Genomic DNA, 45,220 nt, shown 5'->3' with positions numbered 1-45,220 from the left:
TTAGTGTATCGCTATGTTAGGACGGGACATTGTTTACATAAAAAAAGCCCTAAGCTAATTACTTAGGGCTGTTGTTTATTGTATGGCTACAATTACTTATAATTAACGTTTTTATTTTTTTATACTAAAGCTAAAGGTGGCTCCTTGGCCTAAAGTAGAGCTTACTTGTATGTTTCCGCCAGATTTTTCTACTATTTTTTTTACGGTAGCTAAACCAATACCATTACCACGTATACCGTATTTGTCTTGGTTGGCGTTTACTTCAAATATTTTAAAAATCTGTTCTTGTTTTTCTTGGGGTATTCCTGGGCCATTATCTTTTACGTAAAACTGGTAATGAGTTTCTGAGTCAGACACACCCAATTCTATCTTTATTTGTTTTTTGTCACTATATTTAATTGCATTGGTTACCAAGTTTATTAATATTTGGTCTAATGCAGTTTCATTAATATACAAGTCTGTAATTGTATTTTTTAGGGTAAAATCTATATTTTGTTCAAAAGAAAACAAACCAAAAATGGTATTTTTTACAGATTCTACCTTTACATCTACCTTGTTTTTACCTAAAATACTTTCGCTTCTGCTGTAATCTAATAAACCTTCTATTAAGCCTTTTAATTTGTCTGATGAGTCTATAATCATCTTTAAAATTTGTTTGCCCTCATCATCTATTTTAGACTGGTACATATCTAAAAACATACTTGTTAAGCTAGATACGTTGTTTAAAGGAGACTTTAAATCGTGCGCAGCAATAAAAGCAAAACGTTCTAGGTCTAGGTTTTTTTCTTCTTGCTTTTGTAGTTCTTCTTCCAATCTTTTTTTGCTTTTTCTAAGGCTAAGTAAATTCATTACTTGTTTAGATAAGGCTTGTAAAGATTTTTGCTGATGCTCTGTAAGTGTATTTGGTTTTTGGTCTACTACACATAATGTGCCTAGCGGCAAACCTTCTTCTGTAGTAAATGGTACACCTGCATAAAACATTACATGTGTGTCTCCTGTTACCAAAGGATTGTCATGAAAGCGCTCATCTTCACTAGTATTTGGTACCATAAAAACTTGTCCGTTTTCATGTATTGCGTGCCCACAGAAAGATATTTGCCTGTCCATTTCATTTACATCTATACCGTAGCTAGATTTAAACCACTGTCTGTCTTTGTCTATAAGTGTTATCATTGCCATAGGCATATTGCAGATTTCTGCAGCTATAGCGGTAATATTATCATAGTCAGACTCTGGTAAGGAATCTAATATAGAATAAGATTGTAGCGAGTCTAATCGCTCTCTTTCTTTAATGTGCTCTTTTGGTGCTATCATGGGGCCGTAGCTTTTTTACTTATTAGTAGGTTGTAAAAAACACAAAAAATGCATTTCACGGGACTTTCCACACACTTAAACGATATTTTAATGTGTTTATTGTATGGTGTTTAAATATAATACCGTATTATTTTATTCTAGCCTTTTATATTTGTTGTACTGGGCTGTTTTGCCTTGTTTTAGGTAGAGTTTTAATAACTTTTGTTTTGAGCTTGCATTTCCTTTTTTATGATTGTCTACAGCAGATTTCCATACTTTTTCTGCCTTTAACAAGTTGCCCTTTTTGTAATAAGCCTCGCCTAATAAGTTTTTTGTAAAAACAGAAGTAGAGTCTAGCTCTAGGTATTTTATAGCCTCGTCATACTGTTTAAGTTTTAAATAAGCATTGCCCAAGTTGTAAACAACGTTTAAGTTGCCTTTGTCTGCAAGGCTTTTTGCGTATTTAATTGTGCCTTCATAATCTTGATTACTTGCACACAAAGAAGCTAGTATTTGAGCTGCAGACTCATTGCCTCTTTCAAAACTCATTTGATAATATTTTTTGGCTTCACTAAGGTTATGGTTGTTAACATATAATAATGCTAACTTGTTCATAGATTTTGTGCTGCCGTCTTCAATAGCCAACTTGTAGTGTTTTATGGCTTTTTCTATATCTCCTTTTTTCTTGTATTTATCTGCTAAAGACTCGTTAGACGGACTACAACTGTTTAGCAAAAGTACAAATACAGAAATTTGTAGTAAGTTCTTCATTTTCATAGGTTAAAGTTCTTAGGTTTGTTTTCTTTTTATAGCCCGTAATAGCGTTCAAAAATTACTTGCCTTTTCTGGGGAAGAAATGGTGGCTTAAAAAAGACGTTTAGTTTTATATCATTTGTAAATTTTTATTGGTTTTTATAATTATTAATAAATTAAAGGTAAGTTATTTAAGGTACAAAAATAAGGTTATTCTTGCAAATCAAGAAAAAACTTGTAATTAATTAACATATAACGTTTTAGTAGCTGTTTAAATTTATAAAAAAATAAAAGAGCCTTACGTGGGCAAGACTCTTTACTAAATACAATTGTGTTTTAAATTAAGTTATAATTTATTCTTATGCAGTTGTTTAAAGTTGTTAATTACACTTTTCTGACCCTTAGTTAGATTTTTATCTTGTAAAAACCAATACACACGCCTAGCGGTAATAAAGTTAGCATTTAGTAATGGTATTAGGTGATCTGCGGTTTTTTCTGAAAAATAATTTTTGCTTTCTAGCATTTGCAACAATGCAGCTATCTCTTGATACGTTTTTAATTTACCAGCATAAGCACTAATACTGTCTAAATACTTGGGTTTTATATTGTGTGTAGTATTTTTTATAGATTTTAGTGCGGCTATCTTTTGTGCTAAATTCCCATTTATAAATAGCTTTTTAATGGTTTTTAAATAGGTGTTTTTAGGAGAACCTTCTAGGTAATTAATAGTAGGTTTTACCTCTTTTTGTGTCTCTTTTAAATTTTTAAAAATTGCGTTTATAAAGTTGTTTTTATACAATTTTCTTTTGCTCAACTCTGCTAAAGCAAGTGTGTAGTAAGTTGTATTTTTTTTGTTTATAAAAGCAAGTAATTGCGCATCTGTTGCTGTGCTTGCAGTTATTTGTTGGGCAATTGATATTATTTCTCCGTTAGCCCAATGCCAAAGCGTAAAACAAGTAAGTGCTGCGCCAGGTACTGTGTCTTCTTCAGCTAGGTCTAATGCTGTTGCTCCAGATATGGCATCTATATTGTCACTTAACTCATTTTTTACTGTTAAAACATCTTCTATGTACACTTCTTTAAAAGGTGATTTTTTGTTTTTGAGTATGGTGTGTAACTTATCATAATCTTTGGGTGCAAATACATCAGCTTCATACTTTTCTAAAGTTGCTCCTTTTTGTAAAGTGTACCGTTGGTATTCTCCTATGGCATTCCAGTACATACGAACCGGAATTACTTTACACACATTTTCTAAACAAATTACAGACTGTACGTCCATAAAATACTCTGTGGTAATACCTGCAGCATTTTTAACTTGTGTAAGTACTACTTTGGTGGGTGCTTTTTCTCCTGGGTGCTGTACTGTAATCACATGCTTTATAGTGCTGTTATTATTAGCGTAATAATTTTGGTAGCTGTGTTTTTCTTTTTGAAGCGGAATCAAAAAGAAAAACACAATGCAACTATATAAGTTTAATTTATTTAGCATCATTTATGCGTAACAACGAACTTCAAACAACTTAGCATCTTTAGCGCCATAGGTTTCTGTTATGTTAATTTTAATGGCGGTTACTTTGGTGTTGTTAAACTTAAATTTAATAAGCCTAGTTTGGTTATTATCAATAGCTCCTAGGTTTGTCCATTTGCCATTTACCCTACCTTGTATTTTAATTGCTTTGGTCATTTCTTCAGGTACACCATTTGTAAATAACTCATCATTTCTACTGTCTTTACGCATCATAATATTACGGTTTACATTGGTGTCGCATTTTATTTCTACGGCAGTTAGTGCTATAGGTGTATTCCACTCTAATTGTAATTCTGCGGGTAATCCTTTAGACATCCAATGATTAATTTTGCCGTCTATGTCTCTAGAAATTCCGTTGGTAAGTAGTTTTGCATCGCCAGATGAAGTAGTAGAAGCAAAAATTAAACTTGCTTTTTTAGCCAAGTCATTCGGATCTTTTGCAGGTCTTTTAGGAATGTAAACATCGTCTCTTAACAATTGCTCTTGTAACTCATTTATGTATTTTTTACCAACTTGCCTAGGTGTTGTGTTTTTTTGATTACAAATAGCTGCTGCTGTACCCACTGCTTGCCCCATTAATGCACAAGTTGCCATAATACGGCTAGATGATAGTGCAATGTGAGTTTGACTAACATTACGCCCAGCAAACATTAAGTTGGTGATGTTTTTAGAGTACAAGCTTCTAAACGGAAATTCATAAAGATCATGAAAATGATAATGAAAATGAGTTGGTGGCTCAGTAATATTGTCTATGCCTCCCGGAATATGCTCATCTATTGGCCAACCACCAAAAGCAACGGCATCTGGGTAATGTTTATACTCTGTTAAATCTTTTTCAGACACAATGTAGTCTCCTATAAAACGGCGAGATTCTCTACGGCATGGCAGTGAGCCAACCCAATCTAAGGCAAAGTTTTCTGCTTCCGGAAATTCACCTGAGTTTTTTATGTAATCCCAAACGCCATGTAAATACCCCATTAAACGGTGTCTGTTTTCTTCATAATCTGCAATAATATCATCATCACTACCTAGCTCTATCCACCAAATTCCGTTTTGAAAACCAGCAATATTACGTTTAGGATGTGCTTTTTTATAATCGTATTTTATTGCGTAAAAAGGAGGAGTGTATTTCATAGGTCTTCCCATATCTTTAGAAGACATAAGTAGGGTAGCTCCCATTTGCCAGCCATCTGCTTTTTCTGGTGCAAATGTTTCGTTAAATTCAGATGCAGCTTCTCTACCTGTTCTGTATTCTGCTCCTGCCGTTGCAGCTAACAAACCATCTCCAGAACAGTCTATAAAAATAGGTGCGTTTAGTGTGTACAGCATTTCTGTTGTAGATTGCCAACATAAAGCAGATTTAATTTTTGAGCCAGACATTACAGCTTCTATTGCTTGTGTGTTTAGCATTAGAGTTAGGTTTGGCTCACGCATAACATACTCGTACAAAACATGGTCAAAAACAGTATAGGCTTCTTGCTCGTTGCAAAACCTATTTAAAAGTAGCATTTCTTCAATAATACCAGTTTCTCTTTCTGCTTTTCCGTTTTTTAATCTGTTTACACCATTTAAATGTACACGCATTTCACTAGATGCATTACCTCCTAAAACAGGTCTGTCTTGCACAAGTACAGTTTTAGACCCATTGCGTGCGGCAGCAACTGCGGCACTTATACCAGCTGCGCCACCACCAATAACAACAACATCATAATCTGCTGTTTTTTTACGGTTTGGTATACCTGTTTTTCCGCTACCTAAATTATACCATTTGTCTGTATCTCTGTTGTAAACAATATCTTTTGGACCTCCGTGGGCAGTGGTTATCATTGGTACAACACTAGCAGCCACTGCGGCCTTAGTTCCTTTTTTAAAAAAATCTCTTCTTTCCATAATTCTATATTTTGTAAAAAGTTTGTTTGGTTTTACTTTAATTTTGGTTTATTTCCTTGCCACCCTTTAGTAAACTGTAGCATTAGTTTTTTTACCAATTTTGGATTTTTACTGGCAATATTTACAGTTTCAGATGGATCTAACTTATGGTTATACAGCTCTATAAAAATGGGTTCGTTTTTAGGTTTGTGTTTATCTTTCCACACAATAAAGCGGTAGTCTTTTGTTCGCATAGCATATCCCATAAGTGTATTTTCAAATACATTTCTATTCCATTTGTCTTTTTGCTGATGAATTATTCTTGCTTCTACATTTTTAATAAGCGGGCCAAAAAAGGTTTCTTTCATTGCAGGCCTTAGTGGGTAAGCTCCCCATTCTCTAAGTGCTGGCGTAGGAAACTGACTAAAAGCTGCAGTTTTCCATTTTTTAGTTGGCTTGTTTACTATTGGTTTAAAACTGTAGCCTTCTACATAATTTGGTACAGGAATATTAGCGTAGCTGCATAAGGTTGGGTAAATGTCTACAAGTTCTACCAAGGCATTTGTTTTTTTACCGCTGCTTTTTTTAGGCATATTTGGAGCCCAAAATAGCATAGGAACTCTAGTGGCTACTTCATAATTGGTAGCTTTACCCCAAATACCCATATCTCCTAAATGGTATCCGTGATCACTCCAAATAATAATAATGGTATTGTCTCTTAGTCCTTCTTTTTCAAGCTGAGTTATTATTTTACCTATTTGAGCATCTACATAGCTTACACAAGCTAAATATGCGTGCTTTAAGGTAACAGCTAAATTGTTATTTAGCTCTCCTTTTTTTGGTATGCCGCTTCTGGTTCTTAACTCAAAAGAAGCGTGTAAGCCCATTTCTGCACCTCCTTTTGGGCCTTGTTTTTCTAATGCCAGTTTTATAGTATTAGGGTTGTATAGATCCCAATATTTTTTTGGAGATGTCCAGTTTAAATGTGGTTTGTTAAAGCCTAAACCAAGAAAAAATGGCTTGTTGTTGGTTGCCATTTCTTTCATTGTAGCAATGGCTAGTTCTGTGTTGTAACCATCTAAATATTCATTATCTGCTACATCTGCGTTTTCATAAGCCGTACCCATTGCTAATCCGTATTTGGCAACTTCACCATACTTAGCAATCATTTTAGCTCTTTGTTCTTTTCTATCTTTATTATTTTCTTCTAGTACAAAACCTCCAGGTCTTTTAATGTTTTTTAAAAGCATACTATCAATTGCAGGTTGTCTGCTCCATGACAGTTCATCATCTAAATCACCATGATGAAAAATTTTACCACAATACACGGTTTCATAACCGTTATTTTTAAATTGTTGTGGTAGGGTTACTACATTTGGGTTTGCATCTCTAAACTTTATATAGTTGTGATAAACACCACTAGTCTCTGGGCGTATGCCTGTAAGCACACTAGCTCTAGATGGTCCGCAAATTGCTTGTTGGCAATATGCATTATTAAACAACAAGCCTTCAGTTGCTAACTTGTCTAAATTTGGAGTAATAGCAATGTTAGATCCGTAACAACCCAATTCTGGTCTTAAGTCGTCTATAGCAATAAAAAGTATATTAGGTTTTTTTTGAGAATAACAGCTAGTTGTTATCAAAATAAAACAGATTATCTTAATTAACTTTTTCATTCAAAATTAAGTTTGTGAGTCTTCTCAAATCTAGATTAAACTCTTATAAAAGCAGTAAAATATCACCTTACAAAAACTTAACATTGCTATTTTTTCGTGTTTTTTTACTTAACTTTAAAGTAATTTAAATTTTTAATAAAATGATATTAAATATATGATTTTCAATATATTAAAGCGTTTAAAGTTAATTGTTTTTCTTGCGTATTTACTTAATGCTATATTTTTTAACACCTTACAAGCCCAACAGTTTAAGGCCTTTAAAAATAAACCTGTTATTACAGAAGAATATTTAGACACTAGTTTAAAAGAAGCTAAAAATGAATATGCTATTGCTTTAAAAAAGAACGACTCATCTGCAGTAATTGAGAGTTTACTTAGTTTGTGTTATTTAGAGCGAATTAATTTGAATTATAGTGATGCTTTTATGTACGGAGGAGATGCTTTGTTTAGAGCAGAGGAATTAAAAGACACACTTTTAATGGCTAGAGCAAATGAAGAAATTGGGTATTTAAATTATTTGTTTAAGCAAGATGATTTGGCTGGTATAAATTTTAAAAAGGCCTATACTTATTTTAAGATTTCTTTTGATGAAAAAAAAATACCTGCAAAGGATATGTATAGCGCAAATTACAATTTAGCCTTGTATTACCAACGTACATCTAATACTATAATGCTAAAAAAATACATTGCCAATTGTGCTGCTATTGCCAAAAGAGAAAAAATGGACCCCATTTACAAAGCTTATTTAGACGAAAAAAGAGCATCTGTATTAGAGAAGAGTAGCAATTTAAATGAAGCATCTAAACTATTAACTAGTTCTATTAAAGCTATTAACAAAAAGTCGTCACTAATACATAATAGTTTTTTAATTGTACTTTACTCAAGGTTAGGAGGAATATACAGAAAGCAGAAAAAAACAGAGCTTGCAAAACAGAATTATGAAAAAGCTTTGACAATAAAAGATGTTGAGGGCGAATTAACTTTTTATAGAAGTTATGTGTACTCTAGGTATGCAGATGTTTTGTACAAACTAAAAGACTATAAAAGCTCTTACCAGAATTTGCGTATTGCTAATGAAATAAATGACACATACCTTAACCCAAGAAATGATAGTAACCAAGGTTTTTTAACCATACATAGCCATTATAGTGAGCAACTAAATGCAAAAAATGAATTGTTAAACAATCAAAAGTTAGAGCTGGCTAACCAAACACAAGAAATATTACGATTTAGAATACTGTTTTTTGTAATAGTGTTTTTGCTAATAATAGCAGCATTGGTAATTAGATCTAGGTTACGCTTTTTAAAACACCAAAAAAAGCAGCAAGACTCTAATGAGCAAATTGCAATTAAAAATAGTGAGTTAATGATTAATACATTGCAGCTAATAGAGCGTGAAAAAGTAATAAAAGAACTAAGTAATTACATAGAAAAAGAAAATACATCTAACAAAGCACCAGCAATTTTAAAGTTAATAAGAAAACGTTCTGTTACATTATGGGAAGCCTTTAATAATAGATTTTTAGCTCTTAATGAAGGTTTTTATGAGCGTTTAAAACAAAAAGTTCCGGATTTAAGTTCTGCAGATTTAAAAGTGTGTGCATTAATTAAACTTAATTTTAGCGGAAAAGAAATGGCTTATTTACTTGGTATTTCTTTAGGTAGTGTACACGTAGCAAGGCATAGGCTACGTAAAAAAATGAAAATTGACAGAGACGTAAATTTAGTAAATTACATAAACTCTATTTAATGGAGCTATAAAATAAAAGAGCCTTACATAAGTAAGGCTCTTTAGTGTTTACAAATAAACTAACTCAAACAATTGAGAACTAAACTAACTTTTATATTAATAACCAAAGTTTTGTACCATAGTTGGTGCTTTTTCTACTTCTGTTGCAGGTATAGGAAGGTAGTAGTGTTGTGCCATCCAAGGTCTTTCTACCACGGTTACTTCTTCACTAATTTCAGAGCCATCAGTAGTTTTTGTCCACCTTAATCCTTTTACATCAAACCCTAAGTGGTCTTCATTCATCCATCTTCTTTCATCAAAAAAGTTATGACCTTCAAAACATAACTCTATACGTCTTTCTCTTTTTATAGCTTCAAGTAAATCTGCTCCTGTAGCAGTAATGTCTGGTTGCAACGCTCTACTAGATATTTTGTTTACAAATGTTCTGGCTGTACCTTCATCACCTAAATGGTATTGTGCTTCTGCATAATTTAAATAAATTTCTGCTAGCCTATATAGTATGTAAGGTCGCTCTGGAGATATACCAGTTAAACCGTCTACCAAACCTTCTGCATTTAAAGTTCCAATACTTTCATCTTGAAACTTTCTAATGTTATAGCCTGTTTTAGAGGAATGTTGTTGGTTACCTAAACCCTGCTCAGAGTCTAAGCCGTGTGGGTGAGCACCTGTATCATCAGATAAATAATACTGTACTTTACGACCTCTAAATTCTGCTCCGTTGTAATTAAGATCTGCATAATACCTCATTTCTCTATTGATATTAGGGTTTGCAGGATCAAAAGAAGCGTCATTAGTAGTGCTACCATCTGCCATATTAAATTGTAAAGCAAAGTTGTGAGTAGGAGCAGCTAAAGCCCAACCACTGTATCCGCTAGGAGAAAATGTTTGGTCTGGCAAAGAGTTTGCATCTGTCCCAAAATCATAATAAAGAGCACTGTAAGGCCTTGCAAAAAGAATGTCTTCATTGGGTGATAAAAATAATTTTTGGTATTCTTCAGCATCAGCAACAGCAATTAAATCGCGCGCACCAACTAGGTCTATTACAGCTTTAGCAGCATCTGCAGCATCTTGCCATTTTGTAGGTTTAGAGTAGGTGTATAGTGGGTCATTACTAGGAGCAAAAGCAGGGTCATGTAATTTACTAGCGGCATATAATAATGTTCTAGATTTTACGGCTAATGCAGCTAATTTAGTTGCTCTACCAAACTCACTACCTGGTCTTGTTTCTGGTAAAACAGCAGAAACATCATCTAACTCTGTAACAATAAAATCTACACACTCTTCATAACTATTACGTACTAAAGCAAAATCGTCATCTAAACCTAAAGCATTTTCTAAAATAGGAACACCACCATAAAAACGAATTAATTTGCTATAAATATTAGCGCGTAAAAAACGCATTTCAGCTTTTAAAACAGCTACTTTTTCTGGGTCTTTTTGCATTGCTTGGCTATCATCTACTTTATCTAAAAACTCATTAGCAAGTCTTACATAATCCCAATAGTTATCCCATTTTCCGTTTAACATACCAACAGTACCAGGTGTCATACCAGCTCTAAGTCTAAATTGGTCTAGCAGTTTAAAATTAAAAATAGCCTCATAGGAACCTACCTCTAGATTAAATCTACGTCCCCACCATTGCCTTTTATTTACGCCCCAGCTTTCTGTACTGTTGTAAACAGTATATACTAGTCTTTCTAACTGTTCTGGGTCATTATATATTAAGTCTTCTGCAAAGGCATCTCTAGCCTCTACATCTAATACATCATTACAACTAGACAAGCAAAACAGGCCAATTGCTATAAATGTATATATTAATTTTAAATTTTTCATATCTGTATTTTTTTAAATTAGAAACTAAAGTTTACACCTAATGTATATGTTTTTAAAGACGGGTAAGTACTACCTCTAAAGTTATTGTAACCGGCTGCTTCTGGGTCTAAACCTAGCTTTTGCACATCAGAAAACATTGTAATTAGGTTAAGTCCTCTTGCAAATATTTTTATATCACAAAACTCAATTTTGTCTTTTGGAATAGTATAACCTACTTCTATTTCTTTTAGCCTTAAGAAAGATGCATCATGCAACCATAAATCTGCTCCTTGAAAGTTTTCAGAATTTCCACTTTGGTTACCACTATACTTGTCACTTTGTCCAAAAGCTCTAGGGTATCTAGAGTCTCTGTTTGTAGGTGTCCATCTTTGGTTAAATACATATTCTGGTTTTGCTCCTGCTTGATCAAAAAACACTAACATTTTAGCCTCTGCTTGCCCTTGAAAAAGGAAGCTCATATCAAAATTTTTGTATTTAAAACCACCGTAAACACCATATTGAATTTGTGGAATGTTAGAGCTGTAATCTCTAACTCTGTCATTAGCATCTATTTTACCGTTACCATCGGTATCTAAATAAATTGGCTCTCCTTCTACAGTACCGCCTAGTTTAACATCTGTAGCATCTACTTGTGCTTGATCTCTAAAAATTCCTGCTGTTGGATAAGTTATGTAAGAGTCTATAGAATACCCTTCTCTTTTTCGCCATTCTGGTACATCACTAGCTTCTGCTAAAAATACCACTTCATTTTTAGCTTTGGTAACGTTACCGCCAATGTTATAGCTAAAATTATCGTTTACTTGTTGGTTCCAGCCTAACTCTAGTTCCCAACCAAAGTTATCTACTTTACCAATGTTTTCTGCTGGTAATGTTAAACCAGCTGCATCTGGTATAGCAGCTGCTCTAGTAACTAATATATCTTCTCTGTTTTGGTAGAAGTAGTTAAAGTCTCCAGTAAGTTTACTTTCAAACATAGAAAAAGCCAAACCTATATTTTTCATATAAGCAGTTTCCCAAGTAATGTTAGGGTTTGGAACATTGTCTGGAGTATAGCCATTAAAAGTTACTCCAGGATTACCAAAAACATAGTAATTAGGATTAGCAGTATTGGTTGGTCCGCCATAATCAAAACGAGTTAAGTATTGAAAAGCACCAATACGGTCGTTACCCATTTTTGCCCACGAACCTCTTAGTCTTAGGTCTGTTAACCAGTCTGCATTGTCTAAAAAAGATTCTTTATTAATTGCCCATGATGCAGCAACGCCTGGGAAAGTACCATACCTTTTTCCAGGGCCAAAGTTACTAGAGCCATCATGACGAATTGTAAAGTCTACAAAATATTTCTTTTTATAATCGTAAGAGAAAGAACCAAAATAGTTAACTCTTCCCCATTCTTGTGATGTACCAAAAGACTGTTGACCTTCATCACTACCTGCAAAAAGCTCTGTATGTTCTTTGGTTGGAAAACCTTGACGTTGAGCCCAAAAAGAACGTTGTTCTGACTGTGCTTGCTCATAACCAACAAATGTGTTGATTGAGTGATTTTCTCCTAGTTTTTTCTTGTAATATAAAGTAGCGTTTGCCTGTACTTCATCAAACTTCCAGAAGCTTTCAGTAAGTATTCTTTCTCCTCCTCTTTGAGACTTACCTGTTGTTGGTACATATTCTCCTGTAGATTCCTGAAAAGAATAAACCGTCCATGGCGTATACCATGATTTTTGATCGTTATTTTGTCTACGTACACCAACAAAAGTTTTAAATGTTAATCCTGGAGTAATAGATTTTAAATCCCAATCTAAAGAAAAACGACCTCTTAATGTATTGTCAATTCTTTTAACAAAGCCAGACTCGTTACTAGACATAACGTATGGGTTAGCTCCGTTTTCTCCTCCCCATCCTGGTAAACCATTTGGGTAAATACCTACTTCTGTAGGTTCGTTAGTATAAATGTGCTTGTATATAAAGTTAGCATCTACACCTGGCTCTTGCGTGTTTCCAAACCTACCAGAAAGGTCTACACCTAATTTTATGTTGTTTGTAAGTTTAATGTCTAAGTTAGAACGAACTTGGTTTTGTCTAAATCTTAAATCTCCAGACTTAAATAAACCTACTTGTTTAATAAAGTCGCCACTTACAAAATATTTTACATCTTCACTACCACCAGAAATAGAAATTGAGTTTCTAGATTCTGGAGATGTTTTAGCAAAAGTTAAGTCGCTCCAATCTGTGCTAGGAAAATTTATAGGATCTGTACCAGATGCGTAATTATTTATTTGCTCTTGAGTAAAACGAGGAGCCTGCCCTAATCTATCATTAATTTCATTCTCGTAAATTGCGTACTGCTCAGAAGACATAAGTTCTGGAGTTACAGAAAAAGAAGATAGGTTGTATGATGAAGAGATGTTAATTTTTGGCTTACCAGATTTACCTCTTTTAGTAGTTACTAATATTACACCATTTGCTGCTCTAGCTCCATAAATTGCTGCTGCACCATCTTTTAGTATAGTTATAGATGCAATGTCTTGCGGAGATAGTTGAGAAAAAGTTCCTGTTACAACACCATCTATTAAAATTAATGGTGAGTTATTGTTTAAGGTAGATTTACCTCTAATTAATAAAGATACATCACCTGTAGAACCAGGATACCCACCTCTATCATTTACAATTAAACCAGAAACTTTACCAGCTAATGATTTAGCTAAATCCTTGTTAGATGTTTTTTCTAACTCTTCACTTTTTATGGCACTTACAGAGCCTGTTACTTCTCCTTTTTTACGAGTAGTATATCCTAAAACAACAACTTCTTCTAGGTTTTCTGCATCAGCAGCCATTGTTACATTAATTGTAGTTTGGCTACCTACTGTTACTTCTTGTGCTTTGTATCCTATATAAGTAAATATTAATACAGGATTATCTCCTTCTACAGTAATACTATAATTACCATCAAAATCTGTAGTAGTACCGTTTGTAGTTCCTTTTACAACAATACTAACGCCTAACATTGGGCCTAGTTCATCTGAAACGGTACCAGTAATTGTTTTTTGTTGTGGTAGTATAGGTGCATTAGGTGTAGCACTTGCATGTAAAGGTATGGTTAGCAAACTAAATAATAAAAGTTGCGTTAATAGCAATTTGTTAGATAGGAGAAAGTACTTTCCTATTTTTTTAATTTTTGGTTTTTTCATAATTCTGAGTTGTTACGTTAGGAGTTTTTTAGTTACATAGTGTTTTGTCTAATACTTATTTAGTATAAGTATAGCCTAGTAGTTTTTAGTTGTTTTTTAGATATGAAGCAGTACATTGTTTTTAACGTAATTTCAAACAATAATAATGAGCATATCATAAAAATTAGTTTCATAATTCAAAAGAAGTGTAAAAAACAGGGTATCTATTTATCAATTTTACCTTTCGATAACATTATTTTAACCTTTTTAATTAAAAAGGGGCTATTTTAGGGTAAAGAGGAGTTTTTTGGGGTAGGTAACCGCTATAATTAATTTTTAGAGCGTTAATTGTTTCGTTTACAGCACCTAACAGTAGGCGTAAAAAAACTCCTTAGTAGTATAAGGAGTTTGTATTAAAATATATGTTTGTATTTATTTAGGTAATGCAAAGGTATTATTAAAAGTAGCCATTGTGCTGTCTTTCCACATTTCTTGCAAATAGGTTGGGTCAAACCACAGTGGTTCTGTGTGTGTTTTACTCCATTGTTCTGCATCGTTTACAAGCCCTTTTAATATGTCTGGGTGTGTAGCACTTAAATCTTTTTTTTCGCCTATATCTTCCGTAATTTTAAATAGTTTCCAAGGTTGCTTACTAACTTTTAATGCTTTCCATTCGTCTTTTCTTGCAGCTACATCTGTATAGCCTTCTCTGTGTCGCATAGCAAACAACGTTTCTTTTTTGTGTATGTTTTTGTTGTTTAGTATAGATTCCCAAACATTTTTTCCGTGTAAAACTTTGTTGTCAGGAAGCTTTGCTTTTCCTATATGAGCTAATGTAGGGTAAAGGTCTAAGCTTGTAATAGGGAAGTTGTTTTTATGCCCTTTTGCAATATTTTTTGGGTAATACATAAACATAGGAACGCGGTAACCACCTTCCCAAGTATCTCCTTTTCTTCCGTGTAAAGGATTGTTTGTAGCGCCATGATCTGTATTGCCTCCATTATCACTTAAAAAGATAATTAGTGTATTTTCTAATTGATTTGTTTCTTTTAAAGTGTTTACTATTTGTTTAATCCCTCGGTCTACAGCATAAACCATAGCAGCATAAGTTCTTCTATCTTTATCTTTGATGGCTGAAAATTTTTCCAAATCTTCTTCTTTTGCTTCAAGTGGTACGTGCGGTGCATTGTATGCCAAGTATAAAAAAAACGGTTTCTTTTTATTTGACGCTTCTTTTACAAAACGAGATGCTTCTCTAGAAAAAGCATCGGTTAAATATTCTGTTTCTTTAACTTCTTTACCATTATGTTCTAGCGGAAGTATGTAATCTCTAATTATTTTTTTCTTAGCTTTTTTTTGCTTTTGGTACTGTGCTTGGTATTGTTCTGGAAAATAATTGTGCCCTCCACCTAAAAAGCCATAAAAATCTGTAAAACCACGTTGATTGGGATGAAACTCTTCTGTGGCGCCTAAATGCCATTTTCCAATAGCTCCTGTGTAATAGCCAGACTCTTGTAATGTTTTAGCTATAAATTGCTCGTTGGTATCAATTCCTTTGCCTAAAGATTCTCCGTTAGCAGGTAAATTAAACTGTGAGCCTATAGTATGCGGATATTTACCAGTTAATAGTGCAGCCCTACTTGGTCCACAAAAAGGATGTGCTACGTAAGCCGATGTAAATATGGTTCCTGCATTTGCTAGTTTGTCTAATTCTGGTGTTTTAATATCTGTACTGCCATTAAAACCAACATCAGAATATCCTAAATCATCACAAAGAACCAATAAAATATTAGGTTGTTTTGTTTCTGTTTTAACTTCTGTTGCTGCTTGGGCAACTTTTTTAGGTTTGTTGTTGCAGCTTAATGCAGTTAGTAAAACTGCTAATACAAGTGTCTTTGAGTTTTTATTAAAAATCATACTCTTAATACTTAGTTAAGTTGTGCTAAATTGCCTTTCCAACCTTTGTTAAATTGTACAAGTAGCTTTTTTACAATCTCTGGATTTTCTTTAGCTATATTTATAGTTTCGTTAGGGTCGTTTAAATGGTTGTACAGTTCAATAAAAATAGGTTTTGCGTTTTTGGTTTTATAATCTTTCCAAACAATAAATCTATATTCTTTTGTACGCATAGAGTAGCCCATTAATTTGTTCTCAAACAAATCTCTATTCCATTTATCTCCTTGTTGTTTTTTTATCTTTTCTTCAACTTCTTCAATTAAAGGGCCAAAAGATGTTTCTTTCATTCCTTTAGATAATGGGTTAGCAGCCCATTCTCTTAACGCTGGTGTAGGAAACTGACTAAAAACAGCTTTTTTCCAATCTAAATTTGGGTTGCTTAATAATGGTTTAAAACTTTGTCCTTCTACTGTGTTAGGCACTGCTACATCTACTAAATCACAAAGAGTAGGGTACATATCTACAAGCTCTACTAAGGCATCTGTTTTTTTGCCTTTTATTTCTTTTGGCATATTGGGAGTGTTAATTATTAAAGGCACTCTTGTTGCAATTTCATAGTTTGTTGCTTTGCCCCAAATGCCCATATCACCAAGGTGCCAACCGTGGTCACTCCATAATATAACTATCGTGTTGTCTCTTTGTCCAGATTCTTCTAGGGCTTTTAACATACGTCCTATTTGTGCATCTATATAACTTACACAGGCTAAATATGCGTGTTTTAATTTAATTGCTTGTTCATCTGTAATATCTCCTTTTTTAGGAATGTCTGCTCTAGCTCTTAACTCAAACGAAGCGTGTAACCCCATAGCAGCCCCGTCTTTTGGACCTTGCTTTTGTTGAGCCAATTTTATATCATCTTCATTATATATATCCCAATATTTTTTTGGAGCTTGCCAGTCTAAATGTGGTTTTTTCATTCCTAATCCCAAAAAAAATGGTTTATTAGGGTTTTTGTTTAGCATATCTTTTAAAGTTGCTATTGCAAGGTCTGTATTATAACCATCTTCATATTCATTATCAGGATAATCTGCAAACTCATAAGCCGGACCTTTACCTAGTCCATTACGTAATGCATTTTCTCCGTACTTGGCTACCATAGCAGCGCTATTTTCTTTATGCAATTTTATGTTTTCTGGTAGTTTAAAGCCAAATTTTGGCTTTTTACTAGCGCTCATTTGGCTATGTGGCACAGGTTTTCTACTCCATGATAATTTAGGGTCATTGTATTTTCCGTGGTAAATTTTGCCTGTGTGTACGGTTTCATATCCGTTTGCCCATAATTGCTGAGGTAGTGTTACAATATCTGGGTTAGCATCTCTAAAATAGGTGAAGTTTTCTACTACGCTTATGCTTTCTGGTCTGGCTCCTGTCATTAAACTAGCTCTAGAAGGGCTGCATATTGCTTCTTGGCAATAGGCATTATTAAATTGTAAGCCATTACTAGCTAAAGCGTCTATGTTAGGAGTAATGGCAATTTTAGAACCGTAAGTGCCAAGTTCTGGGCGTAAATCATCTACAGCAATAAATAAAATATTTGGCTTTTTTTTGATTTCTTTTTTTGTCTCTTTTTGTGATTGGCAACTACTTATAAATAAAAGTAGTAATATTAATTGCGCGTATCTCATTTAGTATTTCAAAAGTTAATATTAAGTGCTATCAAAATAACCTAAAACAAGCAATTAAATGTTCTTTTAGTTTATCCTTGCGTTGCACTATTTTACCCTATTTGTTTATACTTGTATTATTTTAATGAGTAACCATTGCTTTTTGGGTACCTTAAAAGTGTTTTTAGGGTATGTTTAATTTTACTTTTGTTGGTAAAATAAAGTGTTAATAGGTTAATTATAGCGGTTTGTTGTGCTTATTTTTGCTTAAATTTAAAACATAGACATCTTTACAAAACTAAATATAGGATTTATGACCAAACTAAAAATTAACGGAGAAATACATACGATAGATGTAGATCCAGAAATGCCTTTGTTATGGGCAATAAGAGATATTATAGGTTTTACAGGAACTAAATTTGGATGCGGAAAAGGTTTTTGCGGTGCTTGTATGGTTTTAATGGATGGTAATGCGGTAAACTCTTGTCAGCTTCCTGTTTCTGCTGTGGGTGAAAATGAATTAATTACAGTTGAGGGACAGACAGAAAATCTTCAGTTATTACAAAAATCTTGGGCAGAGCATAATGTTCCGCAATGTGGTTTTTGTCAATCTGGGCAATTAATAACAGCAACTGCATTGTTAAACGGTAATAGCAACCCTTCTGATGAAGATATAAATAATGCTATGGTGCGTAATATTTGCCGCTGTGGTACATATCCGCGTATAAAAAAGGCTATAAACCATTCTGTTGAATTAAAAAACAAAGGCTAGTATGAAAGATGTAAAAAATGTAAGTCGTAGAAGTTTTTTAAAAGGATTAGGTTTGGCTTCAGGCGGATTAATAATTGCCTCTGGAACAACACTTTTTATTGGCTGTGAACCTAAAGAAGTAATAGAGTTTAATCCTAATTTATTTGTTCAGCTTAATTCTGATGGAAATCTAATTTTAGTAGCGTCTAGATCAGAAATGGGTCAAGGTGTGCGTACTTCTTTAACGTCTGTTATTGCAGATGAAATGGAGGCAGATTGGGATAGAGTAAGTATAAAGCAGGCTGTAGGTGATGTTAAGTACGGTGATCAAAATACAGATGGCTCTAAAAGTGTACGTCTTTTGTATGAAGAAATGCGTAAAATTGGAGCCGCTACAAAGGCAGTTTTAATTGCAGCAGCAGCTAAAAAATGGGAGGTTTCTACATCAGAACTAAAAGCAGAAAACCATTTTGTTATAAGTAATAGTGGAAAAAAAATAGGATTTGGAGAACTTGTAGAGATTGCTAAAACTATAGAGGTTCCTAAAGATGTTGTTTTAAAAGATCCTAAAGATTTTAAATTTATTGGTAAATATTTACCAAGTAAAGATGTAGAAAACTTATCTAACGGAAGTGCAGTTTTTGGTTTAGATAAGCGTTTAGATAATATGAAATTTGCAGCTATAAAACGTTGCCCAGTTACTTTTGGTACAGTAAAATCTTTTGATAAAACTGAAGCCTTAAAAATTGCAGGTGTTTTAGATGTTGTGGAAATTCCTAGGGTAGAAAAACCTTTTGGTCCATTAGGAGGTGTAGCTGTTGTTGCTACAAATACTTGGGCTGCTTTTAAAGGTAAAGAGGCTTTAAAAGTAGAGTGGGATTTTGGTGCAAATGCTAATTATGATACTGAAGAGTATATGAAGCAGATAACAGCCAATGTGCAGAAAAAAGGAAAGGTTGCTAAAACGGTAGGTAATGTAGATTCTGCATTTAAATCTGCAACAAAAACTATAGAAAGTACATACCAATTACCACATTTAGTGCATACACCTATGGAGGTGCCTAATGCTGTTGTTTGGGTACAAGAGAATACGTGCGAAGTTTGGGCTCCAACACAAGAACCACAGCGTACAAGAACAGAAGTTAGTGCTTTTTTAGAAACAGATGAAAAAAATGTAACTGTTAATGTTACGTTTTTAGGAGGTGGTTTTGGTAGAAAATCCAAGCCAGATTATGTGGTTGAAGCAGCAGCCGTTTCTAAAGCAATTAACGCTCCTGTACAAGTTGTATGGTCACGTGAAGATGATATACAACATAGTTATTACCATACTATAGCAGCACAATATATGAAAGGTAGTTTGGATAAAGACGGAAAAGTAACTGGTTGGTTGCATCGTTTTGCGTTGCCTTCTATAGCGTCTACTTTTGCTCCGGGAACTGTAGATCCTGCTCCTTTTGAAGCTGCTAGTGCTACAAACGTACCTTTTGAGATTCCTAATATGCAGGTAGAAACAGGAGAAGCACCAGCGCATGTTAGAATTGGTTGGATGCGTTCTGTTATAAACATACCACACGGTTTTGCTATTAATGTTTTTGCTGATGAGTTAGCTAATGAAGCAGGAGTAGACCCGCTTGAGTTTAGATTAAATCTTATTGGTAGTGACCGCATTGAAGATACTAAAAATGAATATAAGTATGATACTGCTCGTTTAAAACACGTGCTAAAGCAGGCTGCTAAAAATGCAGATTGGGGTAAAAAATTACCAGAAGGACATGCAATGGGGCTTGCAGTACATTATAGTTTTTTATCTTATGTTGCATCTGTGGTTGAGGTATCTGTTATAAATAATAAAGTAAAAGTACACAACATACATTCTGTTATAGATTGTGGTTTGGCTGTAAATAAAAATACAATTACCGCACAAATGGAAGGTGCTGCTATTTTTGGTATGTCTTTGGCTTTTTATGGTAAAATTACTGCTAAAGATGGCGCTATTGAACAAACCAATTTTGGTGATTACCAAATGTTACGTATGCCACAAGCACCAAACATACATATAGAAATTGTAGAAAATAACGAAAAACCAACAGGTGTTGGTGAGCCAGGGGTGCCAGTTATTGCACCAGCTATTGTAAATGCAATTTTTAAAGCAACAGGTAATAGATATAGAACATTACCACTTAAAGATTATAAGTTAGTTTAATACACTATAATTAACACAAATTAAAAGGGGATAAGTTGTAAAACTTATCCCCTTTTTTTACTAATAAAAACTAAATCTTACTCCCAAACAACTGGTAAAAATACAGTCATTTCGCTTTCTTTTTCATTATTTCTGTTAGACCATGCATAGTATGGTACAAATGTAGTATTGTACTTTTCCCATTGTGGCTTGTTTACTTTATGGTACATTTTATCTGTTTTAGCAGCGTCTTTACGTAATAAAACATTACCTGTTATAGCAGATACACCACCCAAAAAGTCTGGTCTATATTCTGATTTTAATTGAGACGCATCACCCTTAATAAAGACATCTAAAATACTAGTATCTTTTGGTAAATCTGCCGACTCTACACAGTATACAAGCGGACCTCTTTTTATTGCTACTTGGTTACGCACTTCTTCAATACGTTCATGGCCTTCAACAAAGTTTATGTCTAATGGCATTGCAATGCGTATAACATCATCTTTTTTCCACTCACGATTAATAGTAGTGAACTCACCTGCTTTTACAGTAACATCAGCATCTTTTCCGTTTACAAAAACTTTTGTGCCTTCTGCCCAATCAGGAATTCTAACAAGCATATCAAAAGGAGTGTTTTTACATTCTTGCATTGTTATTTTTACATCTCCATTCCAAGGGTAAGCGGTCTCTTGCTTCAATTCTATTTTAGAACCGTCTGTTAGTGTTGTTTTTAGTGTGTTGCCACCATAAAGGTTTACGGCAATACCATTTTTAGATTTACTATAAGCCCAGCCCGATACTTTTGCTATGGTACGTACCAGGTTTGGAGGACAACAAAAACAGTCTAAATAAGCTTGTCTTGTAGGGAACTCTGTGTTCATTTTATCATAGTCTCTAGAGCCATGAATTACTCTAAGTGGGTTGGCATAGTAATACCTGTCTCCCTCTAAATTAATACCAGACAATGCACTGTTGTACAATACGGTTTCCATAATATCTGCATATTTAGATTCTCCGTGTACGCCTAACATACGGTAGCTAAACATAGAGTTGCAAACATTTGCACAAGTTTCGTTATAGGCAGTCATATTAGGCATCATATATTCATCTATAAAACCTTCTTCTATTTTATCTCTGTTGGTTGATGCTCCATAGTGAGTTTGGCCTACAGCGCCAGTTACATACATTTTTTTAAGCGCAACATTCATCCATAATTTATCTAAAGCATCAATTAAGGCTTGCTCTCCTGTTTCTGCGTATACATCTGCTGCGCCTGCGTAGTAGTACAATGCTAAAACGGCGTGGCCAACTGCTTCATCAGACTTACGTAAAGGAGTACGTTCTTGTACCATATCCCCAATAGGATATCCTTTGGTTTCTGGTGTTTCTGCAACCTTGTAGGCACCCCTGTTGTTTATAAATTTTTCAGCCAATTCTAAATAACGCTTGTCTTTTGTAGTTCTGTACAGTTCTACCAAGCCCATAATTTGAGTTTGGTTAAATCCAAAACGACCGTAGCGTTCATCATCTGTCATAAATAAAGAGTATAACAAATCTGCGTGTTTAACGGCAATGTCTAGGAAGTTAGTCTGACCAGTAATTCTGTAATGAATACATGCACTTGTTAATAAATGTCCTGAATTGTACATTTCATGAAACTTTCTGTTTTCATACCTAGACCTATCTTCATTTAGCTGTATTTGAGTTTGTAGGTAGCCATCTTTTTCTTGCGCTTTTCCTATAATGTCTATATAGCTATCTATTTCTTTTAGTAAAGCTTCATCTTTGTTTTGCGCATAAACATACATTGTGGCTTCCATAAATTTATAAAAGTCACCATCATGCCAATGCATTCCTTTGTGCTCACCATCTTTTAAGCCGGCAGCAATTTTAAAGTTGTTAAGCGCGTGGCCAGTATCACCGGTTAATAAACTACGCATATAAGGAACCATTTTTGTTTCAGCAATTTTAAACTTATCAGCCCAAAAACCCTCTGTCCACTGACAGTCTCCCATATCTATACTTTTAAAAGCAACATGCGGACTATTAGCATTGTTAATAATGCCTGCATTAGGGTCTAGATTTAAAGCCAAATCTTTACTTTCTGTATTAGCAGTAATAACGGTATCATTAGTTTTTTCTTTTTGGCCGCACGAAGCAAGCACAAGTGCGCTAAATGCCAAAATTGTAATGTGTTTCATATATTAAGTTGAGTTATAGTTAGTTTTCTTTTTTTTTATATCCTTTACTTTCTTTTAAAGGGATGGCGTATTGTTCCATTTCTTTTTTAACCATTTCTGGAGTTCTGTAACGGTCCATACGGTCTATGTCATAATTTTCAAAAGATCTTTTAAGCATCCATAATGGACGTTGAAGGCTAGATTCCCATTCAAACATTTTTTTGAACATAGACTTTACCATTTCTGGATGTTTATATGCTATATTATTTTGCTCTGCAATGTCTGTAGATAAATTATACAACTCTGCAGGTCTATCTGCAAATCTTATTAATTTATAGTCACCTTCTCTATAAGCTAAGCGTACTTCTTTTTTCCAGAATAAAGTATTGTGTGGTCTGCTGTTGTTTTGTCCGTTAATGTACGGCAGTAAATCAACACCATCTATATCTTTTAAATCTGCAATATTGCCACCACCTGCTGCATAAAAAGTAGGGAGTAAATCTAGTGTGCTTACCGGATAATTGTATACAGTTTTAGACTTTATTTGTTTTGGCCAACTTATTAAAAAGGGAACTCTAATGCCGCCTTCTAAATGGTTAGATTTTGTGCCGCTTAGTGGTAAGTTTAATGATGCATTTTTATCTGTAGGTCCGCCATTGTCGTTAGAGAAAACAACAATTGTATTTTTGTCTAAACCAAGTTCCTTTAACTTGTTTAAAACAGTGCCACAAGCCCTATCTAAGGCTAAAGTCATAGCGGCTAATTCTTTTCGTTTTCCTGTTAAATTAGGAAATTTATCTAGGTCTTCTTTAGTTGCTTGCATTGGTGTGTGTACCGCATTAAAGGCTAAATAAATAAAAAAAGGATTGCCTTTATTTTTTTCAATAAATGAAACTGCTTCTTTGGCTAATGCATCTGTTACGTATTCTGTTGGTTCTTGGTAATTACCAAAGCCTCTTTCCATTCTGTTGTCTAAGTTTGCTTTAGAAACATCATTGTAACCAAAGTAATTACGGGCACCTCCTCTAAATCCGTAAAACTCATCAAAACCTCTTTTGGTAGGGTGGTAACGGTCTGCGTCACCCAAATGCCATTTGCCGTACATAGCAGTTTTATACCCTAGTTTTTTTAAATAATCTGCAATGGTTAATTGGTCTAAGGGTAAGCCCATATCATCTGCCAAAAATTTAGAGTTTGCACTCATATAACCTGGCACGTTTATTTCTTCATACCCAAAGCGTTGTTGGTATTTTCCTGTAATTAAGCCTGCTCTAGACGGCCCGCAAGTGGCGTCGGTTACATAGCCTTGTGTAAACTTTGCTCCAGATTTAGCTAGTTTATCTAAGTTAGGAGTCTTCATTATTTTACTGCCTTGAAAACCAAAATCTGCGTAACCAGCATCATCAGAAAACAAGAAAATGATATTTGGTTTTTCTTGTGCATTAAGGTTAATTGCTACTGTTAGTAGTAGAATAAAAATTAAATTTCTTTTCATCTCTTTGTGTATCATTGTTAAAAATGAGTGACTTGGAACAAATTAAATGAAAAATTGCTTATCGTGATTAATGCAAATTACCTAGGTATGGTATTATTTTAACCCTATTGTAGTATTTAAGGTTAATAATTGACTTGTATACACCAAGTATGTTATTCTTTTACTTCCATAAATTCTACAGGAGAACCGTTGTGTTTTATAAAAGCTACCCGTACACCTTCTCCAGGAGAAAAAGTATTAACTAAAATATCTTTGCCTTGTAAAGCATCTTCCATATTATCTACAAAATAAGCTACGTGTGGTACAGTACGCATTAGTTCTGGCATTGGACTATCAGCATCAAACTTTACCCATTCTATACTATACTCATCCTTGTTAAATTCTGTATAGTGTATTTTTCCAGGCTCGTAAAATCCGTCCCAGTTTTTATTTTCTGTGGTGGGTATGCCTATGTGACTAAATTTGTAATCCATAATTTTAAGTTTATTGTAATGGCTGAATAAGAAATTGAAAATTATACTCGCCAGATTTTAATGTGTATTTTGGTAATAAGTGAGATAGTGTGCCTCCTAAACCAGTTTGTGCATAGTCTATATTTAGTGTATAATAATTTTGTGGAGTAAGCTCATAAGGATGTTTTGCTTGTTCTATATTTTCTGATGAGTACGGCCAAACAGAAAAACTAAATTCTGACATTCCTATTATGGCTATTCCACTTTTTTTATTATTAGTTAATTTTAGCCAACGCGTTTCTGTTCTGTTACCGTTTTCTTGCGGCATTACATAATTGGTGAACATAGCATCTGTTTTGGTATGATATTCTCCAATTTCAGAATTACGTTTACGATCACTATAATTCTCATACGGGCCATTACCGTAATAACTAGTGTTTTTTAGTTGCTTACTAACACCCATTGTTAGCCCAATTCTAATAGGAGTTGGTAAAGATTTACTAGCTTGGGTGCTAAAAGAAATTAGCACAGTAGCATCATTATAAACTGTAAATGAGGTTTTAAAACTAAGTTTTTTACTTATGTATTGCTCAGATGTAATTTCAATAAATTTTTCGTGTTTTTTACTAATTGTAACTTTAGTTGTTTTAACACTGTCTATAATATTTTTCCAAAACTGTCTTCCTTTTTTAAGCACTTTGTTACTTGCTCCTCTAATATCGTTATCTATAGGAGGTCTGTAAAAATTTGGTTTTAAAGGAGAAATAACCTGTTCCTTACCCTCTGTTTTGTAAGATGCTAATTGTCCGTTTTCTTTAGATATTGACACAGAAAATTTTGTGCCTTTGACTGTAATTGTCTTATCGGTTTCTAAAGTAGTAATATGGTTATTAGAGCTTGATGTGTAAGTTGATGTAGCTTTTTTGGTTTTTATATTAAGCTGTTCTTTTGCTATTAAATAACCTTTTTTTGCCCACAAACGATCTGTTTTTTCGTGTGCTGATAAACGTAGCCAATAATCTGAATTACTTTTTAGATTATTGCTTTTAAAAGGGATTGTAACTATGGCAGATGAAGAAGCTGTTATATCTTGACTATCAAGCTCTCCAGATTCTAACTCTTTACCGTTTTCAAAAACACTCCATTTAATGGTGTACTTATCTAAGTTGGTTGTGGAAAACCTATTTATAATTCGTACTTTTTTCTTTGCTAAATCTACAGCTTCAAAAGCCACTGGCTGAAAAACATATTTTGCCTCCCACGCGTGTGGGTTTGGAGTTCTGTCTGAAGCAAAAACACCGTTAATGCAGAAATTGTGGTCGTTGGGCACATCACCAAAGTCGCCACCATAAGCATAAAAGATATTGCCATTTGGGTCTTTTTTCTCTAACCCTTGGTCTACCATATCCCAAATAAAACTACCAATTAAATTTGGTTTAGCTCTTATAATATCCCAAAACTCACCTAAGCCACCCATAGAGTTTCCCATAGCGTGCATATACTCACACATTACAATTGGTCTGTTAATATGTGGGCTATTGGCTAAATTTATTAATTGCTCGTGATCTGGATACATTCTGCTTATAACATCTACATACGCTGGGTCTGTTGGGTTGGCCATACTAGGCCAATTGTTAGAGGTAAAGCCTGCGTTTTCTATATAGGCAGGGTTGTTTGGGTCTCCTTGTGCGCCTTCATAATGTATAAATCTAGAGCTGTCATAATCTTTTATCCAAGCAGCGGCAGCTGCAAAAGCAGGGCCAGTACCAGACTCGTTTCCTAAAGACCAAGATATAATACTTGGGTTGTTTTTATCGCGTTCTACCATACGGTAAACCCTACTTAAAATAGGTGCTGTCCATGACGGTGTTTGTGGTATGTAACTACCTAGGTGGTGCGTTTCTATATTAGCCTCACTCATAACATAAATACCATACTCGTTACAAAGTTCTATAAAATATGGGTCGTTTGGATAGTGAGATGTACGTACAGCATTAAAGTTATATTGTTTTATTAGCGCTACATCTTTGCGTAAATCTTCACGTGTTAATGCTTTACCTCTTGTTGGGTGGTGGTCGTGCCTATTAACACCCATAAGTTTTACAACTTTTCCGTTAATTAACAGTTCATTTTTTTTACTAAACTCAACTTTTCTAAAGCCTATTTTCTGACTCCTAGATTCTACTATCTTTCCGTTAGGGTCTTTTACATTTAAAACTACGGTGTATAAATACGGATTTTCTGCAGACCATTTGTTTGGCATTCTAATATTTGCCTCTAATAAGCCAAATTTTGTGATATCTCTTGCGGGCCACCTTTCATTAAAAACAGTACTAACAGGTACAGAAATTTCTTTGTCTAAGACTTCTTTTTTATCAGCATTAAATAACATTGCTGTTATAGTCCAGTTTTGTAAATTGGTTTTATTTTCTTTTATCCAAACCTTGGGTCTAATTTGCAATTTTGCATCCTCAATATTGGCATCAAACTTAGTTTTAATATAAAAGTCGTTAATTGCTATTTTGGGTTGTGCTAATAGTAATACCTCACGGTGAATACCACTTAAACGCCACATATCTTGATCTTCTAAATAACTACCGTCACTCCACCTAAACACTTGTACTGCAACTCTATTTGTAGTATTAGGATTTATATAAGCAGATATATCAAACTCAGCAGCTAAACGACTGTCTTGACTGTAACCTACTTTTTTGCCATTTACCCAAACATAAAAAGCAGAAGATACACCTCCAAAATGAAGAATTACAGATTGATTTTTCCATTCTTCAGGAATTTTAAAATCTCTATAATAGCTACCTACAGGGTTATCTCTATATATTTTAGGTGGAATTGGAGGTTGTGGACCTCGCCATCCGTACTTTAAATTTGGGTCTTGTATATTGGGAGTAAAAGGATACGTAATATTTGTGTATATGGGTTGCCCGTGACCTTGTAACTCCCAATTAGATGGTACAGGAATGTTTGCAAAGTCTTCACCTTTAAAATTGGCAGCATAAAAATCTGTTGGTCTATCTGTAGATTTAGCAGTGTATTTAAACTTCCAAATGCCATTTAAAGACTTTACTCTTGCTTTGTTTCTGTCGCCTTCTAATGCGTCTGTTGAGTTTTTGTAAGAGTAACTGGCAACGCGTGCTTCCATTTTGTTAACCTCATAAATATGCTCGTTTTCCCAGTTGTTTTGAGCACTAGCAAATTTGCTTAATAAAACAAGCAAAAACAATAGCGTTAAATTGGTTTTCATAAAATGATTATTCTTGTAGTAAGCTAACTTTAAAACTTCCTTTATTTATTTTTCCGTTTTCTCTGGTAACATAATAACCGTAACCAGGAATTGTTTGTCCGTTTTTTATTTTTTGGTCTACGTTACCTACGTTAACAATTACAGTTGTTCCATTAGAAAATTTTGTGCGTTGTACTTTAAAATCCTTGCTTAAATACTCGTGACTCTCCAATTCAGCATAAAATGTTTCTTTATGTATTGGGCTTACTAATTTGTTAGCCATTTTAATCATATCTGCCATGCCATTAAACTCATACGGAGCAAAGAAAATAGTTGTTCCTCTACCAAAAAGTATGCTGCGTAATGACTTAATTCTAAAATCACCATTATTAGTAACCTCATTGTCAGGATCTTGTATTTTTCCAAAAACTGCAATAGCATCATGGTATACAAGACTAAAAAGTGGGGCTTTTTTAGAAATAGTAGAAAGCGGAGGATTGCCAAGGTATGTCAAGCCTTCAAACATATCAAAATACGGAATCCAAGCTTCTTGTCCGTGTTCTGTGCCGTTTACAAGGTTTAAGGAGTCTAGATATTTGGCTAACGCAATACGGCCTTCTTTGCCTTGTTCTCTGTAGGCAGCAAACGTAATATCTGTAATATCTGCCTTAAGGTTTAATGTTTTTATTTCTTCTTCAAGATGTTTTTTAGCTAAGCCTAATTGGTACTTAGCATCTACACGTCCCCATCTACTATTTGTTTTTTCTAGTTTTCCATTTTCATTTTTCCACATAAACTCAGTTGAAAAATCTGGATCGTTCTCTAACAAAGCAGAGTAGGAGTGGTATGATGAGTATAAATAACCATATTTATTAGTTAGGTCTACAGCTTCTCTAAGTTTTTTAACGCCACCAAGTTCTTCGCTTATTGGCCAATTGTTAGGTACGTAGTTAGAGAAAGTTCCCCAAGCGTGAATAAAAGCATTGTCTACTTTTAAGGTGTCGTGTATTGTAGTAATCATATCTTTTAAATCATTAAAAGTAAAAGCCATTCCTGGCATATTTACATAATGAGGATAACCACCGTAAATACCAAAGTAGATAGAACCCGGTAGTTTATCTACATCTGGGTTTCTTGCTAGTTTATCTTTTAAAGAAACAAAATGACCACGTTTTTTAGCTTCTTTTCTGTATTCTTTAGCCATATCTACATAGTCTCCTTTTGGGATAAAAGAATATGATATACCTCCAATTGTTTGGTTGGGTGTTGATATGTCCCATACAGGATCTAAAAACTGTACTCTTTGGTAGGTAGACATTTTACCTTCTGCATTAAATAAGTACTGACCGTTATTATTAATATTAAAAAATAGTTTTGGTCTTACGTCTTTATCAATAATGCCAACTACTGCAGATTTTTTATTGTACGTTCCCCACCAAGGCATAGATAAGCCAGTACCGTTATTAAAAAGCTCTAATGTGCCAATAGATTTGTTGTTGTAGGTAGTGTCATCCCATTTGCAAAAACGACCACCATTCATAGGAAAAATATAAGAAGGACAAATAATACCTTGTTTTTGTGGTATTACAGCTGCACCTATATCTTGGTCGGTTTTTAAACTGAAGTAACGAGATGGATACCTTAGACTTAGTAGTTTGTGGTTGCTAGATGTGTAGCTTATAATTTCTACTCTTAATTTAGATGTTTTGGTGTCTAAACTTAATTTAGTTTGTAGTGTAACACCTTTAGCTATTGAGCCATCTTTAAAAGTAGGGTTGCTAAATGTTATTACAACAGTATTTTTACCTTTTTTAGTAAGTTCTATATTTTTACTGTTAGATATGTTTACTGTCTGCTTAGTTTTTTTGCTATCTACAAGTGTTAGTAAACCAGCAGCATTTTCCCAAGGATCTGGATTCCATACTTGACCAGATGTTTTTTCAGTTACAGTAAAATTACCAGTTTTGTTTTCTACTGTTACTTTTATCTTGCTATCTTCTAATGTTATAGTTTTCTGAGCAAAAGAAGTGCTACAAAATAGTAATGTTAGTATACAAAGTGCCGTAATTTTTTTTATCATTTCCATAATCTGTCCTTGTAAATTAATAATTATATGTAGGCTTTAATTTCTTCTTTAATGCTTTTAAAATGATCTGTTAAGCCGTTAAAGTCGTTATTTTTAATAAGTTTTTTGTCTAATAGAGAGCTACCCATACCAACCCCAGTAGCACCAGCAGCAAAAAAAGATTTTATATTGTCTTTTGATACTCCACCAGTTGGTAATAGTTTAATATTATTAAGCGGCGCTAATACGTCTTTTATATAAGTTGGGCCTAATTGCGTAGCAGGAAATATTTTAACGGCAGAAGCACCCAAAGACCAAGCTTTGTAAACTTCAGTTGGAGTAAAAGCACCAGGGAAAATAGGAATTTTGTCTGCTACTGCTTTTTTTATTACTTCTTCATTTATTATTGGTGTTACTATAAACTGAGAGCCAGCTGCAACTGCTGTATTGTAATCTTCTATTGTGCAAACAGTACCAGCGCCAACATTTAAATCAGAAAAATTAGATTGTATTCTTGCAATAATATCTGCTGCACCAGCAGTATTCATTGTTATTTCTATAGTAGACAAACCAGCTGTAACATACGCTTTTGCGATACCTACAACCGTCTCTAAAGGTAAGCCTCTTACAATACCTACAATTGGTGCTTTGTTATGTAGTTCCCAGTTAAAGGGCTTTGTTGTTTTCATACTGTAATAAAATTTTCTTTTGACCTAACAACAGAGCATTCTCTAATACTTTATCATCTAAGAGAATTAATTGTTTTGGATTAATTATTTGTTTTAACGCTAACTTGTATAGACTAAAAACCGGATCTGGAGCAACTAAAAATATGTTTTCTGTAGTCTGCTCTAAGTAACTAATTTCATCACCAATTAAAAGTCCGCTTAAAAAAAAGTAGTTTTCTTCTTTTGTTTTGGTTTGAAGTAAATCTTTAGCTCTAATTGAAAATAAACTTGCACTTAATTGTCCTTGCAGTCCAAGTGAAACGCCTTCTAAAAAAGGTTTTTCTAATAATGTTGATGAGGTAGTGCTAACCGAATTAACTAAAATGCTTTTTTTAGAAAGTACCTCAAATAATTCACCAGTCATATAATTTTTTAGATCTGTATAAATTCCGTTATCATAAGTTAGGTGTTTGCTGTGTGTACCAGGTAATAATAGAAATCCTTTTTTATACGGTTTTAGTTCTTGTTCTAACCCTACTGCTTGTATTTCTTCGCCACGCATCATTCCAGAATTAGTTTTTGCGCCAGAAATTAAAAGTATTTCTATGTTATTATTAAAGACTAAATGTTTCCAAATTAAATTATTTCCGCAGGTGTTAAGTGGAAAGTCTGCATAATTAAGCTCAAACAAACCAATATTTGCAGATGCCATACCTGCAGCAACAATTATATGTTTTTGGTGCTCTTTAGGCAAGCTAGATATCTGTTCTTTTAAGTAGTCTGCAAAAAAATGAGTTTGTTCTTTTTCTCTTTGCTTTAAAAAATTTTCATAAAGCAATTTTATGCCGCAATCTGTTTTGTGTTCTGCTAAAATTGTTAATGTAGTTGTTTCTACAACTCGTAATCTAAAGTTAGAAGTTCCCCAATCGCAGCTAATAAAGTAATTTGGTAGTGCCATTTAGTTTAGGGCTTTTGAAACTCTCTTTTTAATTAAATAATCATCTAATGCATATGTAGAGCAGTCTACACCAATTCCGCTATTTTTTACACCACCATGAGGCAAGTAAATATCGTACTTTACTCCGTTTAATTGCACTTCTCCAAACTCTAGCTTATCAGAAAAATATTGAAGAGTTTCTTCGTTTTTAGAAAACACATAAGAGGCCAAACCTGCATTTGTATTGTTTGCGTATTCTATAACTTCCTCTTTAGTAGAAAAAGGAACAATAGTAGCTACTGGCCCAAAAATTTCTTCTTGTAAAATTGGAGCTTTAGGGTTATTTAGGCTTATTACAGTAGGTTCAAAATAATATCCAGGTTGATCTAACGCATTTCCTCCAAATTCTATTTTTCCGCCTTCTGCTACTGCTTGTTTTAGTATGCGTTGTACTTTTTCTACAGATTGTTTGTTGGTTAGTGGTCCCATTTCTGGTTTGTTTTCTTTTCCAAAACCAATAGTTGTATTTTTAAATTTTTCAACCATACCTTCTGTAAACTCTTTAAGAACAGAAGTGTGTATGTAAAACCTGTTTGGAGCTACGCATATTTGCCCTGTGTTTCCAACCTTTAATGCAGCGCCAATATTTATGGCTAATTCTAAGTCTGCATCATCAAAAACAATAAAAGGAGCATTGCCGCCACACTCCATACTGTACCTTTTTATAGATGTTTTACTGCTTTGCTCTATTAATTTTTGAGCAGTTTCTGTGGAGCCAATCATTGTTATTAAACGTGGAATTTTGCTTTCACATAATGGAATACCTACATCAGATACATCACCACAGATAACAGTTACTACACCTTTAGGAAAGTTTATTTCATGACAAATTTCTCCTATAATATATGCTGATAAAGGAGAGAATTCTGATGGTTTTAGAATAATACTGCATCCCGCAGCTAATGCTGGGCCAAGTTTAAAACCTAAATTTAGTAAAGGAAAGTTATAAGCTAAAAAAGCAACGGTTACACCTAAAGGTTGAGAAACAATTTTATGCTGGTGTGTGCCTTCTTTGTCTTCTATTTCTATATCGTGACGTTTTGTAATTTCCTTAGAGTAATATTCAAGTGAATTTGTAATGCTTGTAAGGTCTTCTTCGCTGCCTTCCCAAGTTTTTCCCATTTCATGCATTATACTACTGCGCAGTAAGTCGCTTTTTTCTAGTATTTTACTCCTTAGTTTATCTATCCAGTTTAAACGTTCTTTTATGGGTAAGTTAGACCAATGTTTAAAACCTTCTTCAGCAGTTTTTAAAGCATATTCTGTATCTTCTTTACTGGCCCATGCTAGGTTAGCAACAGCTTTTTCATCAGCAGGACATATTACATCAAAAGACGCTCCATTAGAAGCATCTCTTAACTCGCCATTTATATACAGTTTTTTGTTACCGAATTTCAATTCTTTTTTCATTGTAATGTGTTTCTTTATCAAGGTACTTTTCCAATTCGTCCATATTTACATCTACACCTAAACCAGGAGTGTTAGGAACGCATAATAGTCCGTTATTAATAGTAAGGTCGCATTTAGTGACAATATCTCTTAGGGCATTTTCAGACCTGTCTAATTCCATTGTTGGCAAGTCATTATACATTCTACCTGGATTTTTATCTAGGTTGCCAACAAAATGTGCGGCCGCGCTAATAGCAATCCAAGTGCCCCATGAATGTGGTACAATGTCTTTGTTAAAAGCCTGTGCTAGTGCAGCAATTCTTTTTGCTTCGGTTAAGCCTCCAGAAGCACAAATATCTGGTTGAGCAATATCTACACAGTTATTTTCTAGCAATCTTTTAAAACCAAATTTTAGGTATTCGCACTCGCCACCCGCAATAGGAATTGATGTGTTTTCACGTAGTTTTTTATACCCTTCATAATCTTCAGGTGAAACAGGTTCTTCAAACCATGAAATGTTATATTTTTCTACTTTTCTGCACAGTTCTATTGCTTCTTGGTAACTGTATGCGTGGTTTGCATCAATCATTAATTTAATGTCGTCTCCAATAGCTTTACGTATAGCGGCAACATATTTTACGTCTTCCTTTATGCTTAAGCCAACTTTCATTTTTATTGCCTTAAAACCTTGAGATTTGTATAGTTTAGCTTCAGAAATCAGCACTTTTTCTAAATCGTCTACACGTGTAAAATATAAGCCTGTAGCATAAGGTTGTATGGTGGGATTTTTTAAACCGCCTAATAAAACAGATACCGATTTATTTAATAATTTACCTTTAATGTCCCACAAGGCAACATCAATAGCACTTAGAGCAGCCTGTAAACTTCCGCTTCTGGCATAGTCCATAGACCTTCTGTACATTTCTTGCCACAGAACTTCGTTTTCAATTGCTTTTTTTCCTATGATAAAAGGTTTAAAAAACTCTATACCAGCTTTAATTACACCAGCAGGGCCATAGCCTTCTCCCCAGCCGTAAGTTCCGTCTTCTAAAGTAATTTTAACAAGACATATTTTTCTGGTATTGTATTGCCATTGTGAAAAATAAAAGGGTGTATCCAACTCGTGGCTAATTACGTAAGGTTCTATGTTTTTTATTTTCATACCAAAGTGGATTTTTTAGTGCCTAAAAGCTTGTAAAACAATTAGGGTTGTATTTTTATAATTATGGTTGTTGTTGTGTATTTAATAATTAGCGTACCCTAAAATGCATATTGCAGTGATAAGTATTGCTAGTCCGCCCATTAATATTCTAAACGGACCGTTAGCATTGTTCCATTCGCCAGCTCTGTATGCCCAAAAATTACTTATTATAAGCGCTAAGCCTAATAAAATTGGCCATCCAATAACTGGTCCTAAATCTCCCATTAATGCTGCTCCTTGTCCGTATACACCAAGTGCGGCAAACCAGAATATGCCAGTTACTACAGCCCACATATAGGCTTTTTTGCTGTTATTAACTTTAAAAGAGCTCCAAGTGTTGTTTTTTATCAATCTAAAAATGGCATAACCGCCATTCATTGCAAAGGCGCCAATTAAAACAACAACCCATGAAGCCAAACTTGCATTTTGTGTGCTAACATCATAATTCTCTACAGCTATTTTTGCTACAGGAGCAGCATTAGAAAAACCAACGTTTAAAAAAGCAGATAATACACCAGATGCAACTGCAATTAACACACCTAATTTTATAGATTTATTTGTAGCATTGCTATTACTACTTTTAAGCTTGTCTCTTTTTACACCAGCAACAGCAGTAATGGCTACACCCACTAAAAGTAATAGCACACCCACCAAAATTATAGGGAAAGATGGTTGAGAAAAAGCACCTTCTATTTGAAATAGAGGAATAATACAACCCATTGAAGCAGCAAGTCCCATTACAATACCGTATGTAATTGATATTCCTGTTTTTTCTACACTTACGCCAAAAAGGATACCTCCAATTCCCCATAAAAAGCCATACAGAGCAGCAGTCCAAAATGTGTTAGAGTCTGTTGCAGCTATAACACCGCACAGATCTGGAATTACAATAAAAGCCCATATTACAGGTACCGCTATCATTGCAACAAAAGATTGAATTAGCCACCAAGCTTCCCACTTTAATGGTGCTATATATTTCATTCCTAGGCCAAAAGTGCCCTGAAAAAAACTTGCAAATATTACTAGGATAATAGCTAATGAATATGTGTTCATTTCTAGAGTGGTTTTTTGTGTTAGTTGATGTTAGTAATGAAGAGTTATGAATTTACTTTTCATTTATATATCACAAAGAAACCTTAATATAGAACGTGATTATTGAAGAATTTTACCTTAGAGCAGCATTATTTTACCCTATAAGCACAAAATTGACAATTGCATTAGTCTCTTAAAAATGTGTAAGCTAAAAAAACCATTACTCCTCCAGATAAAGAAACGATAGCGGTTAGTAAACTAAATGATTTTAGAAGTTTTGGTACAGAAACATTATGTATTTCCTTAAACAACCAAAAGAAACTACTATTTACGTGTATAATTCCTAAAGATCCTGCGCAAATTGCGGCGGTTGTAAATGTAGGATCTAGTGTGCCATTGCTAATTAATGGAGCAACTATAGATGCAGTAGTTATTAGTGAAACTGTAATGGAGCCAGTTACAGTTGTAAAAAGCATACTAAGTAAAAATGGCACAATTATACCCATTGAAGAAATAGAGTCTGTGTTTGAGAAAAGAGAGCTAACAATACCAGTGTCTTTTATAACCTGACCAAACGCACCACCCGTCCCAGTAATTAAAATAACAATAGCTGTTTTAGCGCCAGCAGTATTAAAATAACTATTTAATTTACTTGAAAAATCTTTTTTGTCAAGTAGTGGTAATGCAAATAAAATGCCAATTAGCAATGCCCATATAGGGTTTTTAATAAAAGCTATAATTGCATTTTCCTCTTTTATAATTGCACCTACAGACATTAAAATAAGAGGAGTAAGTAAGGCGGCAAAAGGTAAGATTTTTTTGTATCCTCCTAATTTTCTGTTTTCTGTTTTTTGTAGTTTGTTGGTGTCAATTGTGTTAGTGGTTTGTAGTTTGTTTTTGTTCACTTTAAGCCAAACCAAGCAGCCAATTATAGCAGCAATTGCAACAACTATATTAAGTGGTATAATTTTTCCTACGCTAATATTAAAAGCAGATGCTACTGCTAGGGGTCCAGGTGTAGGAGGTATTAATGCGTGGGCTACAGTTAAACTTATAGCTAATGATAAGCCTAATACCAAAATTGAATGGCCAGATTTTTTAGATAGTACGTGTAGTGTGGGTAAAAGTGTAAGGTAGGCAACATCCATAAAAACAGGTATTCCAATTAAAAAGCCTATTATAGCCATACTTAATGGTAGGTATTTTGTGCCAAAGAGGGCTATAATACTATCTGCAATTAAATCAGATCCTCCAGTGTTGGATAAAATCTCCCCAAGCAAAGCGCCAAATAGTATGATAAGGCCAATCCATTTTAAAGTGTTTCCAAAACCATTTAATAAACTTTCTGTTACGGTTGTAACTGTCCCGCCAGTGGCTAAACCAAGTATAAGTCCAAAAACTAATAAGGTAGGTATAGGATGAACTTTAAAAACAGTAACAGCTACAATTAATAAGGCAATACAAACGGTTAATGTAATTAAAGCAAGCATAGTTTGGTGTGGTTGTTATAGATAAAAGACAAATATAGCGGCAACGGACAAATAGTTATATGACATTTTTAACTGTTAGTAGCATTATACTACCTAATTAAATAATAGAGGTTATTTTTTTATTGTATTTCTCCATATATTCAGAAGGTGTTACTTTCATTAATGCTTTAAATTGTCTGTTAAAATTTGTAAGCGTATTAAATCCGGATTGGTAACAAACTGTAGAAATTTGCATTTCTCCTTCTATTAAAAGTTTGCAGGCGTGTCTTAATCTAATTTCATTAAGGTATTGCGTAAAAGATTTATGGGTTCTTTTTTTAAAGTATCTACAAAAAGCATTTGGAGTCATAAAAGCTATAGAGGCTACTTCTTCTAATTCTATTTTTTTGTCAAAATTTTCAGTTAAAAATAAAATTACTCTTGCCATACGGTCTTTTTCGTTTTTGTTGTATGTGTTTGTTATAACCTCTGAGCATAAAGGTTTATAGTTTTCACTTACAGATAAAATGTCTAAAATTTTTAACAAGCCAATTATTCTAGATAAGCCTTTGTTACCCACTAAACCTAGTATGTGGTTATGAGCTAAGTATGTTGCAGCCTTAGAAAATTGAAGTCCCATATTGGCTTTTTTAAAAAGAACTTGTAGTTTTTTTGCCTCTGCCAAATCTAAAAAGTCTGAACCTAAAAAATCATTTTCAAACTTAATTACTATGAGGTTTACCGCTTCGTCTTCTAGTTTATCTGCGTAATATTCTTTATGGTTTTTAAACAGGTGTGGAACATTGCTTCCAATTAAATACAATTCCCCTGGTGCAAAATTTCCTATAGAGTTACCAACATAACGAGTGCCTGTGCTTTTTATAAAATAGATAAGCTCTAGTTCCTTATGAAAATGCCAATTTTGCTCAATACATGGCATTCTATCTTGGCGAGCTAGGAAAGAGTTTTCAGGCCTTTTCTCTGTTTGTTTGTATGTTAACTTCATAGCAGTTTAATTTAATTTCATAATAAAAAAATAAGTTTTTATTTCTGAAGTGGTTATAAATATAAAAAATTAACCTGATATATGTTAATTATTACTTTTTTAGGTAAAATAGTGCTAATGGGTGTTCTGTTGTTGGTGTAGTGTAAGCAGTATTATAAAGAGTAGTTGCTTTTTTAGGCAAAATAATAGTGTAGTTTGGTGTGCTAATTTTGGTGCTATGCTGTTCACTTGATTAAAAAATTGTAAATTTCGCCTAGAATTTAGTTTTTATGCAAAGAGCAGCTTTATTTCTTATGATATTTCTTTGCGTTTCTTGCGATTTTTTTGATTCTAGAGCCGAAAAAACTCAGAAGATTATTAAGCAAGAAATGGAGGGTATTAATTGGAATGCTATAGATCAATTTCCTTTGTTTGAAGGGTGTGACGAACTTGCTTCAAAAGAAGTGCAAAAAGAGTGTTTTGAAGAAATGTTGTTGTTGCATTACTCAGAAATATTAGGGGACTTTGAGTTTGTTTTAGATAGAGCTATAAAAGATACAATACGTATAGATGTGTTAATAGATAGCAAAGGAGAAATTTCTGTTTTAGATATAGAGCAAGATTCTGTTATTACAAATCAAATACCAGGGTTTAACGGTATTATTTCTCGTGGTATTAAAAGCTTGCCTAAATTAAAACCAGCTTTAAAAAGAGGAATACCTGTGCGTGCTAAATTTAGAATTCCTTTAGTAATAAATACCAAATAAAAATTAGTGGCTAAAGAAAGAATTATATTGGGGGTAGATCCTGGTACTACTATTATGGGCTTTGGCCTTATAAAAGTGGTAGGTAAAAAAATGGAATTTTTGCAAATGAACGAACTTTTATTGCAGAAGTATAATGACCCTTACACCAAACTTAAACTTATTTTTGAGCGCACTATAGAGCTTATAGATACGTATCACCCAGATGAAATGGCTTTAGAAGCGCCTTTTTATGGTAAAAATGTACAGTCTATGTTAAAATTAGGCCGTGCGCAAGGTGTTGCTATGGCTGCTGGTTTATCTAGGCAACTAGTAATTACTGAGTATATGCCTAAAAAAATTAAAATGGCAATTACGGGTAATGGTAATGCAAGTAAAGAGCAAGTAGCTGGGATGTTAAAAAGTACTTTAGGGTTAAAAGAATTGCCTAAAAACTTAGATGCTACAGATGGTTTGGCTGCTGCAGTGTGTCATTTTTACAATAGCGGAAAATTAGAAACAGGTAAAAGTTACTCTGGTTGGGATTCTTTTGTAAAGCAAAACCAAAATAGGGTAAAAAAATAAAGAAATGGCAGGTATTTATATACACATTCCTTTTTGTAAACAGGCTTGTCATTATTGCGATTTTCATTTTTCTACCTCTATGGGGAAAAAGGAAGAAATGCTACAGGCTATTTCTAAGGAGCTTGTTTTGCGTAAAAACGAGTTTAAGCAAACCAGTGTAGAAACCATTTATTTTGGTGGAGGTACGCCTTCTGTTTTAAATGCCAATGAAATAAATAGGCTTATAAAAACAGTTTACGAAAATTACAATGTTGTTAAAAATCCAGAGATAACTTTGGAGGCTAATCCAGATGATTTATCTACTTTAAAAATAGAACAACTTGCAGCATCAAAGGTAAACAGACTTAGTATTGGAGTGCAGTCTTTTTTTGAAGACGATTTAAAACTGATGAATAGGGCGCACAATGCTAAAGAGGCTGAAAGTTGTATTGCTTTGGCAACCAAATACTTTTCAGACATAACAATAGATTTAATTTACGGTATTCCAGGAATGAGCAATGATAAATGGATGCAAAACATACACAAAGCTTTATCTTTTGGTTTGCCACATATTTCTAGTTATGCACTTACAGTAGAGCCAAAAACTGCTTTAGAAAAATTTATTAAAAAAGGAGAAATAGCTCCTGTAAAAGATAGTGTTGCTCAAGAGCATCATAAAATTCTGGTAAAAGAATTGGCTAAAGAGGGTTTTGTAAATTATGAGTTTTCTAACTTTGGAAAACCAGATTTTTTTTCTAAAAATAATACCGCATATTGGTTGGGTAAAAAATATATTGGTGTTGGGCCATCTGCACATTCTTTTAATGGGGAAAGCAGGAGTTGGAATGTGAATAATAACCCTAAATACATAAAAGCATTAGCGCAAAATAAGCTGCCACAAGAGATAGAAGAATTGTCTGTAGTGGATAGGTATAATGAATATGTTATGACCGGTTTAAGAACTATTTGGGGTGTTTCACTACAAAAGGTACAGGAAGATTTTGGATTAAAATATGTGACTTATTTAGAAAAAGAGGCAAATAAAAAAATTGAAAAAGGTCTGTTGCAACTTAAAAATAATACACTTTTAGTAACAGCAAAAGGTAAATTTTTAAGTGATGGTATAGCAGCAGATTTGTTTATTGTTAACTTATAAATTAATATAGAAAGAGATTCATGAAGGCAGTTATTACAGTAAGAACAAAAAAATATTCAATAAATTTAAATGATGCATTAGATATTTCTATGCCTTTAAAAGGGGATAAGTCTAATGTAAATGCTTGGTATGTTGGTGCGCCAGTTATAGAGCCACATACAGATGGTGATTTTGTTGGTTTGGTAAGTGAGGGTTCATCTGTAAACTTTAATAATATAAGTTTTAATCCGCATGCACACGGTACGCATACAGAGTGTGTGGGGCATATTACAGAGAAATTTGTGTCTGTAAATCAAAAATTAAAACAATTTTTCTTTTTGGCAGAAGTAATTACCATTGCACCAGAAAAAATAGGAGACGATTTTGTTATTTCTAAAAAGCAATTGCAATATGCTTTAGGTAAAAAAAAGAGAGAGGCTGTTGCTATACGAACAATTCCTAATTTAGAAGATAAAATAGGAGCGCAATATTCCAATACCAATCCACCTTACTTGTTAGAGGAGGGAGCTATTTTTTTAAGAGAAAAAGGAGTAGAGCACTTGCTAATAGATTTGCCATCTGTTGATAAGGAAAAAGATGATGGTAAGTTAGTTTCTCACAAGGCATTTTGGAATTTTGAAGGTAAAATTAGAGAAAATGCCACTATAACAGAATTTATATATGTTGCTAATACTATTGAAGATGGCACATATTTTTTAAATTTGCAAGTAGCTCCTTTTGAGAATGATGCAAGTCCTAGTAGGCCTGTTTTGTATAAAATTGAAGAGTAAAATAGTATTAAATAGTGCTGTTTTGTAACGTATAAAATAAATAATGGATAGTTTAATAGAGGTTTTTTTAGGGTTAATTTTAGGGGCTATACTTATGTATTGGGTGTATTCCTTTTTTAGAACTAAAAAGACCAAAGAAGTTACACATACACAGTCTACTGTTTTATTAGAAAAAATAAAAAGGGTTTGTAAATTAATATCTGTAGAAGGAGATTTTGCAGAAGTATACCAATACCACAATACCAAAGAGCATTTTATGAGTTTGGTAAGTAGTAAAAAAAAGGCATTAGTAATTATAAACGCTAAAGTGCAAATTGGGTATGATCTAAAAAAAATTCTTTTAAATGCAGATGATAGTAAAAAGAGAATTATACTCAAGAATTTTCCAGAGCCAGAGGTGTTGTCAGTTTCTCCTGAGCTTCAGTTTTATGATATTAAAAACGGATTATTTAATTCGTTTTCTCCAGAGGATTTAACTAATGTGAATAAAGAAGCAAAGGAGCATATTTTAGAGAAAATACCTGTAAGTGGTTTAATGGATACGGCCCGTAAAGAAGCGTTAGAGGCAATACTTTTAATAGAGTCTATTGTAGAAACTATTGGGTGGACGTTAGATTATTCTGCGTTAAAAATTGAAAATAAACAAGAAGTAAAGCAAATAGAAAAAGAAATAAATAAATAGTGTTTTATGAGCGTAAATAATTTTGAATCAGCATTTGTGCATAACGTATATTTTTGGTTAAAAAATCCAGATAGCGAAGATGATAGGAAAGCTTTTGTAACATCATTACGTAAGTTTTTAAATGCTTCTAAATATGCAAGTACTAATTTTATAGGTACACCACCAGCAGCTACTAGAGATGTGGTAGATGGTAGTTTTACGTTTAGCTTATTGGTTTCGTTTACATCGGCAGAAAATCAACAAAAATACCAAGATGAAGAGGCACACTTAACTTTTATAGAAGAATCTGCTCGCTTATGGGATAAGGTTATTGTATATGATTCTACAACAGTTTAATCTTGCTGTGTATGAATGTAGAAGAGGTTAGGGCATATTGCATTTTAAAAAAAGGAATTACAGAAGAGTTTCCTTTTGATGAGCATACTTTGGTATTTAAGGTTTTGGGTAAAATGTTTGCCTTGTTACCGTTAGAGCGCTTGCCACCCCAAATTAATTTAAAGTGTAACCCAGAGTTGTCATTAAAACTTAGAGAAAAGTATGATGGTGATATTGCACCAGGTTTTCATATGAATAAAAAACACTGGAATACAATACTAATAGAACGTATTTCTCCTAGTTTACTAAAAGAATTAATAGATCATTCATACAATTTAGTAGTATCTAAACTTACCAAAAAACAACAAACAGAGTTAGCTAAGCTAAAGGAATAATATTTTTTTAGTTGCATAATATATTACGCATCACTACATTATTTTTATGAAAGAACTTATTGCATTTTACAAACAAAATATTACTAACTATAAAGAAGAATCTGCTAAGGTTAAATCTAAATTACTGCTGTCTAGTTTGTTAAGGTTGGCGGTATTTTTATTAGCTGGTTTTGGTGTTTATTTTTTTATAGGAAACACCAAAGCAGTAATGGCGGTTATTTTATTGGCTATAGTGTTGTTTGTGTTTTTAGTGTCTAGACATTCAGATTTGCAATATGTGTATCATAAATTTATAGCACTTATAAAAATTAATGAAATTGAGATTGATGTTTTGCATCGTAAATTTCATAATCTTCCAGATGGAGAGGAATTTGCAGATCCACTTCATTTTTATAGTCAAGATATAGATTTGTTTGGTAAAGGTTCTTTTTACCAATACAGTAATAGAACTGCTTTGGAGCAAGGTAGTGAAGAGTTGGCTAATCAATTTACGGCAAATGATATAGATAATATAGCGCAAAAACAAAACGCTGTAAAGGAGTTAGCTTCTAAGCCTAAATGGAGGCAAGAATTTGCGGCTATTGCTACGCTTGTAAAAGCAGAAGTGTCATACAAAACAATTGTTTCTTGGATGCAGAAACACACAGCGTTTATTCCTTCTTTTATGAGGTTTGTGCCTACTGTGTTTACGGTAATTACGGTGTTGTTTTTTGTCTTATATTTTTTGGGTTTTATTTCTGGTTTTTTTGTAGCAGGTTGGTTTTTTATAGGTTTACTTGTTACAGGTACATATTTTAAAAAGGTAAGCAAACTGGCTGCAGATATGGGGAAAATACAAAGTACTTTTCAGCAATATCAAAAACTTATTGTGGCTATAGAAGATGTAGAGTTTACATCAGACTTATTAAAAGAAAAAAGAGCAGTTGTTGTTACAGATGGTAAAAAAACGTCTGCTGTTTTACATGAGTTTTCAAGAATTTTAGGAGCCTTAGATCAGCGTAATAATATGATTTTTGGTTTCTTAGGAAATGGTTTTTTGTTGTGGGATGTTCATCAATCTTATAAAATAGAGAACTGGATAAAGCTATACGGACATTTGGTACAAGATTGGTTTAGTGTTATAGCTTTTTTTGATGCGTATAACAGCTTAGGTAATTTTGCGTTTAATAATCCAAGTTATGTGTACCCTACAATTGCTGCTAAAGGTAAAGTGCTACAGGTTAAAAATGCGGCACATCCATTATTAGATCCTGCAAAAAGTATAAAAAATGATATCACTATTAATAATGCGGAGTTTTTTATAGTAACAGGAGCAAATATGGCAGGTAAAAGTACTTTTTTGCGTACTGTGTCATTGCAAATTGTTATGGCAAATATGGGCTTACCAGTTTGTGGTACTTCGGCAGAATATTCGCCAATAAAATTAATAACAAGTATGCGTACAACAGACTCACTTACAGATGATGAGTCCTATTTTTTTTCTGAGTTAAAACGATTAAAGTTTATTGTTGATGAAATACAAAACGATCGTTATTTTATAGTTTTGGATGAAATTTTAAAAGGAACAAATAGTACAGATAAAGCTATTGGTTCTCGTAAATTTGTAGAGAAATTAGTGGCGTCTCAATCTACCGGAATTATTGCTACACACGATTTAAGTTTGTGTAAAGCAGCAGATGAGTTGCCAGGTGTAAAAAATCATTATTTTGATGCAGAAATTATAAATAATGAACTACATTTTGACTATAAGTTTAAAGATGGTATTTGTAAAAATATGAATGCATCATTCCTACTTAAAAAAATGCAAATAGTAGATTAAAAGTAAACCCTAACAAAAGGCATTAATGCATCTGCGTAAATGCTTTTTTCGTCATCATACAAAACATCATAACGTATGCCAAAAGTTACATTTTGGTTACTGTATCCTATACCTAAAAACAAGGCAGAATTCCAGTAATTATCTTCTATAGTGCTGCCATTTATGCCAAAATCACGGTTTATTCGCATTTGTTCAAACTCCGCAGATAGTTGTATAGCAGGTACAATATTAAATAACGTTAATGCGCTAGCGCCATACGCGGTAAGTTTATAGTCTCCAAATTTAGAGTAATTAAAATTTAAGCCTGTGCCAACAGCAAACATTGGGTTAACCTGGTAAATAGCACTAGGGGAAACACTAGCGTTAAAGCTGTCGTTTCCAAATCCAATGCCTAAACCACCTCCAAATTGTACTTTTTCCCAAAAGTTACTATAGCTTGTGCTAACCTGTGCAATTGTGGTATTAGAGGCAAAAGCTGTTATCAAGATACTTATAATCAATAATTTTGAAAGGAAATGCTTGTTTTTTCTCATTCTTGTTATTTTTTTACATTATTACGCACTAAGATATGCTTATAAAAGCTAAAAGTTGTATTTTTGAATAAATTTTGTTCACAAGACAGAGAAGAATTTCAATGGATAAATATTCGTTTTTAAACGCAGCGCATACATCATTTTTTGCGACTTTATATGATAAATACTTAATTAGCCCTGACAGTGTAGAGCCTAGCTGGCGTGCCTTTTTTCAAGGTTTTGACTTTGGTCAAGAAACAGCACTAGAAGAGTTTTCTGAAAACGGACCGGCAATAGAAGCTGCAATGCCACAGTCTTTACAGAAAGAATTTAAAGTAATTAAGTTAATTGATGGGTACAGAAGCAGAGGACACTTGTTCACTAAAACAAACCCAGTTCGCGAAAGAAGAAAATACTCACCAACTTTAGAGTTAGACAATTTTGGGTTGTCTAATGAAGATTTAAATACAGTTTTTACTGCAGGAGAAATCCTAGGTATTGGAGCTGTTTCTTTAGAGGAAATTATAAAACATCTTAAAAGCATATATTGTGACGCTATTGGCGTTGAGTATATGTACATACGTAAGCCAGAAAGAGTAGAGTGGATTCAAAATTGGTTAAACGTAAATGACAATCATCCTAAGTTTAACGCAGACAGAAAAAAACATATTCTTAAAAAACTTAATCAGGCAGTTTCTTTTGAGAGTTTTTTACATACAAAATATGTT

The 45,220-nt window shown here is 33.6% G+C and carries 34 protein-coding genes (1 of these 34 cut by a window edge); 12 read left to right on the top strand and 22 right to left on the bottom strand.

What is annotated here, in order from left to right; all coding sequences use genetic code 11:
• Positions 1–111: 111 nt before the first annotated feature.
• From KLA_RS02265 to KLA_RS02245, 5 genes are all read right to left on the bottom strand, one after another.
• Positions 112–1,314 carry a GAF domain-containing sensor histidine kinase gene (locus tag KLA_RS02265; protein WP_034643303.1) on the bottom strand — a complete coding sequence of 401 codons (1,203 nt, stop codon included), beginning with the start codon at positions 1,312–1,314 and terminating at the stop codon, positions 112–114.
• Positions 1,315–1,446: 132 nt separating this feature from the next.
• Positions 1,447–2,064 carry a tetratricopeptide repeat protein gene (locus tag KLA_RS02260; protein WP_034643302.1) on the bottom strand — a complete coding sequence of 206 codons (618 nt, stop codon included), beginning with the start codon at positions 2,062–2,064 and terminating at the stop codon, positions 1,447–1,449.
• 328 nt (positions 2,065–2,392) lie between these two features.
• A complete protein-coding gene (locus KLA_RS02255; protein WP_152536819.1) occupies positions 2,393–3,418 on the bottom strand; it encodes a hypothetical protein in 1,026 nt (341 codons plus the stop codon).
• 120 nt (positions 3,419–3,538) lie between these two features.
• Entirely contained in the window at positions 3,539–5,464 is a 1,926-nt protein-coding gene (locus KLA_RS02250; protein ID WP_034643297.1) for an FAD-dependent oxidoreductase, read from the bottom strand.
• A 32-nt stretch (positions 5,465–5,496) separates the two neighbouring features.
• Entirely contained in the window at positions 5,497–7,119 is a 1,623-nt protein-coding gene (locus KLA_RS02245) for a sulfatase (protein ID WP_034643295.1), read from the bottom strand.
• A gap of 154 nt (positions 7,120–7,273) precedes the next feature.
• On the opposite strand from KLA_RS02245, the gene KLA_RS02240 reads away from it, so the two are divergent.
• Positions 7,274–8,869, top strand: coding sequence for a helix-turn-helix transcriptional regulator (locus tag KLA_RS02240; RefSeq protein WP_034643292.1), 1,596 nt, complete (start codon positions 7,274–7,276; stop codon positions 8,867–8,869).
• 96 nt (positions 8,870–8,965) lie between these two features.
• Here KLA_RS02240 and KLA_RS02235 read toward each other — a convergent pair whose 3' ends face one another.
• From KLA_RS02235 to KLA_RS02220, 4 genes are all read right to left on the bottom strand, one after another.
• Positions 8,966–10,702: a RagB/SusD family nutrient uptake outer membrane protein gene (locus KLA_RS02235; protein ID WP_034643290.1), complete on the bottom strand. Its 1,737-nt coding sequence runs from the start codon at positions 10,700–10,702 to the stop codon at positions 8,966–8,968.
• A gap of 17 nt (positions 10,703–10,719) precedes the next feature.
• Complete coding sequence (locus KLA_RS02230) at positions 10,720–13,887, bottom strand: SusC/RagA family TonB-linked outer membrane protein (RefSeq protein WP_034643287.1); 3,168 nt, start codon at positions 13,885–13,887, stop codon at positions 10,720–10,722.
• A 411-nt stretch (positions 13,888–14,298) separates the two neighbouring features.
• The gene (locus KLA_RS02225; RefSeq protein WP_034643285.1) at positions 14,299–15,783 is read right to left on the bottom strand and encodes a sulfatase; all 1,485 of its coding nucleotides are present in this window, start codon (positions 15,781–15,783) and stop codon (positions 14,299–14,301) included.
• A gap of 11 nt (positions 15,784–15,794) precedes the next feature.
• Positions 15,795–17,447: a sulfatase gene (locus KLA_RS02220; RefSeq protein WP_034643283.1), complete on the bottom strand. Its 1,653-nt coding sequence runs from the start codon at positions 17,445–17,447 to the stop codon at positions 15,795–15,797.
• 292 nt (positions 17,448–17,739) lie between these two features.
• On the opposite strand from KLA_RS02220, the gene KLA_RS02215 reads away from it, so the two are divergent.
• On the top strand, positions 17,740–18,198 hold the full coding sequence (locus KLA_RS02215; protein ID WP_013621365.1) for a (2Fe-2S)-binding protein: 459 nt from the start codon (positions 17,740–17,742) through the stop codon (positions 18,196–18,198).
• A gap of 1 nt (position 18,199) precedes the next feature.
• Positions 18,200–20,380, top strand: a complete 2,181-nt coding sequence (locus KLA_RS02210; RefSeq protein WP_034643281.1) for a xanthine dehydrogenase family protein molybdopterin-binding subunit — start codon at positions 18,200–18,202, stop codon at positions 20,378–20,380.
• A 77-nt stretch (positions 20,381–20,457) separates the two neighbouring features.
• Here the strand turns inward: KLA_RS02210 and KLA_RS02205 are convergent, their stop codons facing one another.
• The 12 genes from KLA_RS02205 to KLA_RS02150 form a co-directional block, all read right to left on the bottom strand.
• Positions 20,458–22,563, bottom strand: a complete 2,106-nt coding sequence (locus tag KLA_RS02205) for a glycoside hydrolase family 127 protein (RefSeq protein WP_034643278.1) — start codon at positions 22,561–22,563, stop codon at positions 20,458–20,460.
• Between the two features lie 19 nt (positions 22,564–22,582).
• The gene (locus tag KLA_RS02200; protein WP_034643276.1) at positions 22,583–24,037 is read right to left on the bottom strand and encodes a sulfatase; all 1,455 of its coding nucleotides are present in this window, start codon (positions 24,035–24,037) and stop codon (positions 22,583–22,585) included.
• Between the two features lie 152 nt (positions 24,038–24,189).
• Positions 24,190–24,510, bottom strand: coding sequence for a hypothetical protein (locus KLA_RS02195; RefSeq protein WP_034643274.1), 321 nt, complete (start codon positions 24,508–24,510; stop codon positions 24,190–24,192).
• 10 nt (positions 24,511–24,520) lie between these two features.
• The gene (locus KLA_RS02190) at positions 24,521–27,751 is read right to left on the bottom strand and encodes a glycoside hydrolase family 2 TIM barrel-domain containing protein (RefSeq protein ID WP_034643271.1); all 3,231 of its coding nucleotides are present in this window, start codon (positions 27,749–27,751) and stop codon (positions 24,521–24,523) included.
• Positions 27,752–27,758: 7 nt separating this feature from the next.
• Positions 27,759–29,816, bottom strand: a complete 2,058-nt coding sequence (locus KLA_RS02185; RefSeq protein ID WP_034643268.1) for a DUF5696 domain-containing protein — start codon at positions 29,814–29,816, stop codon at positions 27,759–27,761.
• A 23-nt stretch (positions 29,817–29,839) separates the two neighbouring features.
• Complete coding sequence (locus KLA_RS02180; RefSeq protein WP_034643265.1) at positions 29,840–30,484, bottom strand: bifunctional 4-hydroxy-2-oxoglutarate aldolase/2-dehydro-3-deoxy-phosphogluconate aldolase; 645 nt, start codon at positions 30,482–30,484, stop codon at positions 29,840–29,842.
• Positions 30,462–31,421 carry a 2-dehydro-3-deoxygalactonokinase gene (locus KLA_RS02175; protein ID WP_034643262.1) on the bottom strand — a complete coding sequence of 320 codons (960 nt, stop codon included), beginning with the start codon at positions 31,419–31,421 and terminating at the stop codon, positions 30,462–30,464. Before KLA_RS02175 ends, KLA_RS02180 begins: the two co-directional genes overlap by 23 nt.
• Positions 31,422–32,870, bottom strand: a complete 1,449-nt coding sequence (locus KLA_RS02170; RefSeq protein ID WP_034643259.1) for an aldehyde dehydrogenase family protein — start codon at positions 32,868–32,870, stop codon at positions 31,422–31,424.
• Positions 32,845–34,011, bottom strand: a complete 1,167-nt coding sequence (locus KLA_RS02165) for a mandelate racemase/muconate lactonizing enzyme family protein (RefSeq protein WP_034643257.1) — start codon at positions 34,009–34,011, stop codon at positions 32,845–32,847. The genes KLA_RS02170 and KLA_RS02165 overlap by 26 nt, the downstream gene beginning before the upstream one ends.
• A gap of 81 nt (positions 34,012–34,092) precedes the next feature.
• Complete coding sequence (locus KLA_RS02160; RefSeq protein ID WP_034643255.1) at positions 34,093–35,103, bottom strand: L-rhamnose/proton symporter RhaT; 1,011 nt, start codon at positions 35,101–35,103, stop codon at positions 34,093–34,095.
• Positions 35,104–35,267: 164 nt separating this feature from the next.
• Complete coding sequence (locus tag KLA_RS02155; protein ID WP_034643252.1) at positions 35,268–36,572, bottom strand: GntP family permease; 1,305 nt, start codon at positions 36,570–36,572, stop codon at positions 35,268–35,270.
• Between the two features lie 97 nt (positions 36,573–36,669).
• A complete protein-coding gene (locus KLA_RS02150; protein WP_013621378.1) occupies positions 36,670–37,557 on the bottom strand; it encodes an AraC family transcriptional regulator in 888 nt (295 codons plus the stop codon).
• A gap of 293 nt (positions 37,558–37,850) precedes the next feature.
• Between KLA_RS02150 and KLA_RS02145 the strand changes: the two genes are divergently transcribed.
• From KLA_RS02145 to KLA_RS02110, 8 genes are read left to right on the top strand one after another with little or no spacing between them, the layout of a single operon-like run.
• Positions 37,851–38,303 (top strand): hypothetical protein, encoded by a 453-nt coding sequence (locus KLA_RS02145; RefSeq protein ID WP_141103776.1) that lies wholly within the window; start codon positions 37,851–37,853, stop codon positions 38,301–38,303.
• Between the two features lie 6 nt (positions 38,304–38,309).
• Positions 38,310–38,864, top strand: coding sequence for a crossover junction endodeoxyribonuclease RuvC (ruvC, locus tag KLA_RS02140; protein ID WP_013621380.1), 555 nt, complete (start codon positions 38,310–38,312; stop codon positions 38,862–38,864).
• 4 nt (positions 38,865–38,868) lie between these two features.
• Positions 38,869–39,999, top strand: a complete 1,131-nt coding sequence (gene hemW, locus KLA_RS02135; protein WP_034643249.1) for a radical SAM family heme chaperone HemW — start codon at positions 38,869–38,871, stop codon at positions 39,997–39,999.
• Positions 40,000–40,019: 20 nt separating this feature from the next.
• Positions 40,020–40,769, top strand: a complete 750-nt coding sequence (locus KLA_RS02130) for a cyclase family protein (RefSeq protein ID WP_034643246.1) — start codon at positions 40,020–40,022, stop codon at positions 40,767–40,769.
• Between the two features lie 43 nt (positions 40,770–40,812).
• Positions 40,813–41,451 (top strand): DUF4230 domain-containing protein, encoded by a 639-nt coding sequence (locus KLA_RS02125; RefSeq protein ID WP_013621383.1) that lies wholly within the window; start codon positions 40,813–40,815, stop codon positions 41,449–41,451.
• A 6-nt stretch (positions 41,452–41,457) separates the two neighbouring features.
• Positions 41,458–41,787 (top strand): Dabb family protein, encoded by a 330-nt coding sequence (locus tag KLA_RS02120; RefSeq protein WP_034643243.1) that lies wholly within the window; start codon positions 41,458–41,460, stop codon positions 41,785–41,787.
• 11 nt (positions 41,788–41,798) lie between these two features.
• Positions 41,799–42,161 carry an MmcQ/YjbR family DNA-binding protein gene (locus tag KLA_RS02115; RefSeq protein ID WP_034643241.1) on the top strand — a complete coding sequence of 121 codons (363 nt, stop codon included), beginning with the start codon at positions 41,799–41,801 and terminating at the stop codon, positions 42,159–42,161.
• Positions 42,162–42,207: 46 nt separating this feature from the next.
• Complete coding sequence (locus tag KLA_RS02110) at positions 42,208–43,980, top strand: MutS-related protein (RefSeq protein ID WP_034643239.1); 1,773 nt, start codon at positions 42,208–42,210, stop codon at positions 43,978–43,980.
• On the opposite strand, the gene KLA_RS02105 is transcribed toward KLA_RS02110, so the two are convergent.
• On the bottom strand, positions 43,977–44,513 hold the full coding sequence (locus tag KLA_RS02105) for a hypothetical protein (RefSeq protein ID WP_034643237.1): 537 nt from the start codon (positions 44,511–44,513) through the stop codon (positions 43,977–43,979). The two genes, KLA_RS02110 and KLA_RS02105, sit on opposite strands and share 4 nt — an antisense overlap.
• 101 nt (positions 44,514–44,614) lie before the next feature.
• Here KLA_RS02105 and KLA_RS02100 point away from each other — a divergent pair, with 101 nt between their 5' ends.
• A protein-coding gene (locus tag KLA_RS02100; protein ID WP_034643236.1) for a 2-oxoglutarate dehydrogenase E1 component crosses the window boundary here: on the top strand, positions 44,615–45,220 show its 5' portion. Its footprint extends 2,163 nt past the window's final position; 606 of the gene's 2,769 nt are visible here — the first part of the coding sequence; the start codon lies at positions 44,615–44,617; its stop codon lies beyond the right edge, outside the window.

This window comes from Cellulophaga geojensis KL-A (assembly GCF_000568425.1).
In the GTDB taxonomy this organism is placed as follows: domain Bacteria; phylum Bacteroidota; class Bacteroidia; order Flavobacteriales; family Flavobacteriaceae; genus Cellulophaga; species Cellulophaga lytica.
Note: the sequence above shows the minus strand (reverse complement) of the source record. Positions and strands in the feature narration are given on the sequence as shown.

Excerpts from the sequence above, each read along its gene's own strand:
- KLA_RS02265 (WP_034643303.1), bottom strand. The coding sequence starts at position 1,314 with ATGATAGCACCAAAAGAGCACATTAAAGAAAGAGAGCGATTAGACTCG.
- KLA_RS02260 (WP_034643302.1), bottom strand. The coding sequence starts at position 2,064 with ATGAAGAACTTACTACAAATTTCTGTATTTGTACTTTTGCTAAACAGT.
- KLA_RS02250 (WP_034643297.1), bottom strand. The coding sequence starts at position 5,464 with ATGGAAAGAAGAGATTTTTTTAAAAAAGGAACTAAGGCCGCAGTGGCT.
- KLA_RS02245 (WP_034643295.1), bottom strand. The coding sequence starts at position 7,119 with ATGAAAAAGTTAATTAAGATAATCTGTTTTATTTTGATAACAACTAGC.
- KLA_RS02240 (WP_034643292.1), top strand. The coding sequence starts at position 7,274 with ATGATTTTCAATATATTAAAGCGTTTAAAGTTAATTGTTTTTCTTGCG.
- KLA_RS02235 (WP_034643290.1), bottom strand. The coding sequence starts at position 10,702 with ATGAAAAATTTAAAATTAATATATACATTTATAGCAATTGGCCTGTTT.
- KLA_RS02230 (WP_034643287.1), bottom strand. The coding sequence starts at position 13,887 with ATGAAAAAACCAAAAATTAAAAAAATAGGAAAGTACTTTCTCCTATCT.
- KLA_RS02225 (WP_034643285.1), bottom strand. The coding sequence starts at position 15,783 with ATGATTTTTAATAAAAACTCAAAGACACTTGTATTAGCAGTTTTACTA.
- KLA_RS02220 (WP_034643283.1), bottom strand. The coding sequence starts at position 17,447 with ATGAGATACGCGCAATTAATATTACTACTTTTATTTATAAGTAGTTGC.
- KLA_RS02215 (WP_013621365.1), top strand. The coding sequence starts at position 17,740 with ATGACCAAACTAAAAATTAACGGAGAAATACATACGATAGATGTAGAT.
- KLA_RS02210 (WP_034643281.1), top strand. The coding sequence starts at position 18,200 with ATGAAAGATGTAAAAAATGTAAGTCGTAGAAGTTTTTTAAAAGGATTA.
- KLA_RS02205 (WP_034643278.1), bottom strand. The coding sequence starts at position 22,563 with ATGAAACACATTACAATTTTGGCATTTAGCGCACTTGTGCTTGCTTCG.
- KLA_RS02200 (WP_034643276.1), bottom strand. The coding sequence starts at position 24,037 with ATGAAAAGAAATTTAATTTTTATTCTACTACTAACAGTAGCAATTAAC.
- KLA_RS02195 (WP_034643274.1), bottom strand. The coding sequence starts at position 24,510 with ATGGATTACAAATTTAGTCACATAGGCATACCCACCACAGAAAATAAA.
- KLA_RS02190 (WP_034643271.1), bottom strand. The coding sequence starts at position 27,751 with ATGAAAACCAATTTAACGCTATTGTTTTTGCTTGTTTTATTAAGCAAA.
- KLA_RS02185 (WP_034643268.1), bottom strand. The coding sequence starts at position 29,816 with ATGGAAATGATAAAAAAAATTACGGCACTTTGTATACTAACATTACTA.
- KLA_RS02180 (WP_034643265.1), bottom strand. The coding sequence starts at position 30,484 with ATGAAAACAACAAAGCCCTTTAACTGGGAACTACATAACAAAGCACCA.
- KLA_RS02175 (WP_034643262.1), bottom strand. The coding sequence starts at position 31,421 with ATGGCACTACCAAATTACTTTATTAGCTGCGATTGGGGAACTTCTAAC.
- KLA_RS02170 (WP_034643259.1), bottom strand. The coding sequence starts at position 32,870 with ATGAAAAAAGAATTGAAATTCGGTAACAAAAAACTGTATATAAATGGC.
- KLA_RS02165 (WP_034643257.1), bottom strand. The coding sequence starts at position 34,011 with ATGAAAATAAAAAACATAGAACCTTACGTAATTAGCCACGAGTTGGAT.
- KLA_RS02160 (WP_034643255.1), bottom strand. The coding sequence starts at position 35,103 with ATGAACACATATTCATTAGCTATTATCCTAGTAATATTTGCAAGTTTT.
- KLA_RS02155 (WP_034643252.1), bottom strand. The coding sequence starts at position 36,572 with ATGCTTGCTTTAATTACATTAACCGTTTGTATTGCCTTATTAATTGTA.
- KLA_RS02150 (WP_013621378.1), bottom strand. The coding sequence starts at position 37,557 with ATGAAGTTAACATACAAACAAACAGAGAAAAGGCCTGAAAACTCTTTC.
- KLA_RS02145 (WP_141103776.1), top strand. The coding sequence starts at position 37,851 with ATGATATTTCTTTGCGTTTCTTGCGATTTTTTTGATTCTAGAGCCGAA.
- hemW (WP_034643249.1), top strand. The coding sequence starts at position 38,869 with ATGGCAGGTATTTATATACACATTCCTTTTTGTAAACAGGCTTGTCAT.
- KLA_RS02130 (WP_034643246.1), top strand. The coding sequence starts at position 40,020 with ATGAAGGCAGTTATTACAGTAAGAACAAAAAAATATTCAATAAATTTA.
- KLA_RS02125 (WP_013621383.1), top strand. The coding sequence starts at position 40,813 with ATGGATAGTTTAATAGAGGTTTTTTTAGGGTTAATTTTAGGGGCTATA.
- KLA_RS02120 (WP_034643243.1), top strand. The coding sequence starts at position 41,458 with ATGAGCGTAAATAATTTTGAATCAGCATTTGTGCATAACGTATATTTT.
- KLA_RS02115 (WP_034643241.1), top strand. The coding sequence starts at position 41,799 with ATGAATGTAGAAGAGGTTAGGGCATATTGCATTTTAAAAAAAGGAATT.
- KLA_RS02110 (WP_034643239.1), top strand. The coding sequence starts at position 42,208 with ATGAAAGAACTTATTGCATTTTACAAACAAAATATTACTAACTATAAA.
- KLA_RS02105 (WP_034643237.1), bottom strand. The coding sequence starts at position 44,513 with ATGAGAAAAAACAAGCATTTCCTTTCAAAATTATTGATTATAAGTATC.